Source organism: Curtobacterium sp. BH-2-1-1 (genome assembly GCF_001806325.1).
In the GTDB taxonomy this organism is placed as follows: domain Bacteria; phylum Actinomycetota; class Actinomycetes; order Actinomycetales; family Microbacteriaceae; genus Curtobacterium.
Genome location: NZ_CP017580.1, coordinates 229,423 through 287,093 on the forward strand (window position 1 = coordinate 229,423; position 57,671 = coordinate 287,093).

General features: G+C 71.6%; 46 protein-coding genes and 1 other RNA gene (2 of these 47 only partly in view). 27 read left to right on the forward strand and 20 right to left on the reverse strand.

All coding sequences use genetic code 11. The features are described 5' to 3' along the window. The 6 genes from BJK06_RS01035 to BJK06_RS01060 form a co-directional block, all read left to right on the forward strand. On the forward strand, positions 1 to 258 hold the end of the coding sequence (locus BJK06_RS01035; protein ID WP_070416356.1) for an acyltransferase family protein. The gene continues 831 nt to the left of window position 1, outside the view; the window shows 258 of its 1,089 coding nt (coding positions 832-1,089); its start codon lies off the left edge, out of view; it ends in the stop codon at positions 256 to 258. A 184-nt stretch (positions 259 to 442) separates the two neighbouring features. Continuing rightward, positions 443 to 1,774, forward strand: a complete 1,332-nt coding sequence (locus BJK06_RS01040; protein WP_070419085.1) for a bifunctional o-acetylhomoserine/o-acetylserine sulfhydrylase — start codon at positions 443 to 445, stop codon at positions 1,772 to 1,774. A gap of 332 nt (positions 1,775 to 2,106) precedes the next feature. Beyond that, the gene (locus BJK06_RS01045; protein WP_070416357.1) at positions 2,107 to 3,309 is read left to right on the forward strand and encodes a homoserine O-acetyltransferase; all 1,203 of its coding nucleotides are present in this window, start codon (positions 2,107 to 2,109) and stop codon (positions 3,307 to 3,309) included. 148 nt (positions 3,310 to 3,457) lie between these two features. Beyond that, positions 3,458 to 4,615 (forward strand): sensor histidine kinase, encoded by a 1,158-nt coding sequence (locus BJK06_RS01050; protein WP_070416358.1) that lies wholly within the window; start codon positions 3,458 to 3,460, stop codon positions 4,613 to 4,615. Then, the gene (locus tag BJK06_RS01055) at positions 4,612 to 5,934 is read left to right on the forward strand and encodes a hypothetical protein (protein ID WP_083294960.1); all 1,323 of its coding nucleotides are present in this window, start codon (positions 4,612 to 4,614) and stop codon (positions 5,932 to 5,934) included. Before BJK06_RS01050 ends, BJK06_RS01055 begins: the two co-directional genes overlap by 4 nt. A gap of 114 nt (positions 5,935 to 6,048) precedes the next feature. Beyond that, positions 6,049 to 6,720, forward strand: coding sequence for a response regulator transcription factor (locus BJK06_RS01060; protein WP_070416359.1), 672 nt, complete (start codon positions 6,049 to 6,051; stop codon positions 6,718 to 6,720). 198 nt (positions 6,721 to 6,918) lie between these two features. Here BJK06_RS01060 and BJK06_RS01065 read toward each other — a convergent pair whose 3' ends face one another. The 4 genes from BJK06_RS01065 to BJK06_RS01080 form a co-directional block, all read right to left on the reverse strand. Beyond that, the gene (locus BJK06_RS01065; protein ID WP_070416360.1) at positions 6,919 to 8,184 is read right to left on the reverse strand and encodes an MFS transporter; all 1,266 of its coding nucleotides are present in this window, start codon (positions 8,182 to 8,184) and stop codon (positions 6,919 to 6,921) included. Between the two features lie 263 nt (positions 8,185 to 8,447). Continuing rightward, positions 8,448 to 8,627, reverse strand: coding sequence for a hypothetical protein (locus BJK06_RS01070; protein WP_156794721.1), 180 nt, complete (start codon positions 8,625 to 8,627; stop codon positions 8,448 to 8,450). Between the two features lie 94 nt (positions 8,628 to 8,721). Then, positions 8,722 to 9,030: a thiamine-binding protein gene (locus BJK06_RS01075; RefSeq protein WP_070416362.1), complete on the reverse strand. Its 309-nt coding sequence runs from the start codon at positions 9,028 to 9,030 to the stop codon at positions 8,722 to 8,724. Beyond that, positions 9,027 to 10,292, reverse strand: a complete 1,266-nt coding sequence (locus BJK06_RS01080) for a glycosyltransferase 87 family protein (RefSeq protein WP_156794722.1) — start codon at positions 10,290 to 10,292, stop codon at positions 9,027 to 9,029. The genes BJK06_RS01075 and BJK06_RS01080 overlap by 4 nt, the downstream gene beginning before the upstream one ends. Positions 10,293 to 10,356: 64 nt before the next feature. Here BJK06_RS01080 and BJK06_RS01085 point away from each other — a divergent pair, with 64 nt between their 5' ends. Continuing rightward, positions 10,357 to 11,067 (forward strand): YceI family protein, encoded by a 711-nt coding sequence (locus BJK06_RS01085; protein ID WP_083294962.1) that lies wholly within the window; start codon positions 10,357 to 10,359, stop codon positions 11,065 to 11,067. Between the two features lie 97 nt (positions 11,068 to 11,164). On the opposite strand, the gene BJK06_RS01090 is transcribed toward BJK06_RS01085, so the two are convergent. Next, the gene (locus tag BJK06_RS01090) at positions 11,165 to 12,052 is read right to left on the reverse strand and encodes an ADP/ATP-dependent (S)-NAD(P)H-hydrate dehydratase (RefSeq protein ID WP_156794723.1); all 888 of its coding nucleotides are present in this window, start codon (positions 12,050 to 12,052) and stop codon (positions 11,165 to 11,167) included. Between BJK06_RS01090 and BJK06_RS01095 the strand changes: the two genes are divergently transcribed. From BJK06_RS01095 to BJK06_RS01110, 4 genes are all read left to right on the forward strand, one after another. Further along, positions 12,051 to 12,692, forward strand: coding sequence for an HAD family phosphatase (locus BJK06_RS01095; RefSeq protein WP_070416364.1), 642 nt, complete (start codon positions 12,051 to 12,053; stop codon positions 12,690 to 12,692). The two genes, BJK06_RS01090 and BJK06_RS01095, sit on opposite strands and share 2 nt — an antisense overlap. Then, positions 12,689 to 13,771, forward strand: a complete 1,083-nt coding sequence (locus BJK06_RS01100; RefSeq protein ID WP_070416365.1) for an NADH:flavin oxidoreductase/NADH oxidase — start codon at positions 12,689 to 12,691, stop codon at positions 13,769 to 13,771. Before BJK06_RS01095 ends, BJK06_RS01100 begins: the two co-directional genes overlap by 4 nt. A 146-nt stretch (positions 13,772 to 13,917) precedes the next feature. Continuing rightward, a complete protein-coding gene (locus BJK06_RS01105; protein ID WP_070416366.1) occupies positions 13,918 to 15,297 on the forward strand; it encodes a hemolysin family protein in 1,380 nt (459 codons plus the stop codon). Then, positions 15,294 to 16,331, forward strand: a complete 1,038-nt coding sequence (locus BJK06_RS01110; RefSeq protein ID WP_070416367.1) for a hemolysin family protein — start codon at positions 15,294 to 15,296, stop codon at positions 16,329 to 16,331. Before BJK06_RS01105 ends, BJK06_RS01110 begins: the two co-directional genes overlap by 4 nt. Before the next feature lie 441 nt (positions 16,332 to 16,772). Here the strand turns inward: BJK06_RS01110 and BJK06_RS01115 are convergent, their stop codons facing one another. Continuing rightward, entirely contained in the window at positions 16,773 to 18,212 is a 1,440-nt protein-coding gene (locus BJK06_RS01115; RefSeq protein WP_070416368.1) for a GuaB1 family IMP dehydrogenase-related protein, read from the reverse strand. A gap of 212 nt (positions 18,213 to 18,424) precedes the next feature. Between BJK06_RS01115 and BJK06_RS01120 the strand changes: the two genes are divergently transcribed. After that, positions 18,425 to 22,174, forward strand: coding sequence for a multifunctional oxoglutarate decarboxylase/oxoglutarate dehydrogenase thiamine pyrophosphate-binding subunit/dihydrolipoyllysine-residue succinyltransferase subunit (locus BJK06_RS01120; RefSeq protein WP_175475879.1), 3,750 nt, complete (start codon positions 18,425 to 18,427; stop codon positions 22,172 to 22,174). Between the two features lie 33 nt (positions 22,175 to 22,207). Here BJK06_RS01120 and BJK06_RS01125 read toward each other — a convergent pair whose 3' ends face one another. The 3 genes from BJK06_RS01125 to BJK06_RS01135 all read right to left on the reverse strand — a co-directional run bounded on the left by BJK06_RS01125 (position 22,208) and on the right by BJK06_RS01135 (position 23,768). Continuing rightward, positions 22,208 to 22,648 carry a GNAT family N-acetyltransferase gene (locus BJK06_RS01125; RefSeq protein WP_070416369.1) on the reverse strand — a complete coding sequence of 147 codons (441 nt, stop codon included), beginning with the start codon at positions 22,646 to 22,648 and terminating at the stop codon, positions 22,208 to 22,210. A gap of 80 nt (positions 22,649 to 22,728) precedes the next feature. Next, complete coding sequence (locus BJK06_RS01130) at positions 22,729 to 22,971, reverse strand: zf-HC2 domain-containing protein (RefSeq protein WP_070416370.1); 243 nt, start codon at positions 22,969 to 22,971, stop codon at positions 22,729 to 22,731. Continuing rightward, entirely contained in the window at positions 22,968 to 23,768 is an 801-nt protein-coding gene (locus tag BJK06_RS01135) for a sigma-70 family RNA polymerase sigma factor (protein ID WP_156794724.1), read from the reverse strand. The genes BJK06_RS01130 and BJK06_RS01135 overlap by 4 nt, the downstream gene beginning before the upstream one ends. Positions 23,769 to 23,894: 126 nt before the next feature. Here BJK06_RS01135 and aroA point away from each other — a divergent pair, with 126 nt between their 5' ends. From aroA to BJK06_RS01175, 9 genes are all read left to right on the forward strand, one after another. After that, entirely contained in the window at positions 23,895 to 25,256 is a 1,362-nt protein-coding gene (gene aroA, locus BJK06_RS01140) for a 3-phosphoshikimate 1-carboxyvinyltransferase (protein ID WP_070416371.1), read from the forward strand. Between the two features lie 4 nt (positions 25,257 to 25,260). Then, positions 25,261 to 26,307, forward strand: coding sequence for a ribosome small subunit-dependent GTPase A (gene rsgA, locus BJK06_RS01145; protein WP_070416372.1), 1,047 nt, complete (start codon positions 25,261 to 25,263; stop codon positions 26,305 to 26,307). 157 nt (positions 26,308 to 26,464) lie between these two features. After that, positions 26,465 to 27,577, forward strand: coding sequence for a hypothetical protein (locus tag BJK06_RS01150; protein ID WP_156794725.1), 1,113 nt, complete (start codon positions 26,465 to 26,467; stop codon positions 27,575 to 27,577). A 20-nt stretch (positions 27,578 to 27,597) separates the two neighbouring features. Then, complete coding sequence (locus BJK06_RS01155) at positions 27,598 to 28,380, forward strand: inositol monophosphatase family protein (protein ID WP_083294964.1); 783 nt, start codon at positions 27,598 to 27,600, stop codon at positions 28,378 to 28,380. Positions 28,381 to 28,868: 488 nt separating this feature from the next. Then, positions 28,869 to 31,565 (forward strand): LuxR family transcriptional regulator, encoded by a 2,697-nt coding sequence (locus tag BJK06_RS01160; RefSeq protein WP_070416373.1) that lies wholly within the window; start codon positions 28,869 to 28,871, stop codon positions 31,563 to 31,565. A gap of 417 nt (positions 31,566 to 31,982) precedes the next feature. Beyond that, the gene (gene glmS, locus BJK06_RS01165; RefSeq protein WP_070416374.1) at positions 31,983 to 33,797 is read left to right on the forward strand and encodes a glutamine--fructose-6-phosphate transaminase (isomerizing); all 1,815 of its coding nucleotides are present in this window, start codon (positions 31,983 to 31,985) and stop codon (positions 33,795 to 33,797) included. Between the two features lie 29 nt (positions 33,798 to 33,826). After that, the gene (locus BJK06_RS18945) at positions 33,827 to 33,961 is read left to right on the forward strand and encodes a hypothetical protein (protein WP_258027676.1); all 135 of its coding nucleotides are present in this window, start codon (positions 33,827 to 33,829) and stop codon (positions 33,959 to 33,961) included. After that, a complete protein-coding gene (locus BJK06_RS01170; protein ID WP_070416375.1) occupies positions 33,958 to 34,671 on the forward strand; it encodes a M50 family metallopeptidase in 714 nt (237 codons plus the stop codon). The genes BJK06_RS18945 and BJK06_RS01170 overlap by 4 nt, the downstream gene beginning before the upstream one ends. A 190-nt stretch (positions 34,672 to 34,861) precedes the next feature. Continuing rightward, the gene (locus BJK06_RS01175; protein ID WP_258027677.1) at positions 34,862 to 35,404 is read left to right on the forward strand and encodes an NUDIX hydrolase; all 543 of its coding nucleotides are present in this window, start codon (positions 34,862 to 34,864) and stop codon (positions 35,402 to 35,404) included. Positions 35,405 to 35,523: 119 nt separating this feature from the next. Here the strand turns inward: BJK06_RS01175 and BJK06_RS01180 are convergent, their stop codons facing one another. Then, the gene (locus tag BJK06_RS01180; protein ID WP_070416376.1) at positions 35,524 to 36,738 is read right to left on the reverse strand and encodes an amidohydrolase family protein; all 1,215 of its coding nucleotides are present in this window, start codon (positions 36,736 to 36,738) and stop codon (positions 35,524 to 35,526) included. A gap of 125 nt (positions 36,739 to 36,863) precedes the next feature. Between BJK06_RS01180 and BJK06_RS01185 the strand changes: the two genes are divergently transcribed. Beyond that, positions 36,864 to 38,255, forward strand: a complete 1,392-nt coding sequence (locus BJK06_RS01185) for an O-acetylhomoserine aminocarboxypropyltransferase/cysteine synthase family protein (protein ID WP_070416377.1) — start codon at positions 36,864 to 36,866, stop codon at positions 38,253 to 38,255. A 3-nt stretch (positions 38,256 to 38,258) separates the two neighbouring features. Then, complete coding sequence (locus BJK06_RS01190) at positions 38,259 to 39,563, forward strand: LLM class flavin-dependent oxidoreductase (RefSeq protein ID WP_070416378.1); 1,305 nt, start codon at positions 38,259 to 38,261, stop codon at positions 39,561 to 39,563. 25 nt (positions 39,564 to 39,588) lie between these two features. On the opposite strand, the gene BJK06_RS01195 is transcribed toward BJK06_RS01190, so the two are convergent. The 8 genes from BJK06_RS01195 to BJK06_RS01230 form a co-directional block, all read right to left on the reverse strand. Next, positions 39,589 to 41,253 carry an APC family permease gene (locus BJK06_RS01195; protein WP_070416379.1) on the reverse strand — a complete coding sequence of 555 codons (1,665 nt, stop codon included), beginning with the start codon at positions 41,251 to 41,253 and terminating at the stop codon, positions 39,589 to 39,591. Between the two features lie 126 nt (positions 41,254 to 41,379). Then, positions 41,380 to 42,153, reverse strand: a complete 774-nt coding sequence (locus tag BJK06_RS18395) for a hypothetical protein (RefSeq protein ID WP_070416380.1) — start codon at positions 42,151 to 42,153, stop codon at positions 41,380 to 41,382. A gap of 156 nt (positions 42,154 to 42,309) precedes the next feature. Then, positions 42,310 to 42,687, reverse strand: a transfer-messenger RNA (tmRNA) gene (gene ssrA, locus BJK06_RS01205). 96 nt (positions 42,688 to 42,783) lie between these two features. Then, complete coding sequence (gene smpB, locus BJK06_RS01210) at positions 42,784 to 43,260, reverse strand: SsrA-binding protein SmpB (RefSeq protein WP_022907777.1); 477 nt, start codon at positions 43,258 to 43,260, stop codon at positions 42,784 to 42,786. Positions 43,261 to 43,465: 205 nt separating this feature from the next. Beyond that, positions 43,466 to 44,380 carry a permease-like cell division protein FtsX gene (gene ftsX / locus BJK06_RS01215; RefSeq protein ID WP_070416381.1) on the reverse strand — a complete coding sequence of 305 codons (915 nt, stop codon included), beginning with the start codon at positions 44,378 to 44,380 and terminating at the stop codon, positions 43,466 to 43,468. Next, entirely contained in the window at positions 44,377 to 45,132 is a 756-nt protein-coding gene (gene ftsE, locus BJK06_RS01220) for a cell division ATP-binding protein FtsE (RefSeq protein ID WP_070416382.1), read from the reverse strand. The genes ftsX and ftsE overlap by 4 nt, the downstream gene beginning before the upstream one ends. Before the next feature lie 51 nt (positions 45,133 to 45,183). Continuing rightward, positions 45,184 to 46,293: a peptide chain release factor 2 gene (prfB, locus tag BJK06_RS01225; protein ID WP_070419094.1), complete on the reverse strand. Its 1,110-nt coding sequence runs from the start codon at positions 46,291 to 46,293 to the stop codon at positions 45,184 to 45,186. Positions 46,294 to 46,354: 61 nt separating this feature from the next. Beyond that, entirely contained in the window at positions 46,355 to 47,518 is a 1,164-nt protein-coding gene (locus BJK06_RS01230) for a cysteine desulfurase family protein (RefSeq protein WP_070419095.1), read from the reverse strand. 58 nt (positions 47,519 to 47,576) lie between these two features. Here BJK06_RS01230 and BJK06_RS01235 point away from each other — a divergent pair, with 58 nt between their 5' ends. The 3 genes from BJK06_RS01235 (at position 47,577) to glgB (ending at position 54,490) form a co-directional block, all read left to right on the forward strand. Next, positions 47,577 to 49,595, forward strand: a complete 2,019-nt coding sequence (locus tag BJK06_RS01235; RefSeq protein WP_070416383.1) for a glycogen-debranching protein — start codon at positions 47,577 to 47,579, stop codon at positions 49,593 to 49,595. Positions 49,596 to 49,736: 141 nt separating this feature from the next. Beyond that, positions 49,737 to 51,737, forward strand: coding sequence for an alpha-1,4-glucan--maltose-1-phosphate maltosyltransferase (locus tag BJK06_RS01240; protein ID WP_181015125.1), 2,001 nt, complete (start codon positions 49,737 to 49,739; stop codon positions 51,735 to 51,737). A 110-nt stretch (positions 51,738 to 51,847) separates the two neighbouring features. Beyond that, positions 51,848 to 54,490 (forward strand): 1,4-alpha-glucan branching protein GlgB, encoded by a 2,643-nt coding sequence (glgB, locus tag BJK06_RS01245; protein ID WP_374930693.1) that lies wholly within the window; start codon positions 51,848 to 51,850, stop codon positions 54,488 to 54,490. A gap of 240 nt (positions 54,491 to 54,730) precedes the next feature. Here glgB and BJK06_RS01250 read toward each other — a convergent pair whose 3' ends face one another. Together BJK06_RS01250 and BJK06_RS01255 are read right to left on the reverse strand one after the other, a co-directional pair. Further along, the gene (locus tag BJK06_RS01250; RefSeq protein WP_070416384.1) at positions 54,731 to 55,735 is read right to left on the reverse strand and encodes a tetratricopeptide repeat protein; all 1,005 of its coding nucleotides are present in this window, start codon (positions 55,733 to 55,735) and stop codon (positions 54,731 to 54,733) included. Further along, on the reverse strand, positions 55,732 to 57,468 hold the full coding sequence (locus tag BJK06_RS01255) for a hypothetical protein (protein WP_070416385.1): 1,737 nt from the start codon (positions 57,466 to 57,468) through the stop codon (positions 55,732 to 55,734). The genes BJK06_RS01250 and BJK06_RS01255 overlap by 4 nt, the downstream gene beginning before the upstream one ends. 185 nt (positions 57,469 to 57,653) lie before the next feature. Between BJK06_RS01255 and BJK06_RS01260 the strand changes: the two genes are divergently transcribed. Further along, positions 57,654 to 57,671: the 5' end (the start) of a hypothetical protein gene (locus BJK06_RS01260; protein ID WP_070416386.1), read on the forward strand. 1,875 nt of this gene lie beyond the right edge of the window; only the first 18 of its 1,893 coding nucleotides appear in the window; it begins with the start codon at positions 57,654 to 57,656; its stop codon lies off the right edge, out of view.

A 57,671-nucleotide genomic window follows, 5' to 3' on the forward strand; every position in this document is an offset into this window, starting at 1 on the left:
CTCGTGCCCCGTCGGAACGTCTGGATCACGCAGTTCGGCGCGGCGACGATGTACGTGTACCTGCTGCACACGTTCGTGCTCTACCCGATCCGCGAGTCCGGGGTGCTCGCCGGGCAGCACTCGGCATGGCCGTACGTGCTGCTCATGGTGGCGATCGCCTGCGCGGTGAGCCTGTTCCTCGCCCAGCCGTTCGTCCGTCGGGGGATGCGCTGGCTCCTCGAACCGAACGTGCGCTGGCTCTTCCGCCGCGACCAGTGACGTGCCAGGAGGCGCGGGTCGCCTCCGCCCCGGTCGTTACGTCCCGAGGCGGGCGCGCTGGTGCCGACGCGACCACCTGCGTACCGTGACGGGCGACGCACAGCCGCGCCGCGCCTCCTGGGCCGAGCGCTGGGCGACCCGACGACCCGACGACCCGACGACCGCCACCGGACAGGAGCACGAGATGACCCAGAACGACGCCGCCCAGTGGCGGTTCGAGACCACGCAGATCCACGCCGGCGCACAGCCCGACCCGACCACGGGGGCCCGCGCGACGCCGATCTACAAGACGACCTCGTACGTCTTCGCGAACTCCGACGAAGCCCGTGACCTCTTCGCCCTGGCCAAGCCGGGCAACATCTACTCGCGCATCATGAACCCGACGAACGACGTCGTGGAGCAGCGGATCGCGGCGCTCGAGGGCGGCTCCGGGGCGCTCCTGGTGTCGAGCGGCCAGGCGGCGGAGACCTACGCGGTGCTCAACATCGCGGGCGCCGGCGACCACATCGTGTCCTCGTCGTCGATCTACGGCGGCACGTACAACCTGTTCAAGTACACGCTCGCGAAGCTCGGCATCGAGACCACGTTCGTCGAGGACCAGGACGACCTCGACGAGTGGCGCCGCGCGGTTCGACCGAACACGAAGCTGTTCTTCGCCGAGACGATCGGCAACCCGAGGATCAACGTGCTCGACATCACCGGCGTCAGCGAGGTCGCCCACGAGTCCGGCGTGCCGCTCATCGTCGACAACACGATCGCGACGCCCTACCTCATCCGTCCGTTCGAGCACGGTGCCGACATCGTCGTGCACTCGGCGACGAAGTTCCTCGGCGGGCACGGCACCGTCATCGGCGGGATCATCGTCGACTCCGGGAAGTTCGCGTGGTCGCAGCACCCGGACAAGTTCCCCGAGTTCAACACGCCGGACCCTTCGTACCACGGCGCGGTCTTCGCCGAGGCCGTCGGCAACGAGCTCGCCTACATCGTCAAGGCCCGGGTGCAGCTGCTCCGCGACCTCGGTGCGTCGAACTCGGCGGACACCGCGTTCGCGCTGCTGCAGGGCATCGAGACGCTGTCGCTCCGCATCGAGCGGCACGTGTCGAACGCGCAGGAGATCGCCGAGTGGCTCGATCGGCACCCGGACGTCGCGACCGTCGCCTACGCCGGGCTGCCGACCTCCCCCTGGTACGCCGCGGCGAACCGCTACGCGCCGAGGGGCGTCGGGGCCGTGCTGTCGTTCGAGCTCAAGGGCGGCGTGCCCGCCGGCAAGGCGTTCGTCGACAACCTGCAGCTGTTCTCGCACCTGGCGAACATCGGCGACGTGCGCTCCCTCGTCATCCACCCGGCGTCGACCACGCACTCGCAGCTGACGCCCGAGCAGCAGCTCACGACCGGTGTGACGCCGGGGCTGGTGCGGCTGTCGGTGGGGATCGAGAACGTCGAGGACCTCAAGGCCGACCTCGAGGCCGGGCTCGCCGCCGCCCGTGCGGTCGCGCAGGAGGGCCAGCGCGCGTAGCGGCCGGCGCCGGGCGCGGCGGCTGTCGCGGACCCTCGCGCTCGATGCGTGTGCACCATGCGACGTCCCACGAGTCGATCGACTCGTGGGACGTCGTTGGTTGCGCACACATCCGGTGCGTGTGCATGGTGCGACGATCCACGCGTCGAACGACGAGTGCAATGTCGGAACATGCGCGCGCACGCAGCCGCACCCGCGCGCACGCACCCGCACCCGCCCGCACGCACGCACGCAGCCGCGAGCACCCGCGACCCGCCGCAGTGGACCCGCGACGCGCCGGACGTGACGTAACACTGGCGGCCCGCGCCGCGCCTCCCGGCAGACTGGACCCGATGGACTGGCAGACGACCCCCGAGGACTCCGTGCCGTCCACCCTCGTGCCCGGAACCGAACTCGGCACGCTCGGCAAGCCCCCGGTGACCGGCGCCTGGCGCCCGGGCGACCACCCCGGCTCCCGGCACTTCGCGTCCCTCGGTGAGCAGTGGGTGCGGGGTGGACGCATCCCCGCCGTGCGCGTGGCGTACGAGACCTGGGGCACGCTCAACGCCGACCGCAACAACGCGGTCCTGGTGTTCCACGCGCTGACCGGCGACTCGCACGTCGCCGGAGCACCCGGTCCCGGCCACCGCACCGCCGGCTGGTGGGGCGACGTCGTCGGACCCGGCCGGGCGATCGACACCGACCGGTGGTTCGTCGTCGCACCGAACATGCTCGGCGGCTGCCAGGGCACGACCGGGCCGTCGTCGGTGTCGCCGGACGGCCTCGAGTGGGGATCCCGCTTCCCGTTCGTCACCGTGCGCGACCAGGTGGCGGTGCAGGCGCAGCTGGCCGACCGGCTCGGCATCGACGTCTTCGCGGCCGTCGTCGGCGGGTCGATGGGCGGCATGCACGCGCTCGAGTTCGCCGTCACCCACCCTGCACGGGTGTCCCGGCTCGCGGTGCTGGCGAGCACGGCGCAGACCACCGCCGACCAGATCGCCGCGAACTCGCTGCAGCGCGCTGCGATCCAGATGGACCCGGCGTTCGCGGGCGGCGACTACTACGAGGCCGACGCCGGCGAGGGCCCCCACCGCGGGCTGGCGCTGGCTCGGCGGATGGCGTTGATGACCTACCGGGCGTCCGACGAGCTGAACGGCCGGTTCGCCCGCTCGTGGCAGAGCGACGTCTCACCGCTCGGCGACGACGGCCGCTTCTCGGTCGAGAGCTACCTCGACTTCCACGGCAACAAGTTCACCCGTCGGTTCGACGCGAGCTCCTACGTCACGCTCACCCACGCGATGGACTCGCACGACGTCGGAGCCGGTCGGGGCGGCATCGCGGCGGCGCTCGCGCAGGTGACGGCCCGCACGCTCGTGGTCGGGGTGTCGAGCGACCGGTTGTTCCCGATCGAGGACCAGCACCGCATCGCGGCCGGCGTGCCGGACACCCTCGACGGTGACCGCGCGGCCGTGATCGAGAGCGAGTTCGGCCACGACGGGTTCCTGATCGAGCACGAGGCCGTGGGGGCGCACCTCCGGCGGCTCTTGGACGCATAACGCTTGCAATATCAATCGCGGAACCATCCGACACGGGATGGCGCGCCGAACACCCCCCAACGGGTGTCGCGCGTGGAATGATGGCGTGGTGCCCAGCCTGAACCAGGCTCGGTTTTCCCTCAGCCACACCGCCACGACCAGGACACCGATGGACTTCATCGCACAGGAACGCGACCGCTTGCTCCGGTCGACGACCCGTGTCGTCGGCATCGTCTGCGCCCTGGTGTCGGTCGTCGCGGTGATCTGTGCCCTCGCGGTCCCGGTCGTCCCGCTGCTCGGCGGGCTCGCCTGCATCGCGATCATGATCGCCGGCTTCCTGGTCTTCGGGTGGAACGGCTCGGTGTGGTGGACGGCGCTCATCCTCGCCTCGGGCCTCGGCGCGCTCGCACTCCTGCTGCTCGGCGTCGACGAGACGGCGCGTCCGATCATCGCCTCCGCGGTGGTGCCCCTCGCCGCCGGCAGCATCTCCGCACCGCTCATGTCCCAGCGCGGGAAGCCCGTGGGACTCGGATTGACCATCGTCGCCGGGGCGGCCGTCGTCGTCGCGATCGTCTGGGCGAACGGCAGCGTCCTCGCCGCCCCGGTCACCGGCGCGCTGCTCGGGTGGGTGCTCATCGCCGTCGTGACGATCTGGATCTCCCGGAGCATCCCGCGCGTCGCCCGCCGGATCTACAGCATCGGTACCGCGCACCGCGCCGAACGCCAGGCGAGCGAGACCGAGGCGCAGCGACGACAGGGTGCGCGGCTCCTGCACGACACCGTGCTCGCCACGCTGACCCTCCTCGCGCACTCCGGCGTGGGCGTCTCCGAGCAGGCGATGCGTGAGCAGGCCGCCGAGGACGCCCGACTCCTCCGCCACCTCCGCCTCGGTGCGACGCCGCAGCCGCAGCAGTCCGGCGACTACTCGCTCACCCGCGAGGAAGAGTCCCCGCTCGGCCAGACCCTCGAGTCGGTCAAGCAGCGCTTCGGCCGCATGGGCCTCGAGGTGAGCTGGCACGGCACCGGGCAGGTCCTGTTGCCGTCGAACGTGCTCGACGCCTTCCTGCTCGCGCTCGGCGAGTGCCTCGAGAACGTCCGTCGGCACGCCGGCGTCGGCGAGGCGCACGTCACGATCGTGCACGACAACGAGATGGTCCGCGCGATGGTCACCGACTCCGGCGTCGGCTTCGACCTCACCCACGTCAGTGCCGAACGGCTCGGCTTCAAGGAGAGCGTGGTGAACCGCCTCCGCGAGGTCGGCGGCGACGCGAAGCTCTTCTCCGCGCCGGGATCCGGCACGACCGTCGTCCTGGAGGCACCCAGATGAGCCGCGTCCCCGAGGACACCATCAGCCGCGGCCTCCCCGGCGAGACCGTGCAGCCCGCTCCGCGGACCCGACGGGAGGCGCGGGAGCGGTACCGGGGCAGCGAACGTCGGCAGGCGCGCGGCCTCCCCTCCACCTCGACCGGCGCGCGCTCGCTGCGGCAGGCCGCCAAGCCCGGCGCCTCGCTCGGCGCCGGCTACCTCGGACTCGGCGCCGCGGTCCTCACCGGCATCGAAGCCGTCGCGGGGATCGTCTTCTTCCTCATCCGCTGGACGGAGTTCACCGACCCGTGGCTGCCCGCGGCGGCCTGGGCGCTCTACCTCGTCGCCGCCGTCGGGGTCGGGCTCAGCCTGCTCACGTACGGCGAACGACTGACCGGGCTCGCCTTCGCGTTGATCTGCGTCGTCCTCGGCTGCGTCGTGACGCTCGACTTCATCGGCATCTGGCCCGAGCACGACATCGCCCACTCGGCGTCCGCGTCCGTCGCCGCCGGCTTCGCGCTCCTGCCCGTCGCGACCCTGCGCCCGGCCCGCGAGGTCGCCGCCGCCATCGCCGTCCTCGGCCTCGCGTTCGTCGGGATGGCGGTCGCCTCGACGCCGATCACGAGCGACACCCTGCCCGCGATCGTGTCCACCGTGGCGCTCGTGACCGTCCCGCCGTCGATCGCGCTCTTCGTGGTGCACCGGTTCCGCCAGCTCGTGCAGCGTGAACTCGACCGGGTCCTCGTGCAGAGCAACGTGCAGGCACCGCAGTTCGCCGTGGGCATGCTCGCCTCCGACGAACTCGCCCGGCTCGACCTCGCCGCCGAGAAGCTCCTCGACGCCGTCGCCAACGGCAGCGACCCCCTCCCGCTCTCGGACGCGTCCGCCTCGGTCGCCGCGTCGCTCGCCACCGAGCTGCGCCTGCACCTCATCGAGGGCCGCCGCGAGACCTGGCTGTACCACGCGATCACGGAGTCCGACAACCTCGGCCGCTCCGTCAGCGTCGCGGATCCGCAGTCGCTCGCGGGCCACCTCTCCCCCGCGCAGCGCGACGGCCTGCTGCAGACGCTCTGGCAGATGGTCGGCGACGGCAAGCAGACCCAGGCCGGGTCGCCCGTCGTCTCCGTGACCCTTGGCCCCGTCGGCTCGGACGGGCACCCCGTCACCGACGAGACGATGGACGTCCCGGTCGTCTTCGAGTCGCGCGGTGTCCCCCGGCGTCGACTCGGCCCGACCGCGTGGAGCGCCCTGCAGCGGATCGGCCCGTACCAGGACTCCGTCCGCGACGGCGTCCTGCACGTCGTCGCGCACTGCGTCGTCGACCGACATCCGTCGATGTAGTCGTCGCACGGAACCGGCTGGCCCGACTGCCGGACACCCTGACCAGCCTGCCCGTGCCCCGTGGTCCGTCCCCCTAGGATCGGCCCACGACCGCCCCCGAGAAAGGACGCCACCATGGCGACTCCAGAGGAACCGATCCGACTCGCACTCGTCGACGACCACAGGATGCTCCTCGGCGCGCTCACCGAGTGGATCCGGAACGCAGCCGACGACATCACGCTCGTCGCCGCCGTCACCACCTGGCCCGAGCTCCTCACGAGCCCGGCGTTCCCGGTCGACGTCGTGCTGCTCGACCTCGACCTCAAGGACTCGATCCCGGTCTCGCTGAAGATCTCGACGCTCAAGACCGCCGGTGTGAAGACCGTCGTGATGAGCACCTACTCGGAGCCGAACGTCGTCCGGGAGGCCCTCGCCTCCGGCGCCCTCGGCTACCTCGTGAAGAGCGAGGACGCCGAGATGATCGTCGAGGCCATCCGCTCCGCCCAGCGCGGCGAGCAGTACGTCTCCGCCGAGCTCGACCTGGCGATCAACAGCGGTGACGTCGGTGGCGTGCCGAAGCTCAGCGCCCAAGAGCGTCGCGTCATGGCGCTGTACGGCGGCGGCGAGCCGGTGAAGAGCGTCGCGTACCAGCTCGGCATCTCGGAGGAGACCGCGAAGAGCTACCTCAAGCGCATCCGCGAGAAGTACCGCGTCGCGGGCTTCGACGTCGGCACGAAGGTGGCGCTGCGGAAGCGCGCGATCACCGACGGCATCATCGTCCAGGACGGCAGCCCGCTGGGTCTGTAGCGCGCCGCACGCCGCACGCGTCGCGCGCCCCGCGCCCCGCGCCGCGCGCCGCGCGCCGCGCGCTTCGTGAGCAGAAGAGGTCGGGTCCCGTCACGGGACCCGACCTCTTCTGCTCACGATCGGCGGTCTACCGCACCGTCGACGGACTGGAGGCGCGGTGCGGGGCCGCCCCGCGCCTCCTGGCCGGTGGGACCCGCGTCAGCCCAGCGGGACGGGCGCGGTGATCGGGCCGGTGGACGGCGACGACGACCGGAGCGACGCACGGCGGGTGCTGCGGCGCTCGGCGCCGTAGCTCACCATCGTCATGAGCACACCGAGCAGCGCCAGCACGATACCGAGCCACCCCGGTGCCTTGAAGCCGAACCCGGCCGCGATGACCGCGCCGCCCAGGGCCGCACCGATCGAGTTGCCGATGTTGAACGCCGAGTGGTTGAGCGCCGCCGCGATGGTCCGTGCGTCTCCGGCGACGTCCATCAGGCGGGACTGCACGGCCGGCGGGATCGCGGACGAGGTCGCACCGAGCAGGAACGCCCCGAGGAAGACCCCCCACACCCACTGCGCGGTGAGGACGGTGACGAGCAGGGCGCCGATCAGCGCGAACATGCCGACGTAGATCGTGCGCTTGACGCTGTGATCGGCCAGGTGCCCGCCGAGCACGCCGCCGATGACCATGCCGATGCCGACGACCACGAGGACGAGCGGCACGAACGACTCCGACAGCCCGGTGACGTTCTGCACGAGCGGCGAGATGTACGAGTAGACCGCGAAGAAGCCGCCGAAGCCGACGGCTCCGAGGCCCATGACCATCCAGACCTGCGGCACGCGGAACGCCCGCAGCTCGCGGCCGATCGTCGCGTGCTCGTCACGGGCACTGCGCGGCACGAAGGCCCACACCGCGAGGAACGTCAGGGCGAACAGGACGGCGACGACGCCGTACGCGATGCGCCAGCTGGCGACCTGCCCGACCCAGGTGATCGCCGGGACGCCCACGACGTTCGCGACCGACAGGCCGAGCAGCACCATCGCGATGCCCTTGCCGCGCTTGCCCGGCCCCATGATGTCGCCCGCCACGATGGACGCGATGCCGAAGTACGCACCGTGCGGGAGCCCCGCGACGAACCGCGCCACGAGCACGAGGCCGAAGGACGGCAGGATCGCGCTCGCGACCGTCGCCAGGACGAACCCGACGAGCAGCACGAGGATCAGGCCCTTGCGCGGGAACTTCGCCGACATAGCCGCGATCGTGGGGGCACCGACGACGACACCGAGGGCGTACGCGCTCACGAGCCAGCCGGCGTGCGCGATCCCGGCGTCCGGGTCGAGGCCGTACTGGCGCGGCAGGAGTGCCTCGGCGATGTTCGGCAGGAGCCCCATCGCGACGAACTCGGTCGAACCGATGGCGAACCCGCCGAGGGCGAGGGCGATGAGCGCGAGTGCGCGACGCGCAGGCGTGAGCTGGGACATGGTGCCTGTTTCGGGACGGGAGGAGCGGGACGGGTTCCGGACGTCGACTCGCGTGCGTCGGCTGGGACCGTCGGTGCGCGTGGTCGCCGCACTGCGCCTCCGTGCCGTCGACGTCGCTGACGGTGCGACCGGGAACGGGCGGAGGGTGGTCCTGGTTCAGCGGCGAACGTGGACGACCGGCCACCGAAAGCGACCGGTCTCAGCAGTGTAGACCGCTCCAAAGGCCGAACGGAAGTCGCGCGGCCGAATCGATTCGACCCGCGTCAGGCGGCGCGACGCTCCGGCTCCGCGTGGGCCGTGACGACGAGCCCCGGGAGTTCGTCACGGTGGACCCACCCGGCGCCGCACTCGGTGCAGCTCGCCCAGGCGGTGTCGCCGTTTTCGTCCGAGTCGATGACGACCGTCCGCAGGTCGCAGTCGGGGCACCAGCCATCGTGCATCATCACGTGCTCCTCGTCGTCGTGCGGACGCGTTCCGTCCGACACCGACAGGACACACCCGACCACCGACATCCGTGGGAGGCGCTCGGCGTGTCGCTCAGTCGTCGAGTGCAGCCTCGAGCCGCTCGAGCTTGCCGTCGATCTCGCCGGTGTGCCCCGGGCGGATGTCGGCCTTGAGCACGAGGGACACCCGCGTGCCGTACGCGCCGACGGCCTCGGTGGCGCGCTTGACCACGTCCATGACCTCGTCCCACTCCCCCTCGACCTCGGTGAACATCGACGAGGTGCGGTTCGGCAACCCGCTCTCGCGGACGATCCGCACGGCGGCCGCGACGGCGTCGTGCACGGACCCGTCCGAGCTCGCGGAGGGACCACCGGACGGGGCGACGGAGAACGCGACGATCATGCGTCCATCCTGCCCCCTGCCGGGACGACCGGCACAGCGGTGGCACGGGCCCGCACGCCGAGCCGGACGATCGCGACGACGCTCCACACCAGCACCCCCATCTCGAGCGCGTTCCGGAGCGTGAGGACCACGAGCACCCAGGGCTGCACGGTGAGCACCTGGTCGTAGAACCCGGGGTAGATCACCTGCGTCAGCAGCGCCATCGGGATCGCGGCGACGGCGACGGGCAGGAAGCGCCTGGCGCTCGGACGACCGGCGACGAGCCCCCACACGATCGGCACGGCGAACCACCCGATGTACTGCGGCGACCCGACCTTGTTCGCGGCGACCAGCGCGGCCACCAGGAGCAGCGCCAGCAGCGGCGCGGCGTCGGCCCGGTGCGCGCCGCGGTGCACGGCCCAGAGCGCGAGCAGCACCCCGCCGACGACGACCACGGCCATGAGCGGCGTCGACACCGCGGCCGCCGCGTGCGTCCCCGCGCCGGACACCTCGAACGTCAGGATCTGCTGGTCGTAGTAGACCGCGGCACCGGGGATGCCGAGCGCCGCCGCCCACATGAAGGGGGTCGCGAGGGGCGCCTCGATCTGCAGCGCACGGCCGCTCTGCTGCCCCACGAACGAGAACAGGTGGGCCGCTCCCCCGTACAGGACGTCGACGAGGACGATGAGCGCCGTCAGCACGAGCGCACCGACGAGCACCCCGCGGCGGTGTCCACGGCGGAGCAGCAGGAGCACGCCCACGAGCGCCGCGGGCCAGACCTTCGTCCACGCACCGGCGGTGAACAGCGCCGAGGCGACGGCCGGCCGCGACGCGACGAAGGCCACCCCGACCAGGGCGAGGACGGTCGCGACGGTGTCGATGCGTCCGAGGCCGATCGGCCCGAGGGCGAGCAGGAAGGCGAGCCACCACCACACGACGCGCACGCCGAGCCCACGGAAGCGCCACAGGAACGCGCACGCGACGGCGTCGAGCGCGACCATGAGCACGAGCCACCCGGTGCCGATCGACGTCACGCCCCCGACGGCGGCAGCGGCCATCGGGACGATCGCGAGGATCGGGTACACCCAGTCCTCGTCGATCCCGACCCAGAACCCGGACGCGTGCCCGGTCTCGATCCACCGCCGGTACGTGATCGTGACGTCACCGAGCGGCAGGTTCGCCGACACGGAGGTCAGCCACCAGAGGACCGCGTGCACGGCGGCGAACGCCACGACGAACGCCGCGACCTCGGGCCACCGCGAACGCCACACCGTCCTCTGCACCGGACGAGCGTAGCGGCACGCCCGTCACAGGTTCCCCCGAGCATGACGTGTCACCGTTCCCCTCGTGACCTCCGACACCCCGCGAACGCGCCGCAGAGCCGTCATCTGGATCGCGGTCGTCGCCGCGGTCGTCGTCATCGGCGTCGTCGCCGCGATCGTCGGCACGAACCTCTACACGAGCAGCGAGAACGCCAAGGCCTCCGCCGCCCCGAGCGTCGCCGCGAGCCGCGCCCCGTCGACGCTCGACGCCGCGGACCTGTCCGGCGCGTGGACGGTCGGCGGGGACTCCGAGGCCGGGTACCGCGTCCACGAGGTCCTGAACGGCTCGGACGTCACCGTCACCGGGCGCACCGACAGCGTCACCGGGAGCGCGACCGTCGACGGCACCGCCATCACGAAGGCGACCATCACCGTGCAGGTCGCCGACATCACCACGGACTCGGCCCAGCGCGACTCGTACTTCCGCGACTCGGCGCTCGACACGTCGGCGTTCCCCACCGCGACCTTCACGCTCATCGAGCCGATCGCGGACGCGGTCCCGTCCGGCTCGGGCACGACGAAGGTCGAGGCCACCGGGGACCTCACCCTGCACGGCGTCACGAAGTCGGTCGCCGCGACGCTCGAGGTCGGGCTGAACGGCGACGGCGTCGACGTCTCCGGCTCGATCCCGATCACCTTCTCGGACTTCGGCGTGCAGGCCCCGAGCCTCGGCTTCGTGCAGGTCGACGACGCAGGTGCGGTCGAGTTCCTCGTGCACGCCACCCCCGCGAGCTGACGCGCACGACGCGCGTCACGCCCCGGACGTGACCACCTGACGGCCAGGAGGCGCGGTGCGGGCCCGGACCGCGCCTCCCGTCCGTCGCCGCTCGCGGCTACCCCCGCGCGTCGCCCTCGACGACGAGGTCGCGCACCACGCCCGGCAGCTGCTCGACCAGCGCCGCCATCGTGAACGGCCCACCCCGGGACGCCCGTCGCGCCGCGATCCCGTGCACCACCGCAGCCGAAGCGGCCAGGTGCGCCAGGTCGGACGGCGACAGCGACGACCCGGCCGCCTCCGCCGCTCCCTGCCGAGCCGCCACGAGCGCCCCGAGCACCCCGCCGAGGACGTCACCGGCACCGGCGGCCGCGAGCCACGGCGTCGCCGACGAGGCCACGAGCCGCACCGACCCGTCGGGTGTCGCGACGTGCGTGGCGGACCCCTTCAGGAGCACGACGCTCCCGGTCTGCGCGGCGGCACGGAGCGCGGCCGCGGCCGGGTCCTGCTCGACGGCCTCCCGCGACTCGTGCAGGACGCCGGCGAGCTCCCCCGCGTGCGGCGTCAGCACCGCCAGGGGCCCGAGCTCGACGAGCGGGATCGCGCCGGCGTCGACGACCACGGGGACCCCGTCGTCCGAGGCGTGCCGGAACCCCTCCGCCGTCACGTCGTCCAGGTCGTCGAGCGAGCCCGCCGAGATCCCGGAGCCGACGAGCCACGCCTGCACCCGTCCGACCCCGGCGACGACCTCGGGACGCCGCGCGAGCACGTGGTCCGACGCGCGGGACGGTCCCACGTACCGGACCATCCCCACGCCGGTGTGCACGGCGGCGTCGACGCCCAGCACGGCAGCGCCCGGGTACTGGTCGGAGCCGGTCGCGACACCGAGGACTCCCCGCCGGTACTTGGTGGAGTCGCCGTGCGGGGCGGTGGTCCAGGCGGCGGCGTCGGTCGGGGCGAAGGGGACGAAGTCGTTCACGAGACGCCACGTTACGGTGGAGCGCATGAGCCTGTTCCTGCCCGGTCGTGTGGTGGTCTTCGACTACGGCGAGGTGATCAGCCGGACGCCGCACGCCTCGCGGGACGCCCTCGTCGCGGCGACCGGGGTGCCGGCGGACGAGCTCTTCCCCGTCTACCAGGAGCTCCGACACGACCTGGACCGCGGCGACCTCTCCGTCGTGGACTACTGGCGCGCGATCGCCGAGCGCACCGGCCGATCGTGGCGCATCACCGACATCCACCGGTTCTGGGCGATCGACTTCACCGGCTGGTTCGAGGTCGAGCCGGAGACCCTCGCGATCGTCGAGGAGCTGCACGACGCCGGCACCCGGGTCGCCCTGCTGTCGAACGCCGGGTTCGACTTCGGTGACCCGTACCGCCGGTCCCCGATGGGCTCCCTGTTCGAGACCGTCGTGGTGAGCGCCGAGGAGCACGTCCTGAAGCCGGACGCCTCGATCTACCTGGACTCGTGCGCGCGCCTGGGAATCGACGCCGCGCAGATGGTGTTCGTCGACAACAGGGCCGAGAACGCCGCCGGCGCGGAAGCGATCGGGGCGGTCGGCCACCACTACACGTCGCCCGCCGGACTCCGCGCGTTCCTGCAGGAACTCGCGACCGGGGCGACCGCCGAGAAGGAGCCCGCGTGACGCACGCCCTGTTCGAACCGATCACCATCCGCGACCTGACCGTCCGCAACCGCATCTGGGTCTCCCCGATGTGCCAGTACTCGGTCGAGGCGCAGGACGGCGTCCCGACCCCGTGGCACCTCGTGCACCTCGGCGGCTTCGCCAAGGGCGGTGCCGGCGCGGTCGTGGTCGAGGCCACGGGAGTCGTGCCGGAGGGGCGGATCAGCCCGCAGGACCTCGGGCTGTGGAACGACGAGCAGCGCGACGCGTTCCGCCCGATCGTCGACTTCATCCACTCGCAGGGCGCCGCCGCGGGCGTCCAGCTCGCGCACGCCGGCCGCAAGGCGTCGACGTTCCGCCCGTGGGAGTCGACGCACGGCTCCGTCCCGGCGGACCAGGGCGGCTGGAACACCGTGGCACCGTCCGCGGTCGCCTTCGACGGGTACGCCGAGCCGCGCGAGCTCGCCACCGAGGACATCCGCGTGGTGGCCCTGGCGTTCGCCGCTGCCGCTCGACGCTCGGTCGAGGCCGGCTTCGACCTCGTCGAGATCCACGCCGCGCACGGCTACCTGCTGCACCAGTTCCTGTCGCCGTTGAGCAACCACCGGACCGACTCGTACGGCGGCTCGCTCGAGAACCGCGCCCGCGCCCTGCTCGAGGTGCTGGACGCCGTCCGTGCCGAGGTCGGCGCGGGCTTCCCGGTCGTCGTCCGCTTCTCGGCGACCGACTGGGTCGAAGGCGGCCTGACGCTCGAGGAGACCACGCAGGTCGCGCGCTGGGCCGCCGAGCACGGTGCCGACCTCGCGGACGTCTCGACCGGTGGCAACGTCGCGAGCGCCCCGATCCCGGTCGGCCCTGGTTACCAGGTGCCCTTCGCCGACGCGATCAAGCGCGACGCCGGCATCGGCACGATCGCTGTCGGCATGATCTCGGAGGCGTTCCAGGCCGAGCAGATCGTGGCGACCGGCCAGGCGGACGTCGTCATGGTGGGCCGCGAGTTCCTGCGCGACCCGGGCTTCCCGCTCCGTGCCGCCGTCGAGCTCGGCGTCTCCGTGGACTACGAGCCGCAGCAGTACCACCGCGCACGCGTCACGGCGTAGGCCGTTCTGTACGTTCTCTCGGCTTGGCCGCACGCCAGGCAGTACGATTGCCTCACTGTGGACGATCCCCCGAACAGTTCTTCGCCTCACTCATCTGCCGCTCACTCGGTGAGCTGCACTGCCTCGCCCCCTGCGGGAGGTGAATCATGAGTCCGATCGACATCGTCATGCTGATCGGCGGCATCCTGCTGACACTCGGCACCGGTGTGTTCGTCGCGTCCGAGTTCGCGCTGGTCAACCTCGACCGCGCCGACGTCGAGGCCCGACGAGACCGCGGTGAGACCGGCCTCGCACCCGTCATCGGTGCGTTGAAGGTCACCTCGACGCACCTCTCCAGCGCGCAGCTCGGCATCACGCTGACGACCCTGCTGACCGGCTACCTGCTCGAGCCGTCGATCGCGAAGCTGCTCGAAGCGCCGTTCCTCGCGATGCGGCTTCCCGAGGCGATCGTCGAGACCGTCGGCTCGATCGTGGCGCTCGTCATCGCGACCCTGCTGTCGATGATCCTCGGTGAGCTCGTGCCGAAGAACTTCGCGCTCGCGCTCCCCCTGCAGACCGCGAAGCTCGTCGTGCCGCTGCAGATCGCGTTCACCACGGTGTTCAAGCCGGCCGTCGCGGTGCTGAACGGCACCGCCAACGCCGTGCTCCGGGCGATGGGCATCGAGCCGCAAGAGGAACTGTCCGGTGCGCGCAGCGCCGAGGAGCTCACCTCGCTGCTGCGTCGGTCCGCGTCCGAGGGCTCCCTCGAGCAGGACACCGCGACGCTGCTGGAACGGACGATCTCGTTCTCCGAACTGAGCGCCAGCGACGTGATGACCCCGCGCCCCCGGCTCTCCACGATCCGCGTGTCCGAGTCCGCCGACGACGTCATCGCGCTCGCCCGGAAGACCGGGTTCAGCCGCTTCCCCGTCATCGAGGAGGACGCGGACGACGTCGTCGGCATCGTGCACGTGAAGCAGGCCGTCGCCGTGCCCCGCGAGAAGCGCCCCGAGGTCCCCGTCGGCGCCCTCATGACCGACGCCGAGCGCGTCCCCGAGACGATGCCCGGCGACACGCTGCTCGCCGAGGTCCGCGGTCGCGGCTACCAGATGGTGATCGTCGTCGACGAGTACGGCGGCACCGCGGGGGTCGTGACGCTCGAGGACCTCATCGAGGAGATCGTCGGCGAGGTGTCCGACGAGCACGACCGTGCACGGATCGACGTCGTCCGGTCGCGCAACTGGCTGACGTTCCCGGGGCTCCTCCGCCCGGACGAGCTCGAGGACCGCGCCGGCGTGAAGGTCCCCGAGGACGGCCCGTACGAGACCGTCGGCGGGTTCATCATGTCGACCCTCGGGCGGCTCCCGGCCGTCGGTGACGAGGTACCGCTCGAGGACGGCGTGTTCCGCGTCGAACGCCTCGACGGGCGCCGCATCGACCGGATCCGCTGGACGCCCACACCGCCGGAGACCCCGGCGACCGGCATCATCATCCCGGCCACGAAGGCCACGGCCTCGAAGGCTTCTGCGAAGGGCGGCACCCGATGAGTTCCGACTGGTGGGGCATCTTCTGGCTCGTCGTCCTCCTGATGGGCAACGCCTACTTCGTCGCGGCCGAGTTCGCCGTCATCTCCGCACGCCGCTCCCAGATCGAGCCGCGCGCGGAAGAGGGCTCGCGCGCCGCACAGATGACGCTCTGGGCGATGGAGCACGCCACCCGCATGCTCGCCACCACCCAGCTCGGCATCACGGTGTGCTCGCTGCTCATCCTCAACGTCTCCGAGCCGGCGATCCACCACCTGCTCGAGGTCCCGCTGCACCTCACGGGCTGGAGTGTCGAGGTCATCGGCGTCGTGGCGTTCGTGTTCACGCTGCTGCTCGTGTCGTTCCTGCACGTGGTGTTCGGCGAGATGGTCCCGAAGAACATCTCGTTCTCGATGCCTGACCGTGCGGCGCTCCTCCTCGTGCCGACGCTCTGGTACATCGGCCACGGCCTGCACTGGGTGGTCGTCGGCCTGAACGAGGTCGCGAACGCCGTGCTCCGGCTCTTCCGGGTCGAGCCGAAGGACGAAGCCGTGAGCGCGTTCACCGTCGAGGAGGTCCAGACCATCGTCGAGCAGTCCCGCCGCGAGGGCACCCTCACCGACGACGGCAAGCTCGCCCTGGCGTTCGAGTTCACCGAGAAGAAGGTCAAGGACGTCGCCGTGCCGATGGCCGAGCTCGTCACCCTCCCCGAGGACGCCACCCCCGGTGACGTCGAGCGGGCCGTGGCCCAGCGCGGGTTCTCGCGGTACGTGCTCGTGGCCGAGGACGGCTCCCCCACGGGCTACGTGCACGTGAAGGACGTCATCGACCTCCGACCGGACGAGTACGACGACCCGGTGCCGCCGAAGCGGATCCGGCAGCTCATCTCGCTGTACACGGAGATGGACCTCGAGGACGCCCTCGCGACCATGCGCGCCGCCGGTCGTCACGTGGCGCGGGCGTTCGACGCCGAGGGCCGGACGCTCGGTGTGCTCTTCCTCGAGGACATCCTCGAGGAGCTCGTCGGCACCGTCGAGGACGCGACCCGCCGGCGCTGACGCGCGCACCTGCGGACAGGAGGCGCGGTGCCAGCTGGCACCGCGCCTCCCGTCCGCCCGTGGTCGCGACCACCCCGCCAAAGCGACATGGTCCCGCCGGTCGTCCTCGTCCCTGCCGCCAGGTCGACAGATCCCCGGCGCGATCGTGCGGGCGCCTGTCGCTTTCGCGTGCGGGGAGGGACTGGAGGTGCGGTTCAGGCTGGCACCGCGCCTCCCGTCCGCTCATCGTCGCGACCACCCCGCCGAAACGACATGGTCCCGCCGGTCGTCGTCGTCCCTGCCGCCAGGTCGACAGATCCCCGGCGCGATCGTGCGGGCACCTGTCGCTTTCGCCGAAGCGCCCGCGTGGGCGCGAAACTCGCCCCCGCGCGACGCCGCGCCGCGCCGCGCGACGCGACGCGACGCGGCGCGGCGTCGCGCGGGGCCGGGCCGGGCGCTGCGCTACCAGCTCACGGGGAGCGGCTTGCCCTCCTCGTAGCCGGCGGCCGACTGGATGCCGACGAGCGCCCGCTCGGAGAACTCGGCGAGGGACGACGCCCCCGCGTACGTCGCCGAGCTGCGGACACCGGTGGTGATCATGTCGAGCAGGTCCTCGACGCTCGGCCGCTCCGGGTCGAGGTAGATCGTCGAGGACGAGATCCCCTCGGCGAAGAGCGCCTTGCGGGCCCGCTCGTAGGGGTCGAGGCGCTCGAAGCGCTCCCGGACGGCCTTGGCGCTGGCCATGCCCCAGCTCTCCTTGTACGCCTTGCCCGCGGCGTCACGGCGGAGGACTCCGGGCGCCTCGAGCGTGCCCGCGAACCACGAGCCGATCATCACGGCGGACGCGCCGGCGGCGAGGGCGAGCGCCACGTCGCGCGGGTACCGGACGCCGCCGTCGGCCCACACGTGCGCGCCGAGCGACCGGGCCGCGGCGGCGGTCTCGAGCACGGCGGAGAACTGCGGGCGACCGACGGCGGTCATCATGCGCGTGGTGCACATGGCACCGGGTCCGACGCCGACCTTGATGATGGTCGCGCCGGCCTCGACGAGGTGGGCGACCGCGTCGGCGGTGACGACGTTGCCCGCGACGAGCGGGATGTCGAGACCGAGGGCGGCGACGGTGCGGAGAGCGCGGAGCATGCCCTCCTGGTGGCCGTGCGCGGTGTCGAGGACGAGCACGTCCACGCCGGCGGCCGCGAGCGCCTGCGCCTTCGCGGCGACGTCGCCGTTGATGCCGATCGCGGCAGCGACCCGCAGGCGTCCGGACGCGTCGACGGCGGGCCGGTAGATGTCCGAGCGGATCGCGCTGGTCTGGCTGACCGTGCCGACGACCTTGCCGTGCCGCATGACCGGCGCGAAGTCGACCTCGGCCGCGGTCAGCACGTCGTACACGTGCCGGGGCGTGCCGGCGTCCTCGGCGTCGATCGCGGTGGAGGCGCCGTGCAGCAGGTCGCCGAGCGTGGCGTCGGGACCCGCGTCGCCGAGGCGCCCCGCGGGGACGCAGCCGAGGTACTCGCCGGCGGCGTCGCGGACGACCACGCCCCGTCCGGCGACGGGCAGGAGCTGCTCGAGGGCCTCGGCGACCGTGGTGTGCGCGCCCATGTCGTAGGCGGTGTCGAAGTCGACCGGCTGGTCCTTGACCCAGCGGATCGCGGCGTCGAGGTCCTGCAGGTGCATGTCCTGCGGCAGGACGCCCAGGCCACCGCGTCGGGCGAGCGTCGCGGCGAGGCGCGGCCCGGTGACCGAGTTCATGTTGGCGCTGACGATCGGGATGGTCGCACCGGACCCGTCGTTCGCCGAGAGGTCCACGTCGAAGCGGCTCGTCACCGCCGACCGGCTGGGGACGAGGAAGACGTCGGAGTAGGTCAGGTCGTGTGTCGGCCGCGTCTCGTAGAACCTCATGGGCCCCACTGTACGGCTCCCCAGGGTGGCCGGTCTGGGCGGCTCGGCACGCCTCCGGTGCGACACGCGCGACACCCGGTCGGGAGGCGCGACCCGCCTCCGCCTGACACCGAACGGTCATCTGCGAGCGGCTAGGCTTGGGACCTGTGCGAGGCAGGGTTGCCACGCACGACACACACGAGCATCTATCGACGGAGAGTGGGCGATCGGCTGTGTCGAGCCATCTGACCGGAACGGACGAGACCGCGGGCGAATTCGGGGCGAACGAGTGGCTCGTCGACGAGCTCTACGAGCAGTTCGTCGCCGACAAGGAGTCCGTCGACAAGTCCTGGTGGCCGGTCCTCGAGAGCTACCACCGCACCCAGGGTGGCGACGCGTCCGCACCGGCTCCGTCCCCCTCCGCCCCCGCTGCTCCGGCCGCCTCCGAGCAGCAGCAGTCCACGACCCAGCAGCCCGCGACCGGTGACGCCCCCGGCGAGGCGAAGTCCGGGCCGATCCAGGCGAAGACCACGTCGCGCCAGCCCACGCCGCAGCCGATCCCGGCCGAGGCCAACGACGAAGCCGACGACCACGAGGAGACCCACGAGGACGTGGCGACCCCGCTCCGGGGCATGGCGAAGACGCTCGCCTCGAACATGGACGCCTCGCTCACGGTGCCGACCGCGACGAGCGTGCGGACGATCCCGGCGAAGCTGATGATCGACAACCGCATCGTCGTGAACAACCACCTGCGTCGGGCCCGCGGCGGCAAGATCTCGTTCACGCACCTCATCGGGTGGGCGATGGTGCAGGCGCTCAAGGACTTCCCGAGTCAGAACGTCTTCTACGAGGAGCGCGACGGCAAGCCCTTCGTGGTCGCTCCCGCGCACGTCAACCTCGGCATCGCGATCGACGTCCCGAAGAAGGACGGCTCGCGCTCCCTGCTCGTCCCGAGCATCAAGCGCGCCGAGACCCTCACGTTCGGCCAGTTCCTCTCCGCCTACGAGGACCTCGTCAAGCGTGCCCGTGACAACAAGCTCACGCCGGCCGACTTCCAGGGCACCACGATCTCGCTGACGAACCCGGGCGGCATCGGCACGGTCCACTCGGTGCCGCGCCTGACGAAGGGGCAGGGTGCCATCATCGGCGCCGGTGCCCTCGAGTACCCAGCGCAGTTCCAGGGCTCGGCGGCGAAGACCCTCGTCGAGCTCGGCATCGGCAAGACCATCACGCTGACGAGCACCTACGACCACCGCGTCATCCAGGGTGCGGGGTCGGGCGAGTACCTCAAGAAGGTGCACGAGCGGCTCATCGGCGAGCACGGTTTCTACGAGGGCATCTTCGCGGCGCTCCGGATCCCGTACAAGCCGATCCAGTGGGCGAACGACATCAACGTCGACCTCGCGCACCGGGTGAACAAGACGGCGCGTGTGCAGGAGCTCATCAACAGCTTCCGTGTCCGCGGGCACCTCATGGCGGACATCGACCCGCTCGAGTACCGGCAGCGCACCCACCCCGACCTCGAGATCGAGAGCCACGGGCTGACCTTCTGGGACCTCGACCGCGAGTTCGTCACCGGCGGGCTCGCCGGCACGACGAACGCCCCGCTGCGCGACGTGCTCGGGATCCTCCGAGACGCCTACTGCCGCACGGTCGGCATCGAGTACATGCACATCCAGGACCCGGAACAGCGTCGCTGGGTGCAGGCCCACATCGAGGTCCCGTACTCGAAGCCGTCGAAGGACGACCAGCTCCGGGTCCTCGGCAAGCTCAACGAGGCCGAGGCGTTCGAGACCTTCCTGCAGACGAAGTACGTCGGCCAGAAGCGCTTCTCGCTCGAGGGCGGCGAGTCCACCATCGCGTTCCTCGACTCGCTCATCCAGCGCGCGGCGACCGCCGGCCTCGAAGAAGTCGCGATCGGCATGGCCCACCGCGGCCGGCTCAACGTGCTGACGAACATCGCCGGCAAGACCTACGGCCAGATCTTCCGCGAGTTCGAGGGGTCGTCGCTCCCCGGCGCCGTCTCGGGCCAGGGTTCGGGTGACGTGAAGTACCACGTCGGCACCGAGGGCGTGTTCCGCGCCAGCGACGGCACCGCCATCCCGGTGACGATCGCCGCGAACCCGTCCCACCTCGAGGCTGTCGACGGCGTGCTCGAGGGCATCGTCCGCGCGAAGCAGGACCGGCAGGCCCCCGGCACGTTCGGCGTCCTGCCCGTGCTGGTCCACGGCGACGCCGCGATGGCCGGTCAGGGCGTCGTGGTCGAGACCCTGCAGATGTCGCAGCTGCGCGGCTACCGCACCGGCGGCACCGTGCACCTCGTGATCAACAACCAGGTGGGGTTCACCACCCCACCGGAGTCGGCCCGCAGCTCGGTGTACTCCACCGACGTCGCGAAGACGATCCAGGCGCCGATCTTCCACGTGAACGGGGACGACCCCGAGGCCGTCGCCCGCGTCGCCGAGCTCGCCTTCGCCTACCGCGAGGAGTTCCACCGCGACGTCGTCATCGACCTCATCTGCTACCGCCGCCGCGGACACAACGAGGGCGACGACCCGTCGATGACGCAGCCGCTCATGTACAACCTCATCGAGGCGAAGCGCTCCGTCCGTACCCTCTACACCGAGGCCCTCGTCGGCCGCGGCGACATCACACAAGAGGAGTACGACGAGGCGCACCGCGACTTCCAGGACCGCCTGGAACGCGCCTTCGCGGAGACGCACGAGGCGCAGACCGGCACGATCCCGGTCATCACGGTCGACGACGACGGCGCCGTGCAGGGCCTCGAACGACCGGCAGCGCAGCGCGACGACTCCGAGGTCGAGGTGCACGAGACCGCCGTGTCCGAGGAACTCGTCCGGGCCATCGGCGACGCGCACAGCAACCCGCCCGCGGGCTTCCAGGTGCACCCGAAGCTCCAGCAGCTCCTGTCCAAGCGCACCGACATGACCCGCAACGGCGGCGTCGACTGGGCGATGGCGGAGCTCATGGCCATCGGGTCGATCCTCGTCGAGGGCAAGCCGGTCCGGCTCGCCGGTCAGGACGCCCGCCGTGGCACCTTCGTGCAGCGCCAGGCCGTCTTCCATGACCGGGTGAACGGCCAGGAGTGGCTGCCCCTCGCGAACCTCACCGAGGACCAGGCCCGCCTGTACATCTACGACTCGCTGCTCAGCGAGTACGCGGCGATGGCGTTCGAGTACGGGTACTCGGTCGAGCGACCCGAAGCCCTCGTCCTGTGGGAGGCGCAGTTCGGCGACTTCGCGAACGGCGCCCAGACCGTCATCGACGAGTTCATCTCCTCCGCCGAGCAGAAGTGGGGACAGCGCTCGGGCCTCGTGCTCCTGCTCCCCCACGGCTACGAGGGCCAGGGACCGGACCACTCGTCGGCGCGCATCGAGCGGTACCTGCAGCTCTGCGCCGAGGACAACATGGTGGTGGCCCGGCCGTCGACCCCGGCGTCGTACTTCCACCTGCTGCGACGCCAGGCGTGGGAGCGGCCGCAGAAGCCGCTCATCGTGTTCTCCCCGAAGGCGATGCTGCGCCTCCGCCAGGCGACGAGCCCGGTGGACGCGTTCACGAGCGGCACCTTCTCCGAGGTCCTCGACGACGACCGCGTGACCGACAAGTCGGCGGTGCGCCGGGTGGTCCTGCACTCCGGCAAGGTGCACCACGACCTGCGCGCCGAGCTCGACAAGCGCGGCGCCACCGACGTCGCCCTCGTCCGGCTCGAGCAGCTCGCGCCACTCCCCCTCGAGCAGATCCTCCAGGTGCTCGCGGGCTACCCGGGCGCCGACGTCGTGTGGGCGCAGGAAGAGCCGGAGAACCAGGGCGCCTGGCCGTTCGTGTGCATGAACCTGTCGCCGCACCTCGACGGTCGGCCGCTGTCGGTCGCCGCCCGTCCGGCGAGTGCCGCACCGGCCACGGGGTCGTCGAAGCGCTCCGCACAGGAAGCGACCGACGTCATCACGCGAGCGCTGGGCTGACGCCCGACGCCGGGCCCCTGACGCCGGGGTGCGCTACGCGATCTTCGTGTAGCGCACCCCGGCGTCGTGGTACCCGCGCTTCTGGTAGAACCGGTGCGCGCTGTCCGTGGCCGCCGCGCTGACGGCGCTGAGGCGACGTGCGCCCTGCTCGACCGCCCATGCTTCGAACGTGCCGATGAGCGCCGAACCGGTGCCGAGCCTCCTGGCCGACTCGTCGACCACCATCAGCAGCAGCTGCGCCGTCGGCTCGTCGCTCGCGTACGCCCAGGTGACCTGCGCGCCGGCGACCGCGATCGCACGACCGTCATCGTCCCGCACCACCCAGGTGCGGTGTCCGGCCTCGGGCGTGAGTCGTTCGAGGCGGGCGCGCATGGCGGCGTCGTCGACCTCGTGGCCGAGCAGTCGGACGAGGGCGGCGACGTCGGCGACGTCCGTGTCGGACCAGGTGGTGATCGACTCGACGGAGAGGGTCATGCCCGCGACACTACCGACAGCCCCGTGCGTGTGACGACGGCTGCCAGGACGCTCACGCGGGGACGTTCCCGCCGGGACGTTCAGTGGGTGGCCTGCTCCAGGCGGATGCGGGCGAGGATCTCGGTGCGGAGTTCCTCGGGTGCCGTCTCCTTGCACGCGCGACGGACCGTCTCGATGAGGACCACGCCGACGCGGTGCTCGGTCGTGCAGTCCTCGCAGTCGTCCATGTGCTCACGGATGTCCGCCGCGTCCTCGCGGCAGAGCTCCCCGTGCAGGAACTCCTCGAGCTCGGCCTTCGCCTTCGAGCAGTCGCAGCCGCTCATCGCGCTTCCTTCCCTTCGACGCGGCTCGACGCCGCGGCAACCTTCCGGCCTCGTCCGCGCATCGTCGCCGTCGACGCTGCGTCCGGGACGATGCCGGTCTCACGTGCGTGGTCGGCCAGGAGCCCGCGGAGGAGCCGGCGGCCACGGTGGAGGCGGCTCATGACCGTCCCCACGGGGGTCTTCATGATGTCGGCGATCTCCTGGTAGGAGAACCCCTCGACATCGGCGAAGTAGACGGCCATCCGGAAGTCCTCCGGGATGGCCTGCAGCGCGTCCTTCACGGCGGAGGACGGCAGGTGGTCGATGGCGTCGGCCTCGGCGGAGCGCGCCGAGATCGACTGCGTCACGCTCTCCGCGCCGCCGAGCTGCCAGTCCTCGAGCTCGTCGATCGTGCCCTGGTACGGGTTGCGCTGGTTCTTGCGGTACGTGTTGATGAACGTGTTCGTGAGGATGCGGTACAGCCAGGCCTTGAGGTTCGTGCCCTGCTTGAACTGGCGGAACGCGGCGAAGGCCTTGACGAAGGTCTCCTGCACGAGGTCGGACGCGTCGGCCGGGTTGCGGGTCATCCGCATCGCCGCGCCGTAGAGCTGGTCCATGAAGGGCAGCGCCTGGTCCTCGAAGAGGGACCGGAGCTCGGCCTCGGATACTGTCTTCGCGTCGACGACATCGACCGCGCCGGCCTCGTCGTCGCTGGCCTCGTCCTCGCGCAGTGCTGCTTCTTCGGACACCGCGTCGAGCTGCGCCTCGGTCTCCTCGACCAGGTCGTGCGGTGCTGCGTGCGGTTCGTCGGTCGTCATCGCCGTCGAGTCTAGGCCGACGGTGCTCCCGAGCGTCGTCGGCACGGCGGGCAGAGTCGTCCGCGGTCGTGCGAGTGTCGCTGTCGCCACTGATCCTCCCGGTGCGTTCAGTACCCTTGTGAACCGATGGCAGTCACGACGCATTCCCAGTCCCGGACCGAGCCCTGGATCGCCCCGCTCGCGCGGGGTCCGCTGCACGGCGACGTGTCGCTGCCCGGGTCGAAGTCGCTCACCAACCGCGAACTCGTGCTCGCCGCCCTCGCCGACGGTCCGTCGACCATCCGGCTGCCGCTGCACTCGCGCGACTCGGCGCTCATGGTCGAAGCGCTCCGGCTGCTCGGCGTCGGGATCGACGAGGTCCCGCCGGCGCCCGGTGCGACCCCGAACCCCTACGGCCCCGACCTCCGCATCACACCGGCGCCGATGCACGGCGACGTGCGGGTGGACTGCGGGCTCGCCGGCACCGTGATGCGCTTCCTGCCGCCCCTCGCCGCGCTCGCGGTCGGGCCGGTCACGATCGACGGCGACCCGTACGCGCGCAAGCGGCCGATGCACGCCATCATCCAGGCGCTCGTCGACCTCGGCGTGGACGTCACCGACGACGGCGGCGGCGCGATGCCGTTCTCGTTCACCGGCACCGGCTCGGTCCGCGGCGGATCGCTCTCGATCGACGCGTCCGCCTCGTCGCAGTTCGTCTCCGGGCTCCTGCTCTCCGCCCCGCGCTTCGACGAGGGCCTGCACCTCACGCACGTCGGCGAGCGCCTGCCGAGCATGCCGCACATCGAGATGACCGTCGCCGCCCTCCGTGCCCGCGGTGTCCGGGTCGACGAGCCCGCGGTCGGCGAGTGGGTCGTGCACCCCGGACCGATCGCCGCCCGCGACGTCACCATCGAACCCGACCTGTCGAACGCCGCGCCGTTCGCCGTGGCGGCGCTCGTCGCCGGCGGCACCGTCCGCATCCGAACCTGGCCGACAGCGACGACCCAGGTGGGCGCCGACCTCGAGCGGCTCCTCCCCCTGTGGGGCGCGACCGTCACGCGGGACGGCGACGACCTCGTCTTCGACGGCGGCGTCGGGGTCCGGGGTGGCGCCTCTCTCCCGGGTCTCGAACTCGACCTCAGCCGCGGCGGCGAGCTCGCTCCTGCCCTGGTCGCGTTGGCGGCCCTGGCCGACGGCCCGTCCGAGATCACCGGGATCGGCCACCTGCGTGGGCACGAGACGGACCGTCTCGCCGCGCTCGCGTCGGACGTCAACCGTTCGGGAGGCGCGGTGCACGAACTCGACGACGGCCTCCGCATCGAGCCTGCCGCGCTCCACGGCGGCGACTGGGCCGCGTACGACGACCACCGCATGGCGACGGCCGGCGCGGTCGTGGGCCTCGTCGTCGACGGCGTCGCCGTCGACGACATCGGCTCGACCGCGAAGACGCTGCCACAGTTCCCCGAGCTGTGGGCGGCCCTGGTCACGACCGGCGACGAAGGGGTCTGACGCGATGAGCTGGTGGGACGACGTCGACGGTGACGACTCCGACGCGGACGAGCCGTACGGGCAGTACGACGAGTCGAGCGTGCGGGTCCGCCCCAACCCGAAGGGCAACCGCCCCCGCACGAAGGTCCGTCCGACGTACGAGGACGCCCCCACGGGGTGGGTGACGAACGTCGACCGCGGGCGCTTCGGCGTGCTCGTCGGGGACCGGGTCATCACGGCCACGAAGGCCCGCGAGCTGGGGAAGAAGTCCGTCGTCACCGGCGACACGGTCCACCTGGCCGGCGACGTCTCCGGCGAACCGGGCTCCCTCGCGCGCATCGTGAAGGTCGCCGAGCGCACCACGCTGCTGCGCCGGAGCGCCGACGACACCGACGAGGTCGAGCGCGTCATCGTGGCGAACGCCGACCAGATGCTCATCGTCGTGGCCGCCGCCGACCCCGAGCCGCGCACCCGACTGATCGACCGGTACCTCGTGGCGGCGTTCGACGCCGGCCTCGACCCGATCCTCTGCATCACGAAGACCGACCTCGCCGATCCCACCGAGTTCCTCGCGCACTTCGCCTGCCTCGACCTGCGCATCGTGACGAGCCGCTCCGACGACGTGCCGTTCGACGCCCTGCACGAGGTCCTCGACGACAAGGTGACCGTGACCGTCGGGCACTCGGGCGTCGGGAAGTCGACGCTCGTGAACGCGCTGACCGGGTCCTCCCGGGCCACCGGGGTCGTCAACTCGGTGACCGGGCGGGGACGGCACACCTCGTCGTCGTCGATCGCGCTGCAGGTGCGGGACGGCGGGTGGATCATCGACACCCCGGGTGTCCGGTCGTTCGGGCTCGGACACGTCGACCCGGCGAACGTCTTCCGTGCCTTCGCCTCGCACGCCGTGCCCGTCCGCGAGCCGGCGGACGGGATCCCCCTCTCCCAGGCGCACGACTGGGAGATCGTCGACCGGGTGCAGGCCGGCGAGCTCGGGTCGACCGGGGTCGAGCGGCTCGACTCGTTCCGCGCGCTGCTGACCGGCATGGGCGCCGAGGACCCGGGCACGGAGTAGCGCGCCGGCACCGCACCGCGCGCGGCGGTACCCGGGTCGACAGGTGTGCACCGACGTTGTACAGTTGCCCTTCGTGTCTGAAGTTGCAAAGTACAACTTTGCGCCGACCCCCGCCGTCGACGCCCCGTCCTCCCCCATGACGACAACGACGTCGCACGTGCACACCACCTCCCCCCACACCCACTCGCACGCCGCTCCCCGTGCTTCCAGGGCCCCGCGTCAGCCGAACGGCCCGTCGACGCTCCGTCCGCAGGGCCTCGGTCGCACCCTGCTGAGCTTCGGCTCGCACATCCTCGTGCCCCTCTTCCTCGCGATCGGCATGGGTCTCGCCTACCTCGGCGCCTTCCACGCCCCGACGCCGCACGACCTCCCGGTCGGCATCGTCGGACAGGGTGCGGCGACCCAGGTGTTCGCGCAGACCGTCACGGACGAGTCGGACGGCGCACTCGTCACCCACGTCGTGTCCTCCACCGCCGAGGCCGAGCGCCAGGTCCGTGACCGCGACCTCGCCGCCGTGTACGCGCCGACCGCGACGGGGGCGACGCTCTACGTCTCGACCGCGGCCTCGGAGACCACCGCGAGCGCGGCCCAGAAGATCTTCATGCCGATCGCCTACCGGTCGCACCTGCCCTTCACGGTGCAGGACGTCGTGCCCTCCGGCGACGAGGACACCACCGGACAGGGCCTGTTCTTCCTGCTCGTCGCCCTGAGCGTCGGCGGCTACGCGTCCGCGATCGCGGTGGCCGCCTTCGCCACCCGGCTGCGACCGCTCTGGACCGCCGTCACCGGCCTCGCGACGGCCGGAGTGGTCGCGGGGATCGGCATCCTCATCGCCGGTCCGCTGTACGGCATCATCACGACGAACCGGTGGGAGATCTTCCTGTTCGCCTGGATGTACGACGCGACCATCGTCGCGCTCGGGGTCGGTCTCCACCCGCTGCTCGGCCGGTGGACGACGCCGATCCTCACGATGCTGTTCGTGATGCTGAACTTCACGTCGTCCGGTGGCATCTTCCAGCCGGCGTTCCAGCCGGGGTTCTTCGCCGGCCTCAACACGTTCTGGAGCGGTGCCGCCTGGCTCCAGGCTGCGCAGGACCTGCAGTACTTCCCGAGCGCCTCGCTCGGTCGGTCGTCGCTCGTGCTGGCACTGTGGCTGGCCGCAGCCGTGCTGCTCTGCGTCGTCGTGCACGGTCTCGTCGCCCGCCGGGCCCGCATCGCCCGCGAGCGCGAGGTCACCGCCCTCGAGGAGGAAGAGGTCGTGGCGGCGTAGCCCCCGCTACGCTGGCGACCGTGGACCTCAGCGCCGACCTGGACTTCGCCCGCTCCCTCGCCGACACCGCCGACGCGATCAGCCTCGAGCGGTTCCGTGCCGCCGACCTGCACGTGTCGAAGAAGGCCGACAGCACACACGTCACCGACGCCGACCAGGCGGTCGAACGAGCGCTCCGCGAGCGGCTCGGTGCCGAACGTCCCGACGACGCCTTCCTCGGCGAGGAGACCACCGCCGACACCGGCGCCGAGGCGGTCAGCGAGGGCCACCGCCAGTGGGTGGTCGACCCCATCGACGGCACCGCGAACTACCTCCGCGGCGTCCCGGTCTGGGCCACCCTCATCGCGCTCGCGGTGGACGGGCGCCCGGTCCTCGGCGTCGTGAGCGCACCCGCCCTCGGCAAGCGTTGGTGGGCGGCCGAGGGGCTCGGCGCGCACTCCTTCGACGGTCCCCTGCACGTCTCCGGCGTCGACTCCCTCGCAGAGGCCAGCCTGAGCTACAACAGCATCCAGCAGTGGGACGACGACGACCGCCTGGACGCCCTCGTGACACTCTCCCGTCGGGTCTGGCGCACCCGGGCCTACGGCGACATGTGGTCGTACATGCTCGTGGCCGAGGGCGTCCTCGACGTCGCCGGCGAACCCGACCTCAAGCCGTGGGACATGGCGGCGCTCGTGCCGATCGTCGAGGAGGCCGGTGGCCGGTTCACCTCGCTCGACGGCGATCCCGGCCCCTGGCACGGCAGCGCCCTCGCGACGAACGGACTCGTGCACGACGCCGTGGTCGAGGTCATCCGCCGCTGACGGCCAGACGACCACCCCGCAGGTCGGCCCTGCGGCGGACACCGGCTGTACCCCGGTTTCGTACCACGAATCGCCGCAGCCGATCCCGGAACGCCCCCCGAGGGGGGCACGTGGCCCCCCGGACTGGGGACACCGAGGGTGGACATCGGATTGCGGAGACCGGCCATCCGAGCCAGAACCTGAGTTATCTTGCTTTCAGGCGACAGGTCAGGTGCCGCTTCGGAGTCCCTAGCTCCGAACGGGATGCCAGACCGGTCGTGCTTCGTCCGAAGACCCTAACCCGAGGGGTGATACAGACGATGACTTCATCGTTCCCGAGCGGAACCGAGTGCACCCTCACTCGTCATCCGCATTCCGTTTCCGACAGCTCCGGCACGCGTTCTTCCCTGCGTGCCCCACGTCCGGCTCTGCGCGCGGTCACCCGCCGTGCCTCCGACCGGTCCCTCTCCTCCGTTGCATCCGCTTCCGGGCCCGGAGGCCGGTGAGTCATGGCACTCACCGGTCGCCGTCTCGAGGTCGACCGGATCGCGACCCTCGCTGTACTCCCTCGTGAGTCCGCGATGGTCGTCGTCGGCGACCCTGGTTCCGGACGCAGCAGCGTCCTCGACGCGGTGTCCAACCGCGTCTCCCTCCCCGTCGTACGCGTCGGAGTGAACGGGAGTGAGTCCCACTGGCCCCTGGCCGGCGTGACCTCGCTCTTCACCGCACTCGACGATCCCCGTGCGACGGCCCACATCGCGCACCTCCTCCAGGGGAGCGCACCCGTCGACCGGCAGACGCCGGGGCTGGCGGCGGCGCATGACTTCCTCGACGCCGTGCACGCCCTCACCCTGCCGCCGACGCTCGTGCTGATCGACGACCTCGACCGCATGGACGTGGAGAGCCAGGAGCTCATCGCGTTCCTCGCGTCGCGGCTCGCCGGCACCGCACTGCGCGTCGTCGCCACGGTCCGCACCGTGCCGCCGGCGGGACCGCTCGCGGCCCTGCCGACGCTCCGGATCGAACCGCTGCCCTCGGACGAAGCACTCGTGCTCGCCCGTGACATGGCTCCGGAAGAGGCGAACGAGGGTGTCCTCGCCGTCCTCGCCGAGGAGACCGGTGGCAACCCCGGCGCACTGCGCGAGCAGCTCGCCGTGCTCAGTCGCGAGCAGCTGAACGGCTCCGAGCCGCTCGTGCTGCCGCTCCGACCGACCCCGACCACCGAGGCCATCGCGGCCCTGGTGCTCGGTTCCGCAGCAGGACGCGATCTGGACGTCCTGGCGCGGTTGGCCCTCGTCCCCGTGGCGAAGACCACCGGTTGGGACCGCGACGAGCTCGACGACCTGGCACACGCCGGACTCACCACCGTCAAGGGGCAGACCGTCTCGGTCCGCGATCCCCTGGTCCGTTCCGCGCTGTACTGGCGGATGCCGGCACGGGACCGTCGGGCCGCGCACACGGAACTCGCCGCGGCGAGCGCCGAGTCCGACCCGCGTGCGGCCGCGTGGCACCACAGCTTCGTCGACGACGTCCCGGACGTGGTCGCGCTGCTCCGTGCAGCCCGCTCGTACGTGGTGGACGGGAACGCCCAGGCGGCGGTCGTGCTCACCGAGCGCGCCCTGCACATCGGTTCGGGGCACGAGGACGAGCACGCTGCGCTCCTCGGTGTCGCCGAGGCCCTGCTGGCGAACCGGCTGCTCGGCTTCGCCGCGCGGTACCTCGCCGCGATCCGGCCGTTCCGCTCCACGGCGGACGAGACCCGTCGGCTCCGTCTGTCGTACTCGGTGCAGTACCTCAGCGGCGACGCCGTGCACGCGGACGAGCTCCTCGTGCCGGTCGACCCCGAGAACGCCGCCGAGGCGGACGCGCTCGGTGGGCTCCTCGCGATGGTCGCGTGCTTCCGGGCCGAGGCCTGGGAGCTCGACCACGCCAGGGACCTCCTCGCCCGGGCCGAGCCGCTCAAGCGGTCCGCGTCGCAGCACACCCTGGAGATCACGGAGACCGCGCACGAGCTCATCGCCGCGGTCGACGGGACCCTCCCGGCCGACACGGCGCTCCACGACGGGCTCTCCACCACGACGCTGGTGGGCATGTCCGACCCGGCGCTGCTGCTCCTCGCCCACGCGTTGAGCATCGCCGAGCGGTACCGCAGCGCCCGCCGCGTGTTCGCTCTCGTCCTCGCCCGGGGACAGGAGGCCATGCCGGTCTGGACCGAGGCCGCCCGCTACCTGTCCGCCGAGAACGAGGTGCGCTCCGGCAACTTCCGGCAGGCGCTCCGCGCGATCGACGTGTGGGAAGCCGGGTCGTCGGTGGTCGAGCGGCTCCGTGAGCCGTCCCGTGCCATCGCGCTCGCCTGGCGGCACTTCGCCGAGGGGCGCTCCCCCGAGGCGCTCGAGGTCCTCGACCGGTGCCTCGCGCAGCGTTCCACGAACCGTCTGTGGGGTGCGACCGCCAAGCTGCACGCCCTGCGCGGTCGGGTCCTGCTGCTCGACGGTCGGCTCGACGAGGCCGCGGCCTCGCTCGAGGCGGCGGACGCCATCGGTCGCTCGCTGCGGAACCCGGCGGTGCTCCGGCACCTCGGCGACCTGGTGGAGGCGTACTCGCGCCTCGACCGGATCGACGACGCCCGGGCGATCGCCGCGCGGCTCGCGGCGGACCACCACGCCCGCCCGTCGCGCTGGGGCGCCCTCGTCCTGGCGCGGAGCCTCGCGCTCGTCGCGGACGACACCACCCGTGACACCGCGCGTCGCCGTGCACTGGAGCTGTTCCAGCCGCACGACTCGCAGTTCGAACGTGCTCGGACCTTCGCGGCACTCGCTGCCGTGGGGACCCCGACGGAGCGTCCGCGCCTCGGTGCGGCCGCTGCGGCGGCGTACGAGGCGGCGGGGCTCCGGCGTCCGCTGGCCACCCCGGCCGCGACGGTCGCGATGCCGGTCTTCGGCTCGCCGACGTCGCTCCGGTCCGGGCCGGTGCTGTCCGCGCAGATGCCCGGGACGCCGCGCAGCGCGCCGGACGCCTCTGCCGTGCTCACCTCGCTCACCGCGGAGGAGCGCGCCGTCGTGCAGAAGGTGACGGAGGGGTACCGCAACCGCGAGATCGCCTCGTCGCTCTTCATGTCGCAGCGGACAGTGGAGCTGCGGCTGACGCAGATCTACCGCAAGGTGGGAGCGCGCTCGCGGTCGCACCTGGTCGCGCTGCTCACGTAGTCGAGACGCGACCCACCACCGGACGGGAGGCGCGGTGCCAGCTGGCACCGCGCCTCCCGTTCGTCGTCGGTGCGGGCCGTGGATGCGGGTTGCGGGACTCCGCACGCCCTGTCCTCCGAACGGGGGACCGCTCGCGGTGAACCGCAAGAGCGGGCGACGACCGTTGCCGTGTCACCGACCGGCGGGTGATGCTTCTCGTGCACCGACCGCCGTGCTCCTCCGGGAGCCCGCCCGTGGTACCCCGTCCGGTACCCGAACCGTCGGCCCACGAACGCCGTCGTCCGTCCTCGCCTGATCCGAGGACGGGCGGCGGCCCGGGCCGGCGGACCGGACGCACGGCAGACCCGACGGCGGTCGGTGCCGCAAGGCTCCTCCCTCCCCCACCCGAGCTGCTCCTCCCACCCGAAGGGAAACCAGATGTGCGGCATCATCGCGGCCCGCGTCACCGACGACGCGTCCCCCTACCTGCTCGACGGACTCGAACGACTCGAGTACCGCGGGTACGACTCGGCGGGCATCGCCGTCCGGACCGCCCACGGCGGCACCGAGACCATCCGGTCCGTGTCGCGCGTCGGTGACCTGCGCACGCTCGTCGCCGCACGCTCCGGCGACGCGCTGACGGGGGTCGGCATCGGGCACACCCGGTGGGCGACGCACGGCGTGGTCCGCGAGGCGAACGCGCACCCGCACGCCGACTGCTCCGGCCGGATCAGCATCGTGCACAACGGCATCGTCGAGAACGCCGACCGGCTCCGTGCGACGCTCGAGCGCCAGGGCCACGTGTTCTCGTCGGACGTCGACTCCGAGGTCATCGCGCACCTCGTCGAGCGGGCGCTCGCGGTGGACCCGGACCTTATGCTCGCGGTGCAGATCGCGACCGCGCAGCTCGAGGGCTCGTGGGCGATCGTGGTGCTCGACGCCCGGGACGGCCGCATGGTCGTCGCCGCCGAGCGCTCCCCCCTCGTCGTCGCACGGTCCGCCCGCGGCGACTTCGTGGCGAGCGACATCGGTGCGATCGCCGAGTGGTGCGAGACCTTCGTGGCACTCCGCGACGGCGACGTCGTCGAACTCGGCGAGGCCTGGACGTGGTCGTCCTCCGGCGTCACGGTCCCCGTGCCCTTCCCGACGCCGTCCCCGTTCGCCGCGACCGCGCTCGACCTCGGCGACCACCCGGACCACATGGCGAAGGAGATCGAGGAGCAGCCCGAGGTCGTCGCCTCGATCCTCGACCGGGTCGCCCGCCGGGCCGCCGACGGCAGCATGTGGGTCGGCCTGGGGCTCCCCGGGTTCCACCGACTGGCGATCGTCGCGTGCGGCACCTCGCTCAACGCCGGGCAGGTGATCGCCACCGCGCTGCGCGGGATCGGCGGCGTGCCGACGGACATCGTCGTCGCGAGCGAGGCCGACCAGGCGGTGCTCGGCCCGGACACGCTCGTGGTCGCCATCAGCCAGTCCGGCGAAACCGCCGACGTCCTCCGCGCCCTCGACCGCTTCGAGGACCGGCACCCGGTGCTCGCGCTCACGAACAACGTGCACTCGTCCCTGGCCCGCCGGGCGGACGCCGTGCTCGACTGCCACGCCGGCCCCGAGATCGGTGTCGCCGCGACGAAGACGTTCACCGCGCAGGTCGTCGTCGGCGTCGCCGCGGTGATCTCCGCGCTCGTCGCCTCGGGTCGGATCGACGGCGAACGCGCGGCCGCGCTCGTCGGCGAGCTCTCCGACCTCCCCGCCCGCATCGACCACGCCGCCGCGATCGCCGCCGACCGCATCCCGCTGCTCGTCTCGAGCGTCAAGGAAGCGACCGGCTTCCTCTTCCTCGGCCGCGGCGCCGGGCTGCCCTACGCGGCCGAGGGCGCGCTCAAGCTCAAGGAGCTCAGCTACCGCTGGGCCGAGGCCTACCCGGCCGGCGAGCTGAAGCACGGCCCGCTCGCGCTCGTCGACGAGGGCACCCCGGTCGTGGTCATCGACCACGGCGACCACCGACTGCAGGCGAACATCGCCGAGGTCCGTGCCCGCGGCGGGTTCGTCATCACGATCGGCGGCGAGGGGTCGGACATCCCCGCACTCGGCCGTCGCATCGTCGGCGACCTCGCCTGGGGTCGCGCGACCGCACCGTGGGGTCCGCTCGAGGCCGTCGTCCCGCTGCAGATGCTCGCCCGCGAACTCGCGCTCCAGCTGGGGTGCGACGTGGACAAGCCGAGGAACCTCGCCAAGTCGGTGACGGTCGAATAGCCAGGCACACGCGCTTCAACCGCCTGACGGTGTTCCTCGCCGTCCTCACGGCGCTCGCCATCGTCGCGACGGTCATCGTCATCGCCGCGACGCTGGTGCCGTCGTTGCTCCCCCAGGGTCTTGCCGGGTTCGTCACGGACGGTGCTGCGATCCTGGTCTCTTGACCACCGCAGCCCCGCCCCTCGTCGTCGTCGCGCTCCTCGTGGGCGCGGTCCTGCCGTTCGTGCCGTTCGTCGGCCGGGTGGCGCGCATCGCCGCGACGATCGCGCACGAGGTCGGGCACGCCGTCGTCGTCGTGCCGTTCGGCGGACGCATCCAGCGCATCGAGCTGCACCCGGACGGCTCGGGCGAGGCCTGGGTCCAGCTCGGCCGGGTCCCCGGTGCGATCCGGTGGCTCGTGCGGATCGTGAACCTGTACGCCGGCTACAGCGCGCCGCTCTGGGCCGGCGTGCTGCTCGTGACCGGGGTGCTGCACGGGTCGAGGTGGGTGCCCGTCGTGGTCCTCGGCGTCGTGGGGCTCGTCGCGCTCGCGTTCGTGCGGAACTGGTTCGGGATCCTCGTGGTCCTCGGCTTCGACGCGCTCGCGCTCTGGGTCGCCCTGCGCCCGTCCGAGACCACCGTGCTCGTCGTCGCCGCGGTCGGTGCGTTCTTCGTCGTGGACGGGATGCGCTCGGTGGTGCGGGTCGCCCGGTGGCTCGCGACCGGGGCCCGTGTGCAGACCGACTTCCACATCGCCGCGGCCGAGATGCGGGTACCGGCGACGGTGTGGTTCGTGCTGTTCGTCGCCGTGAACGCCGCCGCGGTGTGGCTCGCGCGCGGTCCGCTGCTCGAGGTGTGGGCGACCGTCTCCGACGGGGTGCGCGCGCTGTTCTGACGCGTGCGGCGGGCGGCAGTCGGCGGCGGCGGGTTGTTGGCCGACTCGGAACGACATCGTCGCTGTCGTACGACATCGACGTCGTCGCACCCCCGCGCGCGCAACAGTTGCGCCCGCGCGGCAACGACGAGCCCGCTGTCGTACGACATCGACGTCGTCGCACCCCCGCGCGCGCAACAACGCTGCGAGGATGACGACGATGCACCTCGACGACGTGACCACCGCCCTCGCCGCGACGACCGCTCCGCACCGCGACCGCTTCCTCGCGTTCGTGCGGACCCACGGCGACGCGGCACTCCGACGCGACGGCGGCCCGGAGCACCTCACCGCGTCGTGCTTCGTGTTCTCGCCCGACCTCGGGAGCGTGTTGCTGTGCCTGCACCGCAAGGGCCGGTTCTGGGTGCAGTTCGGGGGACACCTCGAACCGGGTGACCGCGACCTCGCCGACGCCGCCCGTCGCGAGGCCCGCGAGGAGTCGGGCATCGCCGACCTCGACCTGCTCAGCACCTCCGTGGCCGATCTCGACCGTCACGACCTGCACGGGGGCTTCGCCTGCGCCGCGCACTGGGACGTCGGCTTCGTCGCCGTGGTCGATCCCGCTCGGGCGACCACCGTCAGCGACGAGAGCGACGACGTCCGGTGGTTCGCCCTCGACGCACTGCCCGAGGGCCTCGCGCCCGGGCTGCCCGCACGCCTGGCCGCGGTGGTCGCCACGGTCGCGCACCGCGACTGACACCGGACGGGAGGCGCGGTGCGGCGCCGACCCGCGCCTCCAGTCCGGTGCGTGCGCACCTTCCGACGTCACACGCGTCGATCGACGGGTGCAGTGTCGCGATCGCCGCGCGAACCGCGCTACTCCCAGGGGTGCTGCGCCAGCTCCGCCGGGTCGACGACCCGCCCACCGGCCACCACGAGCGACCGCGGCACGCGGCGCACCAGCGCGTCCATCGGGTTCTCCGCGTCGACCAGGACGACGTCCGCGCGGGCACCGGCGACGATGTCGTGCTCCTCGTCCGTGACGAACCGTGCGCCGTCGCGCGACGCGATCTCGACCACCCGCACCAGGTCCTCGTCCCGCACCACCCCGCCGGCCCGCGCGTACTGCCACGCGATGCCGAGCACGTCGCCGTCGCCGTAGGGGCTCCACAGGTCGCGGATGCCGTCGGTGCCGAAGCCGAACCGCACCCCCGCGTCGTCGAACTCGTGCAGCGGCAGCTGCTTCATGCGCACCGGCGCGACCGTCGTCATCGTGACCCCGAGGCCCGCCATCCGGGCGAGCAGGTCGCGGCGCCGGACCGGGTCGACGTCGACGATCGCGAAGCCGTGCGCGACGTTGACCCTGCCGGGCGCGATGCCGAGCCGCTCGACGCGGTCGAGGATCAAGTCGAACGAGAACGCCCCGAGCTCGGCGGGCTCGTGCAGGTGGACGTCGATCCCGCACCCGGTGTCGGCGGCGATGTCGAACAGGCCGTCGAGGTGCCCGACGGGGTCGCGGTCGATGAGCGACGGGTCGAGGCCGCCGATGTGGTCCGCTCCGCCCTCCGCCGCACGGCGCAGCAGGTCGAGCACGCCGGGGCGCCGGAGCACGCCGTCCTGCGGGAACGCCACGATCGACAGCTCGACCGCGTCGTCGAGCGCGGCACCGGCGGCGCGGACGGCCTCGATGCCCCGGAGTCCGACTCCGAGGTCGACGTCCACGTGGGTGCGCACCCGGGTGGTGCCGGTGCGGAGCGACTCCCGCAGGACCCTGGTCGCGACGGCCTCGCCCGGGATCCCGAGGGCGTCACGCCGGGCGCGCTCGTGGGCGATCCGGCCCTGGGTCCCGCCCTCGCCGCCGTACGACTCCCACGGATGGCCCCACCAGCTCTTGTCGACGTGCGCGTGCGTGTTCACCAGCCCGGGGAGCGCGAGCTGCCCACGACCCTGCACCTCGGTCGCGCTGCCGGCCGGGACGGTGCCCGGGGGTGTGACCGCGGTGGTGCGGGAGCCGGTGACGACCACGTCGGCCCGTTCCCCTCCCCACGGTCGCACGTCGCGGATGATCAGGGTCGCGTCCTCGTCCACCATGCCCCCACCCTGCCAGTCCGGCCGCACCGGGTGTGCGCGGGACCCGCCGTAACGGAACGCCGCAAACGGGAACCGCGGAGGGAAGCCTGCGAGAGTACCGGCACGACGACGGCAGGAGGTGTCCCGTGACGGACGAGGCGCACGGTTTCGCGACCGAGCAGGTGCACGGCGGGTTCCAGCCCGACCAGGGCCACGGAGCGAGGGTCCCCGCGATCCACATGTCCTCGGGCTTCCTGTTCGACGACTTCGACCAGGCCCGCGACCGCTTCGCCGGGACCGACGACGGCTACACCTACACGCGGCTCGGCAACCCCACGAACGCCGACGTCGAGCGCCGGGTCGCGCTGCTCGAGCGCGGCGTCGAGGCGATCCTGGTCGGCAGCGGGCAGGCCGCCGCCACCGTCGCGTTCCTCGGCATCCTGCAGGCCGGCGACCACGTCGTCGCGGCGCGCAGCATCTACGAGGGCACCAAGGGCCTGCTCGTGCAGAACCTCGGACGCCTCGGCATCGAGGTCGACTTCGTCGCGGACCAGCGCGACCTCGACGAGTGGGCGCGACTCGTCCGCCCGAACACGAAGGCCTTCTTCGCCGAGACGATCCCGAACCCGAAGAACGACGTCCTCGACATCACCGGCGTCGCCGACACCGCGCACCGTGCGGGTGTGCCGCTCATCGTCGACAACACCCTCGCGACGCCGTACCTCGTGCGTCCGGTCGACCACGGTGCCGACATCGTCGTCCACTCGGCGTCGAAGTTCCTCTCCGGCCACGGTGCCGGGCTCGGCGGCGTGGTCGTCGACGGCGGCACCTTCGACTGGTCGGCCTCCCCGGACCGATGGGTGCACCTGACCAGCCCGGAACGGTCGCTCGGCGGCGAGAGCTACGTCGAGCGCTACGGCAGCCGCGCGTTCGTCGTCTTCGCACGCGACGTCGTCGCCTCGCGCATCGGCCCGACGCCCTCCCCCTTCAACTCCTTCCTGCTCCGCCAGGGCATCGAGACGCTGTCGCTGCGCGTGGAACGCCACAGCGCGAACGCGCTGGCTGTCGCGTCCTTCCTGGAGCAGCAGCCGGAGGTGACGAGCGTCGACTACGCGGGTCTCGCCTCCAGTCCGTTCCACGACCTCGCCCAGCGCTACCTGCCGCGCGGTGCCGGGTCCGTCTTCGCGTTCACGCTGGACGGCGGCGAAGCCGCTGCGCGGACCTTCATCGACAGCGTCCAGCTGTTCAGCCGGATGACCCACCTCGGTGACGTCCGCTCGCTGATCCTGCACCCCGCCACCACGACGCACGCCGGCAAGACGCCCCAGGAGCGCGCCGACCAGGGCATCGACGACGGCCTCATCCGCCTGTCGGTCGGCATCGAGGACGTCGCGGACCTGGTCCGCGACCTGTCGCGCGGGTTCGCCGCATTGCGTGGCGCGAGGGCGGGCCAGGAGGCGCGGGTCGACTCCGACTCGGAGCTCGCCTCCCTCGAACACGCCGTTCCCGGCAACCACGTCATCGCGGAGGAACTCTAGGAAATGGCCGGACTGCAGCACTTCGGGTACTTCTTCTCGCGCGGGTTCGGCCCGCAGGCGTGGGGCCGGTCCGACTGGGACTGGGGGCACGACTGGACGAAGCCCGACCTGTACCAGCAGTCCGTCCGCGCCCTCGAGCAGGCCGGCATGGACCTCGTCATCGCCGAGGACGCGATCTCGCTCGGCAACCCGTCGACGCTCGACCTGCGGATCCGGCAGGCGTACGGCGGCCCGAAGCACGACCCGCTCCTGCTCGCGCCGTACCTGTTCGCCGCGACCTCGCGCATCGGCATCGCGCCGACCGTGAACGCCGGGTTCACCCCGCCGTACCTCGCCGCACGGCAGTTCGCGACGCTCGCGCACCTCTCCGGCGACCGCTTCGGCGTCAACGTCGTGACGGACACCGGGAGCGCTCGGCACGCCGGGCTCGCTCCGCTCCCGCACGACGCCGCGTACGACCGCGCCGAGGAGTGGTTGCAGCTGGTGCGGCGGCTCTGGCACTCGTGGGGCTCCGGCTACGTCGGGGACCGCTCAGACTGGCACTTCGCGGACGGCGACGCCCTCGACGCGTTCCACCACGAGGGTGCCTACTTCACCGCGGACGGCCCGCTCAACGCCCTCCCGCTCGACTCCGACCCGATCGTGGTCTCCCCCGGCGGCTCCGGCCGCGGGCTCGGGTTCGCCGGCACGCACTCGGACGTGCAGCTCGCGCTCGCACCGCTGTCCGCGGCAGCCGTGCGGGACTACCGTGCGCGGGTGCTCTCCGCCGCGGCCGACGCCGGACGCACCGCCGACGCGCTGCGGATCCTGTTCGTCCTCAAGCCCGAGATCGTGTCGTCGGCGGCCGAGGCGGACCGCGTCGTCGACGCCTCCCGGCACCCGTCCGACGACGACCTCCGCACCGCGGCGATCGCGTGGTCGAGCGACTCCGAGACGGACCTGCTCGCGCTCGACCTCGATGCGCCGATCCCGGCGGGGACGTTCGGCGACCACGTCTCGGCGGGGACGATCCGCGGCCTCGTCGGCGACACCCCCGACGCACCGCTGCGCACGCTCCTCGAACGCAAGGCCCGGAAGGGTCGGGTGTCCTCGCGCGAGGGCTTCGTCGGGACCGCCGACGAGTTCGCGGACTTCATCGAGGAGCTCGGCGCGGACGCCGACAACGACGGCATCATCTTCTCGGGCGACCTGCACCCGGCGCAGGTCTACCGGATGCTCGGCGACCTCGTGCCGGTGCTCCGGCGCCGTGGGCTCCTGCGACGGGAGTACGGCGCCGGAGGCATCCGGCAGAACCTGTTCGACTTCTGAGACCGCGCGCCCCGTGGCGCGGGTCCTAGTGGTGGACGGGCTCCACGACGCCGCTCTCCTCGACGTCGCGGACGTCCTCGGCGGTGCGGAGGATCTCGTCGCGGTCGGACGCCGAGTTGATCGCCCAGTAGTAGATCACCAGGGAGAACACCGCCACCACGACGATGTCGATCCACAGCGGGAACACCGGGTGCGTCAGCGGGCCGAAGTCGCTGAGGAACACGATGAGCCCCATGCCGATCAGGTACGGCAGCAGCCACTGGGCCGCCTTCCAGTCCCAGCGCGGGCGGACGCTCGAGGCGCCGCGGAACACGTTGTTGAGGATGATCACCACGGCACCGATGAGGATCGCGACCCCGAGCTTCCAGTCGGTGTCCCACCCGGTCCAGAGGATGATGAGGTTCGCGACGACGAACGCGATCGGTGAGAGCAGCGTCGCGGCCGGCATCCGGTAGGGGCGCTCGACCTCGGGGATCCGCTTCCGGAACGCGCCGAGGGCCAACGGTGCACCGGCGTACATCAGGACGGACGCACTCGTGATGAGGCTGACCAGCCCCTGCCACGACGGGAACGGCGCGAAGCACGCGCACCCGACGACGAATGCCACGATGAGGCCGACCCAGGGCACGCCCTGCTTCGTCGTCCACTCGAAGGCCTTCGGGAAGTACCCGTTGCGGCTGAGCCCGTACGAGATGCGGCTCGTGGCCGTCACGTAGATGAGACCGGTGCCGGCAGGCGAGATGATCGCGTCGATGAAGATGACCACGGCGAGCCAGGTGATGCCGGCCGCCATCGCGATGTCGGCGAACGGTCCGGTGTACTTCGTGAAGTCCGCGGTCGCCCACGAGCCCTGGATCGCGTCGGAGCGCAGGACGCCGAGGAACACGATCTGGAGCAGCAGGTAGATCACGAGCCCGATGAGCACCGAGCCGATGACGGCGCGCGGGATGTCGCGCTTCGGGTTCTTGGCCTCGCCGGCGAGCTGGTCCGCCTGCTCGAAGCCGAGGAACGCGAAGATGATGCCCGACGTCGACACCGCGGCGAGGATGCCCTTCGCACCCTCGGGCATGAAGCCGTCCGCCGCCGTGAAGTTCGAGCCGTGGAACCCGCTGAACGCCAGGACGATGATGACCAGCAGGGGGATGGCGACCTTCCACCAGGTCGCCGCGGAGTTCGTGTTCGCGAGGATCTTCACGCTGAGCATGTTGATCACCGTGACGACCGCCATCAGGACGATCGCCACCGCGATCCCGGCGCCGGTCAGCAGCTGCTGGGTCTCCCCCTCGATGACCACGGTGTGCAGCCACGGGTGGGCGAACTGCCAGTGCTGTGCGTACTTGATCATCGCCTCGACCTCGATCGGGGCGACCGTCACGGACTGCAGCCACGAGAACCACCCGAAGGAGGCTCCGGCGATGCCGCCGAAGGCGATGTGGGGGAACCGCGCTGTTCCACCCGCGATCGGGAACATCCCGCCGAGCTCGGCGTGCACGAGTGCGAGGACGAGGATCGCCACGCCACCGATGAGCCACGAGATGATCGCGGCGGGCCCGGCGGTCTTCAGGGCCTCCTGCGAACCGAAGAGCCAGCCGGAGCCGATGATCGACCCCGTCGAGGCCCAGATGAGCCCGATGAAGCCGACGTTGCGCTTGAGGCCGGAGTCCGGCAGCGCCTGTGTCGTTGTAGCCACTGTTGCTCCTGTCGATGAGCGCCGCCCCACGGACGGGGGCTGCGCTCATCGACTCTGGCACCGTGACAGCACTTTGGTCGGATTGTTTAACACAATGGAAACAAACGTGCTGTACAAGCCCTCAGGCTACTTCTTGTCGTGCTTCTTCTTGCTCTTCTTGTCCGACTTCTTCTTGTCGTCCTGCTTCCTGTCCGACTTCTTGTCCGACTTCTTCTTCGCATCCTGCTTCTTGCCGGACTTCTTCTTGTCGGACTTCTGCTTGCCCTTCTTGTCCGGCTCGGGCTCGGGCTCGGGCGACTCCACCCCGTCGACGGGTTCGACCACCACCGCGCTCCCCGTGTCGGCGAGGACGTCGACCTCGCGCTCCTCGAGCGTCGGCGCGAGCGCGTCCTCCACCCGCTCGACGACGATCGACGCGCCGTCCTCGGCGAGCCGGACGAGCGCCTGGGCCGCCCGGACGCGGGTCGTCGTCTTCCGGGCGAGCACGTCGGCGCGGGCACCCTCGAGGAAGGCACGGAGCGACCGTTCGACCACCGAACGACCCCGCGGCGCCGAACGGTCGAGGCGGTCGAGCTCACCGACCACACCGGAGACGTCGTCCTCGACGTGCTCGTGCCGCACGGACTCGATGAGCGCGGCGATCGCGGCGGCGCCACGCTCGACGGCCGCGGATCGCTGGTCGAGCACGACGAGCATCTCGATGACCGAGCCGTACGTCACCGTCTCGAGGCGGACCGGCTCGGCCCCACGCCCGCGGATGACCAACCGGGCGTCCGGCGTCGGCAGCCACGCGGCCAGCGCAGCGACGGTCGCGACCGAGGCCACCGCCCGCTCGTAGTCGGCGAGCACCACTCGCTCCTGCTCTCGCAGTCGGACTCGGATCGCGATCTCCTGCACCACGTGGACCTCCCGTTCGTGGGCACGGGCGTGTTCCCGCGCCTGCTGCGGATCGTAGTCCTCGGAGGTGGCGGGACAGCGAACGCCCCGGCATCGTCCGGGGACGGTGTCGGGGCGTTCGGTGTGGCAGTGCGTGACAGCGGTGCGGCGTCCGGCGAATGGTGGAGATGGGGGGAATCGAACCCCCGTCCATCGCTGCAATTCGACGTCTTCTACGGGCGTATCCGGATGGTTCGTTCTGCTCGGCCCCGTCCTTTGCTACCGGCTTCTAGGACGACGGGCCCAGTCTCAGTGCAAGTCCCGCACGGCCCTGAGGCGCAACCGTGCAGCAAGTCCTCTGGATGACGCCGGAACTCAGGTTAGAAGACGATCACCTGGCCGACGGACTTCATGTGCTGGGCTGCTTACGCAGCGAGAGCGAAGTCAGTGCGCTTGGAATTGGCACTTGTTGTTTTCCACGGATCGTTGACGAGATGACCGTGGGTCCTCGGCCCGCTTCCCGTCGGCACACAGGCAATGTCGAAACCGATCATCCCCATGCGGGCCGGACGTGCGAACCGCTGTCACGCTGTTGAGTTGCCAATGCTCCGATCGGAGCAGTCCCTCAGTCTAGCCGACCGAGGTGCGACGGCGCTACTCGCCGACGCGGTTCCGGGTGCGCATGGCCCGCTCGGCCTCGCGCTTGTCCGTCTTCTCGCGCAGGGCCTGGCGCTTGTCGAACTCCCGCTTGCCCTTCGCGACCGCGATCTCCACCTTGGCCCGGCCGTCGTGGAAGTAGATCTGCAGCGGCACGAGCGTGTAGCCGCCCTGCGCCGTCTTGTGCGAGATCTTCACGATCTGCTGCTTGTGGAGGAGCAGCTTCCGCTTGCGCCGGGGAGCGTGGTTGTTCCACGTGCCCTCGGTGTACTCGGGGATGTGCACGGCGTCGAGCCAGGCTTCGCCGCCGTCGATGAAGGCGTACCCGTCGACGAGCGAGGCGCGCCCTTCGCGGAGGGACTTCACCTCGGTGCCGGACAACACCATGCCGGCCTCGTACGTGTCCTCGATCAGGTAGTCGTGACGCGCGCGACGGTTCGTCGCCACGATCTTCTCGCCGCGTTCCTTCGCCATGCGTGTCTCCTTCCGTGCGGTCGCTGCGGATGCGCAGCCCTACAGACTACCCAACGCGCGGCGTCCACCGCACCTTCCCGGCGCGCCGCCCGCGCCGGGCCGGGATCGGCCGCCGCCGAGACTCGGCCCCGCGGACACTTTCGCGGCACCGGAGGCACGAAAGTGTCCGCCGGCCCGAGACTCGGCCAGCACGACCGCCGGCGCGTCAGACCTTCAGGTAGCGGCGGATCGCGACGAAGGCGGACAGTCCCGCCAGCACGATGCCGATCACGATCACCGACGGCACCACGACGGCCGCGTCCCCCATGCCGATGAACGCCGTGCCCGAGAACCGCTGCGCGAGGTAGTTCCGCACGAAGAACCAGACCACCGCAGTGATCGCGCCACCGGCCAGGACGGCCCCGATGGCAGCGGCGATCACCCCCTCGAGCACGAAGGGTGTCTGGATGAACCGGTTCGACGCCCCCACCAGGCGCATGATGCCGAGCTCTCGCCGTCGACTGAACGCGGACAACCGGATCGTGGTGGCGATGAGCAGCACGGCGGCGACGAGCATGAGCGCCGCGATGCCGATCGCCGTGTACGACGAGGCGTTGAGCAGGTTGAAGATCGGTTGCAGGTACCCGCGCTGGTCGACCACGCTCTGGACGCCCGCGACCTTCGACAGGCTCTCGACGAGGACGTCCGCCTGCGACGGGTTCTTCAAGTTCACCCAGAACGTCTCGTTGAGGTACTCGGGCTTGACGAACTCCGTCGCCGGCGAGTCCTTGAACTGCTGCTTGAACCGGTCGTACGCCTGGTCCTGGTCCTCGTAGTACGTCTTCTCGATGTACGGCTTGAGGGTCGACGAGTCGAGCTGCTCCTGGACCTGCTTGCGCTGGTCGTCGGTGGCCTTGGCCCCCGTGCAGTTGCCCGTGGTGTCGGTGTCGGTGCAGAGGTAGACCGCGACCTGCGCCCGGTCGTACCAGTACCCCTTCATCTGGTTGATCTGCATCTGGAGCAGGATCGCGGTGCCGACGAAGGTGAGCGAGATGAAGGTCACGAGGACGACGGACACGACCATCGACGCGTTGCGCCGCAGGCCCGAGCCGACCTCGGACATGACGAGCCCGAGCCTCATCGGATGATCCCCGGGATGGTCTGGATGCCGGTGGTGTTCGAGACGCCCGCGCGCTGGATCGGCACGGCCTGGGTCTGGTAGCCGCCGGACTGCTCGTCGCGCAGGATCGTCCCGTTCGAGAGCTCGATGACGCGGCGCTGCATCTGGTTGACGATGCTGGCGTCGTGGGTCGCCATGAGCACGGTGGTGCCTCCCTGGTTGATGCGTTCGAGGAGCGCCATGATGCCGGCCGAGGTCGTCGGGTCGAGGTTGCCGGTGGGCTCGTCGGCGAGGAGGATCGCCGGCTTGTTGACGACGGCGCGGGCGATCGCCACGCGCTGCTGCTCACCACCGGAGAGTTCGTGCGGCATGCGCGTCGCCTTGCCGGCGAGGCCCACGAGCTTCAGCACGTCGGTGACGGCCTCGCTGATGAAGCCCTTGCTCTTGCCGATCACCTGCAGCGAGAACGCGACGTTGTCGAACACGTTCTTGTTCGGCAGCAGCCGGAAGTCCTGGAAGACCACGCCGAGGTTGCGGCGGAAGTACGGGACCTTGCGCGACGACAGGGCGCCGAGCCGCTGCCCGAGCACGTGGATCTGCCCGCGCGACGGCTTCTCCTCCTTCAGCACGAGGCGGAGGAAGCTGGACTTGCCGGACCCGGACGCGCCCACGAGGAAGACGAACTCCCCCTTGAGGATCTCGAGGGAGATGGCGTCGAGGGCGGGGCTCGGGTTGCCCGAGTACACCTTGGTGACCTGGTCGAATTTGATCATGACCGGATCAGGGTAGGTCGCGTCGCCCGGAAATCAACCGAGGCGCGCGGCTCAGGAATCGTCGGATTGCTTGCGCCAGCGGATGCCCGCGTTGATGAACCCGTCGAGGTCGCCGTCGAACACGGCTGAGGGGTTGTTCACCTCGTGCTCGCTCCGCAGGTCCTTCACCATCTGGTACGGCGCCAGCACGTACGAGCGGATCTGGTCGCCCCAGCTCGCCGTGATGTTGCCGGCCAGTTCCTTCTTCTTCGCGTTCTCCTCTTCCTTCTTGAGGAGCAGGAGGCGCGACTGCAGCACGCGCATGGCGGCGGCACGGTTCTGGATCTGCGACTTCTCGTTCTGCATCGAGACGACGGTGCCGGTCGGGATGTGGGTCAGGCGGACCGCGGAGTCCGTCGTGTTGACCGACTGCCCGCCGGGGCCCGACGAGCGGAACACGTCGACGCGGATGTCGTTCTCGGGGATGTCGATCGACTCGGTCTCCGGCATGAGCGGGATGACCTCGACCGCAGCGAACGACGTCTGCCGCTTGCCCGCGGCGCCGAACGGCGACATCCGGACGAGGCGGTGCGTGCCGGCCTCGACCGACAGGGTGCCGAAGGCGTGCGGGGCGTCGACCTCGAACGTGGCGGACTTGATGCCCGCTTCTTCGGCGTAGGACGTGTCCATCACGGTGGTCTTGTAGCCGTGCTGCTCCGAGTAGCGGAGGTACATGCGCAGCAGCATCTCGGCGAAGTCCGCGGCGTCGACACCACCGGCACCGGCACGGATCGTGATGACCGCGGGTCGGTCGTCGTACTCGCCGTCGAGGAGCGTCTGCACCTCGAGGTCGCCCATCGTCTTCTGGATCGCCTTGAGCTCGGCGGCAGCTTCGTCGGCGGAGTCCTGGTCGTCGGCCTCGTTCGCCATCTCGACCAACACCTCGAGGTCGTCGATGCGGCGCTCGGTGTCGGTGATCTTCTTCAGCTCCGACTGCCGGTGCGAGAGCGCGCTCGTCACCTGCTGCGCGTGCTCGACGTCGTCCCAGAGGTCCTGGGCCCCGGCCTGCTCGCTGAGGTCGGCGATCTCACGCTGCAGGCGGTCGACGTCGACCACCGAGCGGATGTTGCCGAAGGTCTCGCGGAGGGCGGAGAGCTGCTCGGTGAAGTCCAGTTCGACCATGATCACCGATCCTACCGGTGCTTCCCAGCCCCGGAGGCGCGGCTCGGCCCCGGTGGACCGGTCAGCGCCCCAGGAGCGGTTCCCTCGACGCCATCCCCGCGGCTCCGGCGCGCGCCACCGCGTCCGGCAGCGCGGCGAGGAACGCGTCGACGTCGGCGTCGGTCGTGGTGTGCCCGAGCGTGATCCGGAGCGCACCGCGGGCGTCCTGCTCCGACAGCCCCATGGCGAGCAGGACGTGCGAGGCCTCGGGCACGCCGGCCTGGCACGCCGAGCCGGTCGACACCGCGACCCCGGCGGCGTCGAGCAGGAAGAGCAGCGAGTCCCCCTCGCAGCCCGGGAACGTGAAGTGCGCGTTGCCGGGGAGTCGGTCGACCGGGTCCCCCATCAGCACCGCGGTGGGCACCGCTGCCCGCACCCCGGCGACGAGCCGGTCCCGCAGTGCCCGGACGTCCGCGTGCGGCATGGAGGCCGCGACCCCGAAGGCTGCCGCTGCCGGGGCGTCCTGCGTCCCGCTCCGCACCTGGCGCTGCTGCCCGCCCCCGTGGATGAGCGGCTCGACGGTCGCGCGACGGCCGAGCACGAGCGCGCCGATGCCGACCGGGCCGCCGATCTTGTGCGCCGACACGCTCAACGCGTCGAGCCCGGAGGCGGCGAACGACACCGGTACCTGGCCGTACGCGGCGACCGCGTCGCTGTGGACGGGCACGCCCGCGGCGTGCGCGAGCTCGACGATCCGCGACACCGGCGCGACCGTGCCGACCTCGTTGTTCGCCCACAGGAACGTGACCAGGGCGACGTCCGAGGCGTCGGCGAGCCGCGCCTCCAGGGCCACCAGGTCGACGCGACCCTGTGCGTCCAACGGGACCACGTCGACGACCGCGCCCTCGTGGCGCTCGAGCCACTCGACCGTGTCGACCGTCGCGTGGTGCTCCCCACCGGGGACGACGATGCGCGGGCGCGGACGGTCCTGCTGCCGCGCCCAGAACATGCCCTTCACGGCGAGGTTGATGCTCTCGGTGCCGCCGGAGGTGAAGACGACCTCGACCGGGTCGGCGTCGAGCGAGGCGGCGACGGCGGCGCGGCCGTCCTCGAGCAGCATCTTCGCCTGCTGCCCCGCGCTGTGGATCGACGACGGGTTGCCGACGGTGCCGAGCGCGGCGGTGAACGCGGCGAGCGCCTCCGGCAGGATCGGCGTCGTCGCGGCGTGGTCGAGGTAGACCGGCATCTGCACCCCCTGAACGAGCGTTTCCAGGATACTCGTCGGTCCTCGTACCCTTGGTGCCATGCACGAGACGGCGATCGACGAGACCCCGGGGTTCCTCCTGACCGCCGACGTCCCGCGGTTCTCGGTGCGGTCGGCGACGGCGACGGCTGTGTCGGTCGTGGTCGACGGCCGCGGCACGTTCCCGCTGACGCGGTCCGGCGACGTCTGGGCGGGTGCCGTGCCGGGAGTCGAACCCGGGGACACGTACCACCTGCTCGTGGACGGTCCCGCCGGTCCGCGCGACGAGTTCGACGCGGTGCGTCCGCTGCTCGACCCGTACGCCCGTGGGATCGTGCGCGGCACCGGACCACGCTGGACGGGCGTCGTGGTCGACGACGCGTTCGACTGGGGCGGGGTGGTCAAGCCGACGACGCCGCTCGACCGGGTCGTCGTGTACGAGGCGAACGTCCGGACCCTGACCGCGACGAACCCGGCCGTCCCGGAGGACCTCCGCGGCACGTACGCCGGCGTCGCCCACGAGAGCACCATCGCGCACCTGCACCGGATCGGCGTGACCACGCTCGAGCTGCTGCCCGTGCACGCCTTCGACACCGAACGGTGGCTGCGGGACGCCGGACGCGAGAACGCCTGGGGCTACAACACGCTCGGGTTCTTCGCGCCGCACGCCGCCCACGCCTCCCCCGGCGCGCGGGCCGAGGGTGCCTCCGCGGTGCTGCGCGAGTTCAAGGGCATGGTCCGGCTCCTGCACGCCGCCGGGATCCAGGTCGTCCTCGACGTCGTCTACAACCACACCGCAGAAGAGGGCCTCGGCGGCCCGACGACCTCGCTCCGGGGCATCGACGGGGCGAACCGCTACCGGTGGACCGCCGACGGCGCCTCGTACTACGACACCACCGGCTGCGGGAACACCCTCGACACCTCGGTCGAGGCCACGGCCGACCTCATCGTCGACAGCCTGCGCTACTGGGCGCGCGAGGTGCAGGTCGACGGGTTCCGGTTCGACCTGATGGCGGCGCTCGGCCGCGACGCCGACCACGTGTTCGACCCGTCGCACCCGCTGCTCGAGCGGATCCGGAACCACCCGGACCTGCAGGACACCCTGGTCATCGCCGAACCGTGGGACGTCGGACCGGACGGGTGGAAGACGGGCTCGTTCGGCGCGCGGACGAGCGAGTGGAACGACGGCTTCCGGAACACCGTGCGGCAGTTCTGGCTCACCGACATCGCCGAGGAGCGACGCCACGGCGCCCCCGCCACCGGCATCGGCGCGCTCGCCGGGGCCCTGACCGGCTCGCGCCACCTCTTCGACACGGCACGCGGGCCGCTCGCCGGCATCAACTTCGTCACCGCCCACGACGGCTTCACCCTGCTCGACCTGGTGTCGTACGACGGCAAGCACAACGAGGCGAACGGCGAGGAGAACCGCGACGGCTCGAACGACAACCGCTCGTTCAACCACGGCATCGAGGGCGACACCGCCGACCGCGGCGTGCGGGCGGCGCGGGGCCGGTCGATGCGGAACCTCGTCGCGACGCTCATGCTCTCCGCGGGCGTGCCGATGCTCACCGCCGGCGACGAGCGGAGCCGGACGCAGCACGGCAACAACAACGCCTACGTGGTGTCCGAGGACCTCACCCCGGTCGACTGGTCGGACGACGAGGACGCCGAGGCGATGACCGAGGCCGTCTCCGCACTCGCACGGCTCCGCGCCGCGCACCCCGCCCTCCGGCCGACCCGGTTCGGCGTCGAGGGGCAGGAGACCCCCGGTGCGTCCCGGATGTCCTGGTACGGGCCCGACGGTCACCCGATGACGGCCGAGGGGTGGGACCAGCCGATCCACCGCGCACTGCAGTACTTCGTCGAGTCGACGCCGGAGCACGAGCCGTTCGACCGCGTCCTCGTGGTGGTGCACGGCAGTGGGCGCACGCGGGACATGACGCTGCCCGTGCGCGAGGACGTGCTCGGGTACCGGCTCGCCTGGTCCAGCGAGAAGCACCGCGACCACGAGCGGCTCCGGCCCGCGGGTCAGGTGTTCACGGCGTACGGGCCGGGCATCCACGTGTTCGAGATCGCCTGACGGCGGCCCGTCCAGGAGGCGCGGGTCGGCTCCGGCACGGCGGTCGCGCAGTGCTCCTCCACAGCGCCACGGCGCGCCCGGGTCTCCACCGACGGCACGTTCCGGGGAACGCGGAGGCGCTCGCCGGGTAGCGTCGGCTCCGTGGCCACTGCAGACCGACCCCGCCGACCGAAGATCGGGCGCATCCCGATCACCGAGCTCGCCCCCACGACGCCCAACGGGTTCCCCGGCAAGGCGTTCGACGGCGAGGTGATCACGTTCGGTGCCACCGTCTTCCGCGAAGGGCACGGTGTCATCGGCGCCGACCTCGTCCTCGAACGACCGGACGGCGGCACCAGGACCGTCCCGATGGTGCTCGTCGCCCCGGGCACCGACCGCTACGAAGCGACCGTCCAGGTCGACCACACCGGTGTGTGGACGTGGCACGTCGAGTCCTACGCCGACGACTGGTCGTCCTGGCTGCACGGTGCCCGCCTGAAGATCGCCGCGGGCGTCGACACCGAGGCCACGCTGCTCGACGGGGCGGCGCTCCTCGACCGACTCGCCGACGAGACCGACTCCCCCGCCGCCACGCGTGCGGCGGCGCGCATCCGCGACACCGACCTCGACCCGGCCGAACGACTCGCCGCCGTCGACGACCCGCGCATCACGGGCGAGGTCGAAGAAGCGCCACTCACCTCGCTCCGGACGCACTCGCCCACGCAGCTGCTCGACGTCGAGCGCACCCGCGCCGGTGTCGGCGCCTGGTACGAGTTCTTCCCCCGCAGCGAAGGCGCGAAGAAGAACCCCGACGGCTCGTGGAAGAGCGGCGACTTCCGCACCGCGGCACGACGGCTCCCGGGCGTCGCGCGCATGGGCTTCGACGTGGTGTACCTCCCGCCGATCCACCCCATCGGCACGACCGCGCGCAAGGGTCCGAACAACACGCTCACCCCCGGCCCGCACGACCCCGGCAGCCCGTGGGCCATCGGCGGCCCCGACGGCGGGCACGACGCCATCCACCCGGACCTCGGCACCGAGGACGACTTCCGCGACTTCGTCGAGACGGCGAAGAACACCGGGATGGAGGTCGCGCTCGACTTCGCCCTGCAGTGCTCGCCCGACCACCCCTGGGTCACCGAGCACCCCGAGTGGTTCACGGTGCGCGCGGACGGCTCCATCGCCACGGCCGAGAACCCGCCGAAGCGCTACCAGGACATCTACCCGATCCAGTTCGACACCGACCCCGAGGGGCTCGTCGCCGAGGTCCTGCGGGTCCTGCGCCACTGGATCGCCCTCGGCATCCGGATCTTCCGCGTGGACAACCCGCACACCAAGCCGCTCTGGTTCTGGGAGCGGATCATCCGCGAGATCCGCGACGAGCACCCCGACACCGTGTTCCTCGCCGAGGCGTTCACGCGCCCGGCGATGATGCGCGCCCTCGCCGAGGTCGGGTTCCAGCAGTCGTACTCGTACTTCACGTGGCGGAACTCGAAGGACGAGATCGCCGACTACTTCGACGAGCTCTCGCACGAGACGAGCGCGTACCTGCGTCCGAACCTGTTCGTGAACACGCCCGACATCCTCACCGAGTACCTGCAGTTCGGCGGCCGCGCCGGGTACAAGATCCGTGCGGCGCTCGCGGCCACCGGTGCGCCGACGTGGGGCATGTACTCCGGGTACGAGCTGTTCGAAGACGTCGCACGCCCCGGCTCGGAAGAGAACATCGACAACGAGAAGTACGAGTACAAGCCGCGTGACTTCGCCCTGGCCGAGGCCGAGGGTGCGAGCCTGGCACCGTACGTGACGATGCTCAACCGCTTCCGGCAGGCGCACCCGGCGCTCCGCCAGCTCCGGAACCTGCACGTGCACGACGCCGAGGACCCGGCGATCGTCGTGTACTCCAAGCACCTGCCCGGACGGTTCATCCGCTCCGGGCGCGACGACACCGTGATCGTCGTCGCGAACGTCGACCCCCACTCGGCCCGTGAGACCACGGTCCACCTCGACCTCGCCGCCCTCGGCCTCGACCCGGAGCAGGCGTTCGACGTCCGCGACGTCGTGACCGGCCAGCGCTGGGTCTGGGGATCGTCGAACTACGTCCGCCTGGACGCGTTCCAGGAACCCGTGCACCTGCTCGTCGTGGAGGGACCCCACCGATGACCGACACCCACCCCGAGGACGACGCACCGACGGCAGCGCCGAACGACCGGGGGCAGGGGCCGAGCGTTCCGCCGGTGCCGCCGCCTCCGCCGCCCGTGCTGCCCCGCCGCATGCCGGCCGACACCCCGCGCCCGACGCACCCGGCACAGCACGTCGCACCGGAGACGCCGGCAGCCGGAGGACCGCGTCCGTCCGCCTCCCCGGAGCCCGCTGCCCCCCGCTACGAGCCGCGTGTCTCGGCGCCCGGCGAGGACCTGCCCGGTGCACCCCCGGCCCGACGGGAAGCGCCGGACCGCGACGTCGCCGAATCGGCCACGCTCGCCGGACACGCGTCCGACGCGGCCCACCCGCGCCACGTCACGGTCGAGGCGGTCGAGTCCGTCGAGCGGTCCGCGGCCGCCGGTGACGGCACAGGAGGCGCGACCGGCGTCACGACGTCGGCCGACGCGGGCGACACGGACGGCCCCGGCGACGGGGCGGACGCGCCCACCAGCGAAGGCGGCAGCCCGCTCGCCGCGACGAGCGAGGCGGGGTCGACCCGCGCCTCCCGTCCGACCGACACCACGCCGGAGACGACCGGCCCGCGTCCCGCCCCCGTCGAGGAGTGGCTCCGCCAGCAGGTCGCCGAGGCCCGCTGGTCCCAGCCCCACGACGTCCTCGGACCGCACCCCGTCGACGGCGGCACGAGCGTCCGGGTGGTCCGCCACCTCGCGACCGCCGTGCGGATCGTCCGACCGGACGGGGACGACGTCGAGCTCACGCACGAGGGCGACGGCCTCTGGGCCGGCGCGACCCCCGGCGAGCTCGGACGGTACCGGGTCGAGGCCGACTACGACCCGGACCCGTCGACCGACAGCGACGACATCACCTGGACGACCGACGACGCGTACCGGTTCCCCCCGACGATCGGCGAACTCGACCTGCACCTCTTCGGCGAGGGCCGTGACGAGCAGCTGTGGCACCACCTCGGCGCGCACGTCACCACGGTCGACGGCGTGGACGGCGTCTCGTTCACGCTCTGGGCCCCGCGGGCGACCGCAGCCCGGGTGATCGGTGACTTCGAGGGCTGGGAAGGCCGCACCACCGCGATGCGTCGCCTGACCGACCTCGGTGTCTGGGAGCTGTTCTGGCCCGGCGCCCTCGTCGGTCAGCGGTACAAGTTCCAGCTCCTCACCGACTCCGGCTGGGTGGAGCGGGCCGACCCGTTCGCCCGGCGGACCGAGGTCCCGCCGCTGACCGCCTCCGTGATCGACGAGTCGCACCACGAGTGGTCCGACGGCGACGCGCAGTGGATGGAGCACCGGGCACGGACGACCACGCACGACCGTCCGATGAGCGTCTACGAGGTCCACCTCGGTTCGTGGCGTCCGGGGCTGTCCTACCGCGAGGTCGCCGACCAGCTCATCGGCCACGTCCAGTACACGGGCTTCACCCACGTGCAGTTCCTGCCGCTCGCCGAGCACCCCTTCGGCGGATCGTGGGGCTACCAGGTCACGGGCTACTACGCCCCGACGGCCCGGTTCGGCTCCCCCGACGACCTCCGGTACCTCGTCGACCGGCTGCACTCCGCCGGCATCGGCGTGATCATGGACTGGGTCCCCGGGCACTTCCCGAAGGACGAGTGGGCCCTGGCGAAGTTCGACGGCTACGCGCTGTTCGAGCACCCGGACCCCCGCCGTGGCGAGCAGCTCGACTGGGGCACGTACGTGTTCGACTTCGGGCAGCCGCAGGTCCGCAACTTCCTCGTCGCGAACGCGCTCTACTGGCTCGAGGAGTTCCACATCGACGGGCTCCGCGTGGACGCCGTCGCCTCGATGCTCTACCTCGACTACTCGCGCACCGAGTGGCTGCCGAACGTCCACGGCGGACGCGAGAACCTCGAGGCGATCTCCTTCCTGCAGGAGACGAACGCCACCGCGTACAAGCGCTACCCGGGCATCGTGATGATCGCCGAGGAGAGCACCTCGTGGCCGGGCGTCACGCAGCCGACCAGCGCGGGCGGTCTCGGGTTCGGCCAGAAGTGGAACATGGGCTGGATGCACGACACCCTGCAGTACATCGAGCGCGACCCGGCGTACCGCAGCTACCACCACGACGAGATCACCTTCTCGTTCGTGTACGCGTTCAGCGAGCAGTTCACCCTGCCGATCAGCCACGACGAGGTCGTGCACGGCAAGGGATCGCTCTACGGCAAGATGCCCGGCGACGAGTGGCAGAAGCTCGCGAACGTGCGGGCCTATCTCGCGTTCATGTGGGCGCACCCCGGCAAGCAGCTGCTCTTCATGGGGCAGGAGTTCGCCCAGCCCAGCGAGTGGTCCGAGGCGCGCGGACTGGACTGGTGGCTCCTGGACGACCCGGGGCACCGCGGTGTGCAGGACCTCGTGTCCTCGCTCAACCGGGTGTACCGCGAGACGCCGGCGCTCTGGACGCACGACGCCACGGCCGACGGCTTCGAGTGGATCGAGGGTGGCGACGCACCGCACTCGACGCTCGGGTTCCTGCGGAAGGACGGCGACGACCGGCTCGCGGTGTTCGTGAACTTCTCCGGCGTGCCGGTCGAGCGACGCTTCGGGTTGCCGGCGGCCGGTGCCTGGCACGAGGTCCTCAACACCGACGCCTCCGAGTACGGCGGGTCGGGCGTGGGGAACCTCGGCGTGGTCGCGGCCGAGGACACACCGTGGGCGGGGCGTCCGGCGTCCGCGCACCTCGTGGTGCCGCCGCTCGGCGCGGTCTGGCTGAAGCTGGCGCGCTAGTCCCCCGCACGCGACGGACGGGAGGCGCGGTGCTCGCTGGCACCGCGCCTCCCGTCCGTCGCGCGGTCGCGTCCCGGACGCGGCCACGAACGCGGTGCACAACCACGGTGTGGAACCACGAAACCGACGTCGAACCAGGGTGCGACCGTGGTTCGACGTCGGTTTCGTGGTTCGACGCCTGCGCCGGCGCGCCTGGCGCGCCTGGCGCGTCAGGCGCGCCCCGCGCCGACGCGTCGGCGCTCAGTACAGCGCGCTCGCCAGACGCCGGCGCGCGGCGACCACGCGCGGGTCCTCGGTGCCGATCAGCTCGAAGTACTCGACGAGCCGCACGCGGAGCGCCTCGCGCTCGTCCCCGAACACCGTCGGGACGAGGTCGAGCAGCCGGCCGAACGCGTCGTCGACGTGCCCGCCCGAGATGTCGAGGTCGGCGACCGCGAGCTGCGCCTGCACGTCGGAGGGCCCGGCCGCCGCAGCAGCCCGGATGTCGTCCGCGGTGCGGCCGTTCAGCCGGTCGAGCAGCGACACCTGTGCGAGCCCGGCGACGGCCATCTGGTCGTGCGGGTCCTGCGCGATCGCGGTCTTGTACTCCTGGATCGCGGTGGCGTAGTCGCCCTGCTCGATCGCGTCGTACGCGGCCTGGTGGTGCGGCGGCAGCGGCTCCGGCTCGGGCTCGCCCTGCTCGACGGCGTCGGCCGGGGCCGCTCCGTCGACCGTGACGCGGCCGGAGACACCGTTCTCGGCGGCTGCTGCGAGGACCTGCTCGTAGACGTCGCGGACCTGCGCCTCGGGCAGCGCTCCGACGAAGAGCCCGAGGGGGCGTCCGCCGATGAGCGCGGCCACGGTCGGGATCGACTGCGCCTGGAACGCCTGCACGAGCTGCGGGTTCGTGTCGGCGTCGACCTTGGCGAGCAGCACGCGGCCGTCGTACTCGGCGGTGAGCTGCTCGAGGATCGGCGAGAGCTGCTTGCACGGCCCGCACCACTCGGCCCAGATGTCGACGATCACGGGGACGATCATGGAGAGCTGCAGGACGTCCTGGAAGGTCTGGTCGGTGACGTCGAGGACGAGCGACGGGACGGTCAGGTCGGCACCGGTCTCGCTGCCGGGAGCACCGGCGGCGACGCCGGACCCGGGGCCGCCGGCAGCGGCACCGCCGGGCTGGGGCGGCCGCTGGGCGCGGTCCACCAGGGACGACAGGTCGACGGCTCCGCGGAGACCGGACGGGGTCGGGGGGACGTTGGTCATTGCACCTCACTCGCTGCTGTCAGGCCCTGCGTGAACCCGAGCAGAACCACTTTGTCATCGGTACCCACCGGGGGCACGTAGAAGAGCAGCTGCACGCCGTAGGTCGCGCTGATGCCCTTCGTGCTGGAGTCGACACCGGAGAGCGCCTTCACAGCACCCTCGGTGTTCACCTCGGCGCCGGCCGCGGTCGGCGTGACCTTCTCGACCTCGTTCAGGTCGGCCGACACGAGCGCTCCGGCACCGTCCGTCGCGATCGCCACGGCGCTGTCGTCGGGCACCTCGGACGAGTACTCGATCTTCGCGGTGTCCGGCAGCGACTCGGACTTCTTGTCCTTGTAGGCCTTGCCGATGGTCGACCGGAGGCCGTCGCCGTCCGCCTGGAACAGCGACGCGTACGAGCTGTCCTTGTCCTTGGAGAGGATGTCGCCGTACGCCTTCGCGATCTCGTCGGGTGCGATGGCGAGCAGCTTCGTGTTCGACGCGAGCAGGGCGGCACCGATCGACGTGGGCGCGAGGCTCGGGATCTTCGCCGCGGCCTCGAGCGAGACGTCGTAGGCGACCTTGTAGTCGTCGCGGGCGGAGTCCTGCACGAGCGTCAGCGCCTGCGGGGCCGACTTCGCGTCGCAGTCCTCGGCGACGACCGCGAACACGGTGCGCGGCCACGAGTCGGTCTGCTGCGGCAGCGCCACGCACACCTGCTCCCCCGAGATCGTCGGCGGGGCGTCGACGTCCGAGTCCTTGCCGCGGATCGTGTAGTTCGCCGCGCGCAGGTCGAGCGCCGCACCGGTGAAGCGCTGCTCGGCGAGCTTCGCGTCGCGAGCGTCGTCGGCACGCTTCGCCACGTACGCGACCCGCTGGACGATCCGGGTGATCTGCTGCTTCGTGGCGGCGGTCGGCTCGGTCTGTGCAGCCGTCCCGGTCGCCGTCGCGGTGGGCGTCGGGCTGGCCGCGGACGCCCCCTGCGGCCAGTAGTCGGACGAACAGCCGGCGAGACCGAGGGCCCCGACGAGCAGGACCGGGATCGCCACGAACGCCCGGCGACCGCGACGACCGCGGACCGGTACCTGGGCGCCGGCGGCCGCGGCACGGCGCGAGGCACGCACGCGCGGCGGACGGGAGCCCCCGCTGCGGCGGCGGGGTCCGCGGCCACGACGCTGGTGCACGAACGCCCAGACGAGCAGGACGATGCCGCCGACCAGGAACACGCCACCGGCGACCAGGAGCGGACCGACCGACGGCGTCGCGGTGTCGCGCGGCCACGTGACCGAGACGTCGCTCGGGGCCGCGGCCGTGCCGTCGCCGACGATGATCACGCTGACGTCCTCGGGCAGACGGACCGTGAACTGTCCGGCACTGTCGTACTCCTGGTACCAGAGGTCGCTTCCCGCGGGGTTCGGCACGCTGGACTCGGACCCCGTCGTGCGGCCGACGAGCTTCGCCTGCTCGGCGTCGAACCGCATCGTCGTGTGCTTCGCGTCACCGATCCAGGCGTCGACGTCGCTCGTCTTGCCGTAGGCCGCGAACACCTTGCCCGAGCCGGAGACGTTGATGCGCTGGTAGCCGGGGTTGGCGTTGAGCGTCGAGCCCGGGATCACGGTCACCGGGGCGGAGCTCTTCGAGGACGATGCCGCGACGAGCGACGACGGTGGCTCGAACACGGTCCGCTGGCCGACCGCGAGGGCGACGAGCAGCAGCCCGATGACGAAACTGACGATCGCCAGGACGAATCGCACGGATCTTCTCCCTACCGCGCCGGGGTGGGGGTGTCGGCGCGCGAATCAGCGCTCCAGGATAGCGAGGGAGTCTGGACGGCGCATCCCCCACCGCTGTCCGCGGTCACAGCCCACCGTCTCCGCACGCCACTACAATCGTGCCGGGCCTTCCCTGTGCCCTCCGCCGAGCACCCAGGAGCGAACACGTGGCGAACGACGAGGCA

Excerpts from the sequence above, each read along its gene's own strand:
- BJK06_RS01130 (WP_070416370.1), bottom strand. The coding sequence starts at position 22,971 with ATGAGCGGCTGCGACTGCTCGAAGGCGAAGGCCGAGCTCGAGGAGTTC.
- BJK06_RS01045 (WP_070416357.1), top strand. The coding sequence starts at position 2,107 with ATGGACTGGCAGACGACCCCCGAGGACTCCGTGCCGTCCACCCTCGTG.
- BJK06_RS01115 (WP_070416368.1), bottom strand. The coding sequence starts at position 18,212 with ATGAGGTTCTACGAGACGCGGCCGACACACGACCTGACCTACTCCGAC.
- aroA (WP_070416371.1), top strand. The coding sequence starts at position 23,895 with ATGGCAGTCACGACGCATTCCCAGTCCCGGACCGAGCCCTGGATCGCC.
- glgB (WP_374930693.1), top strand. The coding sequence starts at position 51,848 with ATGCCGGCCGACACCCCGCGCCCGACGCACCCGGCACAGCACGTCGCA.
- BJK06_RS01235 (WP_070416383.1), top strand. The coding sequence starts at position 47,577 with ATGCACGAGACGGCGATCGACGAGACCCCGGGGTTCCTCCTGACCGCC.
- BJK06_RS01070 (WP_156794721.1), bottom strand. The coding sequence starts at position 8,627 with ATGATGCACGATGGCTGGTGCCCCGACTGCGACCTGCGGACGGTCGTC.
- BJK06_RS01190 (WP_070416378.1), top strand. The coding sequence starts at position 38,259 with ATGGCCGGACTGCAGCACTTCGGGTACTTCTTCTCGCGCGGGTTCGGC.
- BJK06_RS01090 (WP_156794723.1), bottom strand. The coding sequence starts at position 12,052 with ATGCGCTCCACCGTAACGTGGCGTCTCGTGAACGACTTCGTCCCCTTC.
- rsgA (WP_070416372.1), top strand. The coding sequence starts at position 25,261 with ATGAGCTGGTGGGACGACGTCGACGGTGACGACTCCGACGCGGACGAG.
- BJK06_RS01040 (WP_070419085.1), top strand. The coding sequence starts at position 443 with ATGACCCAGAACGACGCCGCCCAGTGGCGGTTCGAGACCACGCAGATC.
- prfB (WP_070419094.1), bottom strand. The coding sequence starts at position 46,293 with ATGGTCGAACTGGACTTCACCGAGCAGCTCTCCGCCCTCCGCGAGACC.
- ftsE (WP_070416382.1), bottom strand. The coding sequence starts at position 45,132 with ATGATCAAATTCGACCAGGTCACCAAGGTGTACTCGGGCAACCCGAGC.
- BJK06_RS01095 (WP_070416364.1), top strand. The coding sequence starts at position 12,051 with ATGAGCCTGTTCCTGCCCGGTCGTGTGGTGGTCTTCGACTACGGCGAG.
- BJK06_RS01075 (WP_070416362.1), bottom strand. The coding sequence starts at position 9,030 with ATGATCGTCGCGTTCTCCGTCGCCCCGTCCGGTGGTCCCTCCGCGAGC.
- BJK06_RS01105 (WP_070416366.1), top strand. The coding sequence starts at position 13,918 with ATGAGTCCGATCGACATCGTCATGCTGATCGGCGGCATCCTGCTGACA.
- BJK06_RS01060 (WP_070416359.1), top strand. The coding sequence starts at position 6,049 with ATGGCGACTCCAGAGGAACCGATCCGACTCGCACTCGTCGACGACCAC.
- BJK06_RS01125 (WP_070416369.1), bottom strand. The coding sequence starts at position 22,648 with ATGACCCTCTCCGTCGAGTCGATCACCACCTGGTCCGACACGGACGTC.
- BJK06_RS01250 (WP_070416384.1), bottom strand. The coding sequence starts at position 55,735 with ATGACCAACGTCCCCCCGACCCCGTCCGGTCTCCGCGGAGCCGTCGAC.
- smpB (WP_022907777.1), bottom strand. The coding sequence starts at position 43,260 with ATGGCGAAGGAACGCGGCGAGAAGATCGTGGCGACGAACCGTCGCGCG.
- BJK06_RS01055 (WP_083294960.1), top strand. The coding sequence starts at position 4,612 with ATGAGCCGCGTCCCCGAGGACACCATCAGCCGCGGCCTCCCCGGCGAG.
- glmS (WP_070416374.1), top strand. The coding sequence starts at position 31,983 with ATGTGCGGCATCATCGCGGCCCGCGTCACCGACGACGCGTCCCCCTAC.
- BJK06_RS01135 (WP_156794724.1), bottom strand. The coding sequence starts at position 23,768 with ATGACGACCGACGAACCGCACGCAGCACCGCACGACCTGGTCGAGGAG.
- BJK06_RS01175 (WP_258027677.1), top strand. The coding sequence starts at position 34,862 with ATGACGACGATGCACCTCGACGACGTGACCACCGCCCTCGCCGCGACG.
- BJK06_RS01160 (WP_070416373.1), top strand. The coding sequence starts at position 28,869 with ATGGCACTCACCGGTCGCCGTCTCGAGGTCGACCGGATCGCGACCCTC.
- ftsX (WP_070416381.1), bottom strand. The coding sequence starts at position 44,380 with ATGAGGCTCGGGCTCGTCATGTCCGAGGTCGGCTCGGGCCTGCGGCGC.
- BJK06_RS01230 (WP_070419095.1), bottom strand. The coding sequence starts at position 47,518 with ATGCCGGTCTACCTCGACCACGCCGCGACGACGCCGATCCTGCCGGAG.
- BJK06_RS01065 (WP_070416360.1), bottom strand. The coding sequence starts at position 8,184 with ATGTCCCAGCTCACGCCTGCGCGTCGCGCACTCGCGCTCATCGCCCTC.
- BJK06_RS01050 (WP_070416358.1), top strand. The coding sequence starts at position 3,458 with ATGGACTTCATCGCACAGGAACGCGACCGCTTGCTCCGGTCGACGACC.
- BJK06_RS01110 (WP_070416367.1), top strand. The coding sequence starts at position 15,294 with ATGAGTTCCGACTGGTGGGGCATCTTCTGGCTCGTCGTCCTCCTGATG.
- BJK06_RS01180 (WP_070416376.1), bottom strand. The coding sequence starts at position 36,738 with ATGGTGGACGAGGACGCGACCCTGATCATCCGCGACGTGCGACCGTGG.